This window comes from Rubinisphaera margarita (assembly GCF_022267515.1).
GTDB lineage: Bacteria > Planctomycetota > Planctomycetia > Planctomycetales > Planctomycetaceae > Rubinisphaera > Rubinisphaera margarita.
Genome location: NZ_JAKFGB010000007.1, coordinates 1 through 57,671 on the forward strand (window position 1 = coordinate 1; position 57,671 = coordinate 57,671).

Sequence of the window (57,671 nt, forward strand, 5' to 3'; positions counted from 1 at the left end):
AGGGGGACGACCTCGCGTCCCACTTCGCAATGTGGTCGATGCCATCTTTTACAGCCTGCGAACGGGCTGTCAGTGGAAGGCAATCCCGAGCACGTTCTGCTCGGGCAATACGGCTCATGCCTAGGCCAGTTAGACTCTCATAACACATTGGATCAGTTTTTGGGGAGCACGCCAGCTTGCCAGGCTCTTGAAGAGTTATTCCAATCGTGCCGCGTAGAACCCCGTAAATGTCCCCGCTAGCGCCCGATTCCGTCCAGATACTCAAGCAGGTCGAGGCGACTGAACTCGTCGTATTCAGATGCTTCGGTTTGGTTGTGACTCAGAGTCGTTGGCTGAAGAACTGCTTCTCCCAACAAGAGGGGTGCTGTGGTAGTTGTGTCCGAGCCGCCGGTCCAGCGGGTCGCGATTGCGCTGTGACCTTCGCGAGCGGCATCGGACGAGGAAGCAGAAGCCCACTGCGACTCAGCAACCGTCGCACTCGAAGCCGCCGGCAACGTCGATGCAAACCGTCCCACAAGCACGTATCGCCAATCCAGGGGGCTTTGCCATTCAGTGAGCGGACGGTCGACGAACGAACTGCCCGTCGATTCGGCAGAGTGCCACCAGCCGTCTGACGCTCGGGCGAAGATATCGCTCAAACTATCGCCGTTGCTGTCGCCGACCATGAGTTCGTGCAGCCGACCCGCTGACTCCCGCCAGTCGAGCCAGTGCTCCATGCGGAAACGTTGGCCGTTCGATTCGCCGTACCAGACGTTGGTGCCGTTGAACAACCCGGCCACGTTGTCGCGTCCGTCCCCGTCAAAGTCTCCGACGACCACGCCGGAGAGCGAATCCCTCACCGTCCAGGTCGCCCAGATGCCGCTGTGGAAGCCGAGCGCTGGTCCGATCGACTTAGCGACGACAACATACCGATCTCGCCCGGTCCCGAAGACGGCGAGAACGTCATCGCGAGTGTCTCCGTTGAAGTTCCCCACCTGAGCAAATTCGAAGCCGTTATTCATGCTCCAGCGATGGGAATTCAGGTACTGGAACCGCGTGTTGCTCGTCTTGACCATCCAGACGACCCCGGAAGTGGCCACAACAGTCAGGTCTTCTCCCTTCAGGCCATCGAAGTTGCCGACCAGAACCGTTTCGATGCCTTCGTAGTTCCCATAGTCGCCCCACGAGCGATTCAGAAACCGCGTCCCGTCAGAGACGCCAACCCACCAGCGGCCACGATTGCGGTTCGCAATCTTAAACAAGCCAATGATGTCGTCCTTGCCGTCGTCGTTGAAGTCGCCGACGTGGATTTCTTTGATCTCCTCATGAGCCCATGTGGTCCAGGTCGTGAAGGTGAAGCTCCCGTTGCCATCTGACAGCCCGACTCGCCATTCACGATTATGCAGCCAGAGGGCCATGTCTTGGAAGCCATCACCGTTAAAATCGCCCTGCAGCGTCTGCCGGAAGGAACTGGCTGGCCCCGTCGCAGCGACATGACTTGTGTAGTTGCCGTCGGCATCGGGACGGCTGACCCACCATTTTCCGTTCACGAATCCCGTGATTGAACTGGGAGTTCCTGTCGGCTGTTGCTCGACATCATCGTTCTGAATCGAGACTGTCACGCTGCTGGTCGACAACGCAGCATGCACGGTGTTCGTCAAGAGTACGGTGAAGTACTCATCACCTTCAATTTCCGTATCCCCAACGATCGACACGGTGAATTGCCCGTTGGTAGAGTCGACTGGAAAGTTAACCTGCCCAGACCTGCTGAAGAAGTCATCTTCTGCAGTCGCCGTCCCGGAGGCCGTTTGATAGGACACAGCCGCACCCTTTTCACTCAGCCGGCTAAGTGTTCCAGTAATCGTAGCGACTATGGTGCCGTCATCCCCTTCCACGACGGTCAAATCATTGAACATCATCCCCGGGAGCGCGTCATCGTCGGCGATTACGGCTCCCGCCTCCGCTTGAACTATCGTGCCTCCTGAGGCATTAGAGATTGTGAAGCCAAAAGCTTCGTCGAATTCATCGATCTGATCATTGACCGTGGGGATGTTGACCGTGAGCGAAGTCATTCCTGGCGTGAACGTCAATTCCTGACTGGCGAAGACAGATTGATAGTCAGCCTGTTCGGTCGCTCGCGGTGCAGGCAAGCTGCCAGAACCGACGGTCCAGTGCACAGTGACCGGAATCGTCGTGGGCTGATCGAGCCGGACTTCAAACTGGACGACTCCCCCTTCCACCACAGGTTCCTCTGGCGAGATCGCCAGAATATTGACAGCGGGCGGTTCGGACTCCTCGAATACAATGGTATACGTTCCCTGTTCGGTTCCGAATCCATCCACGCGAGCGAAGTAGGTCTCTCCTGCTGAGAGTGCGGTCGTCCAGGTTTCTTCGCCTTGTCGTTCCGAGTCATTAATGGGGCTAATGAACGTCCCTCCGACGGCATTTCCTAGCGAATCAAAGATCAGCAGCGTGGCATCGAAGTTGATCGGATTCACACGGACATCCCAGTCACCAGTCGACGGCACCTCCAATTCATAGAAGTCGTAGTCCTCGCTGTCGTCGATCAACTGATTCGTGAAGGAAGCGAACCCATTGACGGGGGAAAGGACTTGCGATGTCTCACTGTCGCCGTTAATTCGCAAATCATAGTTCGCATCGCCTGTCCCCTGAGGCTGCACAGCCACCCAATGTGTCTGCTTCGAAGCAAATGTGGCATTGAGGATAACATCGTAAACGAAGCCTCCGGTGTCACTCACGGAATCTGGTGGTCCCGCATCTTCGTAGAAGGCAACTTCGACGTCTCCGGTATTTTCAACCAGCTGAATCGCGACCGGCCCGGCCTGCTGCCTAAATACCTGATAGGCGTTATGCGAGTTCTCGCCCACCGCGCGCCCGTCGAGTCGGGCGTTCCCGAACTGATTTGTGTAAAGCGTCTGGAAGAACGGGAAGGGAGCGTCTGGGAAATTGCTGCCTGTCGGTTCAACCGGAGTGAGCACGGGCCATCCCCACGAAGCATGGTCCGAAATGTTCCCGTCCGCGGCGTCTGTCACTTCGAGATGGAGTTCCTGTACCCCGGAGACGTCGATCGTGAATGAGCGTAGTGAGGAACTTCCTGTCAAAATTCCCGAAGTATAGAGCAGTTGGCCGTCGCCAGAAACGTTGAATACCACACTTCCAACGTCTCCGGATTCATCGTCGACTCCGATGAAGGATCGAAAGTCTGAATATCGTCCGTTGAGTGGGATTCGAATCGTACCATTGGCGTGAATGCCAATCCCCTTGCCGAACTGATACCCGTCAATCACAAGGTTCTGCCGATCCGTTGTCAGATCGAGCTGGATCGTTCCATAGTCCGTTGCGGTGGCAAACCAGGGAACGTCGCTGGCGTAGACTTCGTCGAACCACGTTACTGCGGCGTTACCCCAGACGGCATGATCCCTGAAATTCCCGTCGCCTGCATCAGTAACTCTCAACTCAAGCCGTCTGATCCCACGGACATCCACGTCGATGGGGATCGCGGCATGTGCACCGGTTATAACCGAACTCTGATAGAGCGTCTGGCCGTCGCCGACGACGTGAAACACGACTGAGCCGTCATCACTGGGGACGTCGTCTGGCACTCCTATAGAGGCCTGAAAGCGGTCTCCAAGCCCTTTCAGATTCAGCGTGAGATGCCCTGTTGAGTGGATTCCAACTCCTTTACTGAATCCGGTTCCATTGACCACAATCGGCGTCTGATTCGTGGTGCGATCGCGTTCGACTGAGGCCCAGTCAGTCCGCGCCTCAGCCCAGTAGAGATCACTGACATAGCTTCCGCCGCTGGCAAGATCGGGACGTTCAAGTGGCGAGCTCGCGACCTGATTGACATCTTCGCGAGGCGGTCCTTCCGACCAGGCGTCACTCCCGAACCCAAGTCCTGAGTTGCGGGCATCATCGTCCAGACGTCGAATATTGCCCGTCAGGAAATCTCCGTACCAGGCGCTCCAACCGGGACGACCATCGGTTTCAGCGGTATAACCGAATGCAGTGGCATCATGTAGATCAAGATCTCCGCCGTGGGGATCGTTCCCCTTTGGGACTCCAAGGTTGCCGAAATACTGACTCTCAAGCCCGTGCATCCATTCGTGAATCATTCCTGGAACATCGTGGCTTCCCAGCTGTCCATTCGGCTTAACGTAGTTAAGGGAGGACATGGCCATGCCATAACGAATGGTCGCGCCGCCTCCCCACAGAGCCGATGGTCCAAGATCGCCTGTAAGCCCATGAAACACAAACACATGGTCATACCAGCCGCTCTGAGTCAACTGGTCCAGTTCTGAATCAATCGATTCCGCATTGGCCCACTGATAGCGCTCCCCATCCCAGTGCAAATGATCAAGAGGGCGATCAATCACTTCGACGTGCACCCGTGCCTGGACTTCGCCACCGGTGATTTGGTTCACGAGAATCGGGAGTTCGGTTTGCACGCCTTCAGTAATCGTCTGGATCGAGACCTCGTCCAGTGAGGCCGAAGCAAACTCGAGATCAACGTCTCGGTAAATCAGAGCCAAATGCCGAAACTCGATCGTACTACCGGAGAGTAGAACTCTTGATTCCAGCTGATCAACTGCCGCCGGCAGAAAATGCGAAGGATCTATCCGACGATGGATCCTCGTCGCCCTAGAACTGCTCGCAGTCCGTGAGAAAGCCTCGCAGCTCAAATGGTGTCTCATCAGCAACCTCTCCCGCTCGACTCGGTGTCTTTGGCCCATGGAGCGGGAAGCGAGTCAATTGAGAATCTCGCATTCGAATGAGATCTACCTGGCTGGCTTTAGCATCTACCGCTCTTACGTTCTTACACATTTGAAGGTACAACACCGAGACAATGGCCTCCGTGCTACCTCGCGAGGTCGTTCTTACTTCCAGACTACTGAACAACGCACATATACTTCAACCGTAGTACTGTGAATCCCAACGCAATTGATTGAGAATTGAGTTTCTGGTTTTTACGGCGATTCCTGCGGAGCGTGGGTTGTTACTCAAGCGATGAGCAGGTCTGCGGAAGAAACGTCATAAATCACTTTGGCCCACATGACCGCGAGCCCCTTGAATATCTTTGAGATGCCGACACCGCACATTTGCATCCTACCGGGCCTACTGGCGTCACACGATCCATACGCGCTATTCTTACCGGAAATTCATCCTTGGACGATGAAAGAGGGGCGGGATGTAAAACTCGGATTGGCGGCGCCTACCGGGTGATCCCGTCCAAGTATTCCAAGAGGTCAACGCGGCTGAACACGTCATAGTCTGACTCGCTGGCGCCTTGGTCCTTCAGACTCGCGGGCGGAAGGACTTGCCCTTCCATTGCGAGAGGTGCCGTGACGACAACGTCTGCCTTTCCTGCCCAGCGAGTGGCTATGGCCGTGTTATCACCCGCGTTAACCTCACGTGAGGCAGGCACTGGCGATCCGGTCTTGAAAGCCGTTGCATTAGCTGCTGACGAATGCGTCCCCACGAAACGTCCCGCTTGCACGTGTCGCCACTCGACGCTGGACGACCATTCCACGAGCTCGCGGTCGACGAAGGAGTCGCCGGTCGATTCGGCGGCGTGCCACATGCCATCGGCTGCCCGGCCGAAGATATCGCTGAGGCCATCTCCATTGCTGTCCCCGACAGCAATACTCTGCAATCCGGACGAAGCGGCGTTCCATCGCAGCCAGTGTTCCATGGTAAATGTCTGGCCGTTCGATTCGCCGAACCAGATCCGCGTGCCGTTCAACAGGCCGGCCACGTTGTCCCGACCATCGCCGTCAAAGTCCCCGACGACAACGGCATCCAGCGATTGATTGACGGTCCAATCGCTCCAGTTGCTGCTGTAGAATCCGGTAGCAGGACCGGTCGACTTCGCGACGAAGACATGCCGCTGGGGCCCCGTCCCGAAGACGGCCAGCACATCATCCCGCGTGTCGCCGTTGAAGTTTCCGACCTGAGCGAACTCGAAGCCGTTCGACAGATTCCAGCGATGGGAATTGAGATACTGAAAGCGGGTATTGCTTGTCTTCACCATCCAGACGACGCCGGACGAGGCCACGACCGTCAGATCATCGCCCTTCAGGCCGTCAAAGTTGCCAACCAGGACGGTCTCGATCCCATGGTAGTTGCCATAGTCCCCCCAGTGACGATTCATAAATCGGGAACCATTGGATTGTGCCACCCACCAACGCCCGCGATTACCGTTGTTAAACAGGCCGATGATGTCGTCGAGCCCGTCGTTGTTGAAGTCGCCGACATGGACTTCCTTGATCTCCGGATGAGCCCATTCCGTCCAGGTCGAAAACGTGAACTGCCCGTCGCCGTCACCGATACCGATGCGCCATTCGCGATTATGCAGCCAGGCAGCGAGGTCCTGAATCCCGTCGCCGTTGAAGTCTCCCTGTAAAACCTGGCGGAATGAACTCGCTGGCCCCGAAGCAGCCACATGATTCGCGTAGTTGCCGCTGCTGTCCGCGGCGGCCATCCACCAGTTTCCGTTGACGAATCCGACCAGCGTGCTGTGATTGCCGGAGGTGCGTTCCCGCACTCCGCCGTCAAACGTGGCAATGAATGGACTTGTCGCCACATTGAACTGGAATGATCCTGTCCGCAAGGTCGCCGGCGAGAAGTCACTATCCCTCAGATCATCACCGACATCAGCGGCGACTGGTCTCAGGTTCGCAGGCAATGCCGCGGAAAGATAATACTGTCCATCGGCCACGCTACTGAATTGATAGTAACCTTCGGCGTCCGTCGTTGCGGTAGCGACGATCTGATTGTTCGAACTGCGACGCAGTTGTACAGTCACGCCGGCTCGCCCGTCTTCCTCAAATCGATCATCCCGATTGTTACCATTGGTGTCGTTCCAGAAGCGACCGACGATATCCCCACTCTGAATCAAGGGCTCGACGACCACCAGCGGAAGATTCGAATTGTCTTCCCGGTCATTGATCTCGTCTTTGATGACACCCAGGTCAGACGTGCCCCAGAAGTTGCGAGACAGATCAATCGTATGCAGTGGACTGCCGTCCGTATCGATCGTGGCATCAGACAGATCATTCTCGCGAATAACCACCTGCGCCGACGATGAGATGTCGATCACTCCCGTCCAGGCGACGTTCGTAATCTGAGCGGACGAAGAACTCTGGAGAGCGACATCTCCGGTGATCTCAACTCCTTCAAGTACGAGAGAGCCGAATGTGTGGACAAAGAAATCATATCCCGTCGAGTTCCTGGTAATCTCCGATCCAGGCTTTACGGAAAGCTCTGCGCCCACCCCGGAAACAGTCACATCACCACTTCCCAGCCGGTAAACATCGACTCCATTCAAATCCCAGGCGATCTTGCGTCCGATCCGTCCGTCGAGGATTCCGATCTCATTCGGGAGATCATTCCCTCGGAGCTGAGGGACCTTCTCCGGATGAGCGTAGACATACGCCCCAGCCGCGAAGACATTATTGCTGATCATTCCCTGGAATCCTGCTCCGATCCGCAGAAGACTGCTGCCCCCCCACTGAGTCTGCACCGCCGAGAGATTGGCTGTCCCCGTGAAACCCGCCCAGATCTCCGCGTTCATTACAACGCCATCGACGGTTAACGAACTGCCGTTCTGGGCGATGATCTGATAAGACGTAGAGCTTCTCGATACCGTGACGCCCGGGGCGATTGTCAGATCTGCTGCAAGTCCACTGACGTAGACATCACTGGTTAACCGAAGTTCCGTCGTTGCTGGAGTCGCCCAGGTCACATCGCTGGCGATTGTCCCGCTGAGCATATAGACGACTGAAGGCAACGTGTTTGCGTTCAGGAGATCCAGCCGGTCCGGAGCGATATAGACTTCAGCGTTCGCATCAAACTCGCCGCCGGTCAAAGTCCCGGTCGCATATTGCCCCAACCGGAGCGATCCCTGGCCGCTCCATTGACTGTTCGCGGCGTTCAGCAAACCAGGCGAGTTCGTGCCAACATGAATCTCGCCGGCGATTGTACTGCCTCGAGTGACAACCGAGCCTCCATTGCCAACAATCAGCTCATAGGACGATGAAGACTGGGTCAAGACACCTGAAGGGTCGAGCGAGAGAATCGCGTCGACACCATCCACCGTAACATCCCCAGTCAGGCGGTATTCCAGCACGCCATTCAAATCCCAGTCGACCGCCTGATCGATATCACCCTGATCGATGGAAAGTACTTCCGGCAGCTGATTCCCATTCAACTGGGGCACGATCTCGGGGCCGACTTCCAGACTTCCGGCCGTGAAATCGTTGCCGGTGAACGACACCATTGTTCCGTTTGCAATGATCCCACCCGCTCGGAACAGAGAATTCTCTGCCTCGATGGCGCCTCCTTCTTCGACAATGATCTCTGCACCAAGATCCGCTCCGGTATTCCCGCCGATGATCAATCGCCCTCCCTCCCGGACGATGATCTCGTAACTACTGGAATTCGTCGTCACCACGACACCCGGATCGATCGTGAGCGTCGTGCCGGACTCTACGTAGACATCCGATGTCAGGTTGTAAGGGCTCTGCAGGGTGGACCAGCCCCCCGCATGTGCCCCCGAAACGTCGACACTTGCGACAACGTCGATCGAGTCAAGCACGGTCTTGCTGAAGGGGACTCCGTCGTTGGTCAAACCCGTCATCTCGACCGACATCGCGTGCGAGCCCAATTGCGTCAGCGTCGAAAACTCGCCGGTGTATTCATTCAGCCCACTATCATGGAGCGTAATCGTCTCTGTTCCACCACCGGGAAACGTGATTGTCGCCCTCACCGTCGCATTCCCGATCGCACCAATAGTGTCCCCCAACGCCAGCGAGACGGGAAGTGGATTATCAAGTGTGATCTGCGACACCGGAACGTCGAGCGATCCAGTCACGTCGGACTTCAGGCGTGCAAATGCTTCAAACGGCTCTCCGCCAGGCTCCGTATCGACTCCCAGAAGAGAAATCTGCCATTCGCCAGGCATCGGAGTTCTGATGACGAATGATTCCGAGGTCGCATCCTCATAAACACGGAGATCAATATCGGGAGCCGTCGTGCTCTTCGTAATCGTTCGCCCGTCGGGGGCCGTCAACACGAAATCGAGATCGCTTCCCGGGAAGCTTACGAACATCCGCATTTCCGAATCGGACGGATCGACTGTCGTCGTCCCGATTCCGAGTGTCTGATTCTGCTGCACAGTTCCAACCGTTCGGAATTGCTCCGACTCGCCGGAAATGCTCCCGGAGACCTGCTCGAAAGCGGCTCGGATCGCGGCCGGATCCGGAACATCCAGAAACTGGCCTCCACTCTGCTCGGCGATTTGGCGAAGCAACGCCCGGTCCGCCCCGGAGCCAAACGCAATCGTAAAGACCGGAATTCCGGCTGGGATTGCTCCCAGTGGACTCGGCCCCGAGTTATGTTCTCCATCGGAAAGTAGAACGATTGCACGGTCGGATTCAGGGCTGGCAACCGAGAGAATGTTTCCTCCAGCAATCAGTCCACTTCCGATGTTTGTGTTGCCTGACGCATTGATGGCGTTGATGACGCTGATCGCCTGATTTCGGACCGTTTCATCGGGACCGATCACCATCAGCGACATATCGACGGTTGAGGAGTCCGCGAAACTGGCGATCCCCAATGCATCCTCCTGATCGAGAAGACGCACAAACTGAGCAGCCGCATCCTGCATTGACGTGAGGTTTGCCCCCGACATACTCCCCGATCGATCCAGAACGGTCGCGATATTGATGCCGTCGAGTTCGAGATTGAAGATCAATCCATAACGTGTCCTTGTGCCATTGGAATTCCGCACAATCAGCGTGTAGAAGTCCGACGAGTCTCCTTCGACATTGGCCGGAGCGTCAGGCATCGAGATGCGGAGACTCCCGTCGGCGAGTGTCTGTCCTGTTCCGACAGTCGCTCCAGAGCGGTCAATCACTTCGGCAATCAATCCTGGTGTCCCGTCTGGGTTCAGAACCTGAATCGAAGCATCAGGCCCCGCCTGTTCTGTCAGTCGAAACTGAAACTGATCCGACGTCTGTTGACCATCCGAAAAGGTCGGGGCCTGGGAAAGAACGAGCCCATCGTACCGACGTACTGCTTTGGCCAGATCAACTCCTACCGCTCCCTGAACGACTGTGGGAGAGTCGTCCTTCGAGTCGAAACTGCCGGCCCCTTCCAGATTCCAGTCCGCTGCGTGCCACGAGAATAGATCGACCGAATAAGGTGCGGTGGTGGACCAGAACAGATCGGGCGGATCGTATTCAGCAGTTCCTTCAACATCGAGGCTTCCCCGCGCGTCAACCAGTCCCTCCGGAGCGACTCCATTGTACTCGAAGGTGAAATTCTGAAGCAGCGTTGCACCGATCTCCAGACTTGCCTTGCCGACGACGGCCCGCACGGTCGCACTTGGTGGAGTTACCGCAGCTGCCGACAGCGTAAGCGAAGCAGCCGGCTGGAAAATCAACTCAGGCGTGAATGATCCCCCGGACGTGACGCCCCCCTGAAGCTGGAACATCCGATCGTTCTGCCCGCCAAGCCCGAACACGATCTGGGGGGCGATCTCTCCAATCGCAACACCCGGCACTCCTGGCAGGGGAACCGGAATTTCTGGAAGATTCACGGTGGCCATCAACTCTGGATTGATGAATACGCTGGCCGCGATACCATCGAGCGCCAACGTCTGATTATTGATGTTCGGACTGAAACTTCCACCAACCGTGATTGAAGCCTCGAAGTCCGCTGAAGCAGAGTGGTTCAACAAGTTGAAGTCAGCGGAGAACGATCGGGACTCTGTATGAGAAGCCTCTGTCGAGACAACGATCGGATCGTCGAACAGATCCGCTCCCAGGAGCATGGCATCGAAGAGAAACGCGTGATCGTGGGCGACGACCGGGCCGGCCGGTGTGGCACTCACATCAATCGAGAAAGTCGATGCCATGGTGAATGAGGTCTCGAGTCCACTGAAATCAAAGAGGTCGATGTCTCCGACGCTCAACTTCCATTCAGCCGGTGTACTGACGCTGAATCCACTGGCCGGGCCAACGTGCTCGACCTTCACATCCAGGTCGTACCCCTCCAGGGGGTCGAATCGGACGTCCTCCAGTGTGGTCCGAGTATCCTGCAGCCAGCCGGGAAGCTCGACGACCGGCAAAGACACATGAAACGCTGATCCTGCTACGCCACTGGCATCAAAAGGCGTCGCCGTCAGCGAAGCCCCCGCTGTCAACGAAAGCATATCAAACGCCGCTGAAAAGCCGTCGCCCCGCGTTGTATCGTTAATGACCATTCCGCCGAGATTGAACTCGACTCGCTCGACGTCGGCATTGACCTGAGCGGTGAAACGATTGTTCGTAAACGACGAGCGTCCCGTCGAGAACAGCCCGGCATCAAAACCGGTCAGAATCCGGACATCATCCGCTTCGCTCGAGACACCAAGACTATCTCCCAGACCAAGAATGGTTGCTGCCAGCAGCGTTCTCGATTCAAGGACATCGGCAAACTGATACGACCTTTGCAGGGATCTCCGTCGGCGTGTGGCTACTCTTTTCTGAGCGTTCTCTGAGTGCGATATCAACAAACGAGAAATACGTCTACGGCCCATAGCAAAGCGCTCCTGCCAGATAGAGTTGTAAGGATTCTATCGGTCTTAGTGGATTGCATCACCAATTACAATAAACATATGCACCTGTGTGTTCGATTTCACACTATCCACAAGAATGAGCACATCGACGACGTCAGCAGAGCGCACAGGAAGCAAGGAATTCCCTGGTCCTCCCCTAAATCCAGTCACAGCAAATCCATCTCAGCAGCCTCAGCCGTTTCTCAGTCTCCCGCAACACAACTGACTGAACTCGACCGCAGCCCCTATCTCGGGAATTCCATTGAACTTCTTCATCGCCTCCTCCACCGACCGGGAACTGGCCAAATACATCAAGTACCCGAAACACGAAACAAGATCCTCCGGACTCGGCTGCCGAAGCAGATTCACACGACAAGCGTTTCGTCTCGCAGTAGGATGTGCGTGCGGTAGCATATCAGCGTCCCTGCCCTCCTGTTTCGTCCGACTCAGTCCGCGGCCTCGTCTCTCAAGCGAGAACCCTGTCGCGGGATTGCGTCGCGTCAAATACAACCGTTGAACAGGCGGCGTCCAAGTGGTCGAATTGGAACGACTCGAAGCTGACCGGTTTCGGCGGTACAAGGAAGACTTCAGCTATGAATTCTATGTTGCACGCAAGCGATGAATCGCAACCGGAGACACTCCGACATGCAACAGACGCCACGCCTCAGGTCGGTGGCTGGCTGAAAGCGGGAAGACAATACTGGCGGCGAATGCAATAATGATCAACATGCCACACCAAACTCGATTCACTCGCCGGACTGCTGCATTCTTGATGGCTTGCAGCCTGATCGCCGGACTGCTGCCGGGCGCCGCCTCTGTTGCCATTGCCGAGGAGCAACACGACGACAGTCACGATCCCGCTGTTCAGTTCGAAAAGGCCCAGACCGAAGCCGAACTACGGGCCGACGCTGAGAGAGTTCTCAAGAAGAAGGTCGAACCGTTCGTCAAGAACTACTGCATCAGTTGTCACGGAACCCGACCTGAGGCGGGGATCAACCTCCAGTCGGCACTCCGAACTCCCGGCGCTACGTCCTCATTCCTGCATTGGAAGAAGGCGGTGGCGAACGTCAAGGTGGATGACATGCCGCCCGACTATGCCGATAACATTCCAACCGATGAGGAGCGCCGCCAATTCATCGAGGGGATCGGCAAGCTCAAGTACCTGGCCCAACGCGACCCCGGTCCCTTTGTCATCCGTCGCTTGAGCAAGGTGGAGTACGGCAATACGCTCCACGACCTGTACGGTGTGGCTCCATCCATCGCCGACAGCCTGCCCGAGGAAGTCGTCGGCGAGGGATATCTCAATTCGATCTCTCCGCTGCAGTCGGAGTTGTTTCTCGACATCGCCAACAAGGTGATCGAACAGGTCGTGGTTCCGGAGGGGCAACCGCCCACCGAAGTCCAGCGGCGCCTATTTGGAGAGTCGCCCCCCGACGGTGCTGATTACCGTGAGGCGGCGCGGAAGATTGCGCGCTCCCTGGCTCGCGACGCTTACCGTCGTCCCCCGACCGAAACAGAGCTGGATGTGCTGGTGGGCGTCTTCGATCTTGGTCGCGAGAACGATCTGAATTACACGGCTTCACTAAGTCTGATGTGGAAGGCGATCCTCGTCTCTCCGCAATTCCTCTTCATCACGCCTGCAGGGGGATTTGACTCGGAAGACGCCATTGTACCGCTGGACGACTATCAATTGGCTTCCCGACTCTCCTACCTGCTGTGGTCGGCTCCGCCGGACGCCGAACTGTCCGACCTGGCTGACAAGGGCGAACTCCGCCAGCCCGAAGTGCTGCGAGCACAAGCGGAGCGTCTACTGAGGCATCCGCGTTCACGAGCCCTGTTCGATGGCTTCGGTGCTCAGTGGCTGGGCGTGGGTGGGCTGGAGCATCAGACGTTTGACCCGGACGTTTTCCCGCAGATGACCCCCGCTTTGCGAGAGGCGATGGTGGAAGAAGCACGTCTGTTCTTCGAGAGCATCATCCGGGAGAACCAGAGCGTCTTCCGATTTGTGGACAGCGACTACACCTTCCTGAATGAGACGCTTGCAGAGTTGTACGGGCTGGAGCAATCCGTAAAGGGCCCGGCCATGCGGAGGGTTAAGCTCGATGACCCTAACCGGGGCGGCATCCTGGGCATGCCGGCCACGCTGGCCACGACGTCGTTTCCTAACCGGACAAGTCCCGTCATGCGTGGTGTCTGGGTACTCGAACAGATCTTGGGAGAACGTGTCCCTCCGCCTCCGCCGAACGTCCCCGAACTCGAGGAGCAGGAGCAGGAACAGAAGAACGTAGAGGCATTGACACTGCGTCAACGGACGGAGCTACACCAATCAGAACCGACTTGCGCTAACTGTCACAAGGTTCTCGATCCGATCGGCTTCGGATTAGAGAATTTCGACGCGATTGGGCGATGGCGCGAACGAGATGAAGTCGGCGTCGCGATCGACTCAGCGGGGAAACTTCCCAATGGGGAAGGCTTCTCCACTCCCGCTGAATTGAAGGCCCTGTTGGCGCAGCGAAAGGCAGATCTGGCTCGAAACCTGACTGAGCGGTTGATGGCCTACTCGCTCGGGCGACAACTGGAAGGCTACGATGAACTCGTGATCGACCAACTGATGGTCAAGATCGCTCAGGACGATTACAGAATGCGGACGATGATCACTGAAGTCATCACCAGCTACTTGTTCACGCATCGCAAAGTCAAAGGATGAATCATGAAGATCCACTCTCCGATCAATCGTCGCAGCTTTCTGAAGGGAGCGGGAGTTTCCCTCGCACTGCCTCTGCTGGATTCCGTGGGCTGGGCGGCGGGCGGCAACCCCGCCCAGCCGCCGGTGCGGCTGGGGTTCATGTATATGCCACACGGCGTCATCATGGATGAGTTCTGGCCGGAGAGCCCGGAGTCGTATCACGAGTCGCCACCACCAGCGATCGAGTCACTGCGTCCGATCCTGGACCAGTGCCTGATGATGAAGGGCATTTCCGGCGTGCCGACTTCGCCCTTCAGCGGCGCGCCGCACGCGCTGGAGTTGTCGACCTGGCTCACAGCCACCCTCCCGGACGCGGAGACACGCAGCCGCATCAATATCGCGATCTCGGCCGACCAAATCATGGCCAATTATGTGGGAGCCCATACGTTGCTGCCCTCGCTGGAACTGGCGACCATGCCGCAAACGTGGAAAGAGAATCAGGCAGGCCTGCATGAGGCGTACTACTCACATTGCAGCTACCGCTCTCCCACGCAGCCTGTCCCCGCCGAAATCGATCCCCGGAACGTCCTGAATAGACTCTTCGGCAAGAAGGGCGAAGCCGGGCGAGTGACCAGGGCCAACCCGCTCGACCGGCAGATGCTTGACCGGGTGCTCGGGGGCGCGCGGGACCTGCGTCAGACATTGGCCAGGTCCGACCAGCAGAAGCTCGACGAGTACCTCGACAGCGTGCGCTCCGTCGAACGACGAATTGCTGCCATCGAAATGCGCCAACAGGAGGCAGCCCTGGAAAAAGCTGGCGTCCGCTCAACCAAACGCCATGACAGCGACTCGCCGCCCATCGAGGTGAAGATCCCCGAGGGGGACAAGCGCAGCGAGTACATGCAGGTCATGTGCGACCTGAATGTGTTGGCATTCCAGACCGATACGACTCGCGTCAGCACCTACATCGGGTCCACGCCCAATGGCGTGTCTTACCCCGAGCTGGGATTCACGGACAAACACCATTCGCAGACTCACCACGAGAACAGACAAGAGATGGTCCGCAAAGTGGCGGCAATCACGAAGTTCAACATCGATCAATTCGCCTATATGGTGAACAAGATGGCCAACCTGCGCGAGGGGGACGGCACGCTACTCGACAACTGCATCATGATGTGGGGCTCCGGCCTGGAAGACGGCAACCGACACTCCCGAGAGAATCTCCCCTTTATCATCGCTGGCCGCGGCGGCGGCTCCATCAATACGGGCCGCTTCCTGCCGGACGTGAAAGGAAATCAGGGAGACTTGTTGAGCACGTTGCTGAGCTGCGCTGGAGTTCCGCTGGACCGTCCCATTGGGATTGCAACCAAACAAATCTCCGAGATCTCTGCCAATTCCTGAGATCCCAGGGCGGACAGCGGAAGCAGCGAGAACTGCGGGAAATCGTTATCGAAATCGCGAACACCACGGGCTTCGGATATACCCGTATCATTGGCGAGTTGCGAAAAACTGGCACCAAAAACATCAGCCGCCAGACGGTCAGGAACATCCTCAAGGAGCACGGCATCGAGCCGGGGCCCGGCCGTACGTCCGGCTCAGGGACCGAGTTCCTGAACCGACATGGTGAGACCCTGTGGGGCTGTGACTTCTTTTCCTTGAAGTCGATGACAGCCAGAGGCGTACGTGATCTTTACATGCTGGTGTTCCTCAACATGCAGACTCGGGAAGCGATTGTGACGGAGTCGACTTATCGGCCGAACTCAGCTTGGGTGTGCCGGCAGACCAAGTGGTTCGCGGAGCAGACGCGCGAGCGGGATAGGAAGCCCGCAATCGTCGTTCATGATCTCGATGCAAAGTTCACGCGGAAGTTTCGAGAGACGGTGAAGACCCAGGGGATGAAGACGAATCCGTTGCCCAAAGCGTCACCGAACTTGAATGGCCGCTGTGAGCGGTTCATTGAGACCATCGAACTGGAGTGTCTCAACAAGTTCATTGTGTTCGGGAGACGGCACTTGGACTATCTGACGGATTGGTACGTGGAGTATTACAACCATCATCGCACTCACATGGAGCGAGATCATTTGCCCCTTCAATTCCGTAGGCGGCCTGCGACTTTCAGCGGAACGGTCTTAATGCTCAACATGCAGGGATTTTACGTCAAACACTCACTTTTGCAAAGCGTTGCAAACCAGCGCATTCCGTAGCGTATATGCTCCGTATTGGACGAGGATCTCCGTAGATTCCGTAATGGAAATTGCCGCCCTTTTTCCCCACCGACGGCAGCCCGTTTCAGAGTGATTCCTCGAAACCGAGAACTCCCGGCAGGCCCTTCTTTGTCGCCAATTCTGGCTGCACAACCACCCTACCCATCTCGCTTGAATCTCGGCACTTTTCTGGCAGATTCTCGGGCACAAGGTGCTGTTCAATGAATGTGCTACACCCTCCAGAATACGATCTCCGGACAATACCGAGATGGCCAAAATATTCCACCCACTGCTCGCTCTGATCGCCTCCGCCACTGACCGAGAACTGACCGAGAACTGACCGAGAACTGACCGAGAACTGACCGAGAACTGGCCGAGAACTGGCCAAGTACATCGAGTACCTGAAGCACGCGAACAAGATCCTCCGGGCTCGCCTGCCCAAGCAGATTCACACAACGATTAGGGAGCGGGAGATACTGCTCAAGCACGGCAAGCAACTCGCCCAGGCATTTCACGAGTTGACCACGATCGTCTCGCTGTCAACGTTCCTGCGGTGGCTCCGGGAAGCGGACGGCCACAAGCCGAAACCCGCGAACCCCAAAGGCGGCCAGCGAGAGCCACGCGAAGTGCGGACAATCGCAATCGAAATCGCGAAGACGACGGGATTCGGTTACACCACGATCATCGGCGAGCTGCGTAAACTCAGCATCAAAAACATCAGCCGGCAGACTGTGCGGAATATCTTGAAAGAACACTGCTTTGAACCAGGACCAGATCAAACATCTCATCACCGAAGCTATATGGAGCGGGCTCTTATCCCGCCGATCCGAGAGTTGCCCGGCGAGGTTGAGACACTTGATCTCAATGAGCTTGAGGTGCGGTCTTACGTCGGTGGGCAGGTCAAATTGTTCGCAAGAAAAGCGGCATAGAAGATCGGCGAGCGCCTCGTCGCGCGAGACGGTGAACTTGCGCCGTCAGTTAGGATTTCTCCTGCCCTCCACTTTCGTCCAACTCAGTCCGCGGCTTCCCCAATCTGGGCTCACCTCATCTCGCGGGACTGATATGCGTCACTCGCATCTATTGAACAGGAGATCGCATGCCACAGTTTGTGACTCTTCCAATTCAATAAACACGAAGCCAGGGACTTTTTAGCTCTCATCTGGCCCTTTTGTGACAGTGCCCGTTAGAAGTTTGTCTTGATCATCGCCTCCATTTTTTTCGCGAAATGAAAGCGATGCTGGCCGCACACTTCTGAGGTTCCGTCATGTCCATCGTCACAATCTGTCCCGGCTGCGGGAGAAATTTTCAGGTTGACTCGAAACTCGTCAGTCGAAGGGTCATTTGCCACAGCTGCGAAACGCGTTTTGTGGTTGCCGAAGGAGAGGGGCTGCAGGAAACAAACGGAACACAGAGCAGCCAGGCTAGAGTCAGCAAAAACAGAACTGTATCCCCATCGATAGCTGGCGAGAACTCTGCAACGCCGAATGGAAATTCCTCCGGCCTAAAAACTGAGTACAGCCGTCACGCTGAAAACACGAAGGTCGCTATCGAGAATCTCGCCACGTTCTATTTTAACGAAACCCCTGCCATTGCTCGCTGTCTGGGAGATCTCTTGCTTTCGTTGTTCGATGGCGGAGACGAGCCGGGAGAATTGAAGTTACCTCCCGATATTGATCACGAACAGGTTCACACTCAGGGACGCGAAGGATGGGCAGTCACGCTTCCCCCTCATTGCATCGTCTGCGGCAAGAAGACGAAGCGTGTCTTCCATCTTGAAGAGCGGGTACTCAGTCCCGGCTATTCTTCGCTGCTTGTCGGCCTCGGGATGATGGGATCGCTTCTGATCTGGTGGAGTCAGATCGGCTGGATGATCACGCTCGCTATCACAGCTCTTTGGCTCGTGCTCGCTTATTTCGTGTCCCGTCACATTCCTGTCGAACTGGATTTTTCCCGGTGTAAAACTCATGCCGAAAGTGACGTCATTCCTCGCCTGCGCTTCTTTGAGAAGAACTTGATCATTGAAGTGGGACATCGTCGAATTCGACGGGAATTCTTCAGAGAAGATGAAATGGACTTCAATCCAGTCAATGAGGCCCTGCTGCGTCAAACAGCCGCTGAACGTCGAGATGCACTATTGGTGGCGAGGAAAAAAGGCGAACCGGTCGTTGAACCAGAGCATGATCTTTTAGTTCAGGAAGCACTCCGAACTGGCATCTTTATCGAAGCGGATGAAAAGAAGGAGCAGGTGCCCGCCAATCGGAAAACGGCGGTGCAAGTACATTCTGGTCACTGCCCGCAATGCGAGCATCCCGTTAACACGGACCTGGATCAATGCCCGGAATGTGATGCGAGTTTTCGGTCGGGACACTGCAGTGTCTGTGGGAAGTCCTCTTCCGTTGGATCCCCCTGCAACTGCAACGCAGGCCTGATCGTTTCCATTGAAGGTACGAAAAAGCGGTTCTGTCGAGGCTGCGGATCGAACTGGGATGGGACGACTCAATACCCTTGGCCACCCACATCCACGAAGGTTACCTATTGCCCCCGCTGCCTGATCGATCACAAGGTTGAATTCACGCGGGCGGATGGAATCAAAGATCCTGATCAATATCGACTCAAGACCTTTGACCTTAGGATTAACAGAGCGAAAACGGCTGCCCGCAAAGAAATCAAAGAAGAAGCCAGACAAAACAGATCCCGGATGTTCAAAGGGATTATGGGTGCGGCAGTCGGTGGAGATGCAGCGTGGGGATATGCCGCGATTGGAGATCCCAAAAAAATGCCACGCAAAGAACGACTGGAACTGGCGACCCTGCTGAACACTCGCCGCTGGTTCCTGTTGCAAACAGAACTCACGTATGCCTCAAAATGGGAACGCAGAATAATCGTCCTGTCAGGTTGGACGCGAACCTTACTGCTCTGGTTTGCCGTGATATCCGTCGCAACAGCAGTCATTTCAATCGCGGTGCAGTGTATCTACTCATCCATCCAATAACCTGGATACGCGTTCTGGATAGCACTTCTGCCGTGAGATACGAAAGCATTTTCGTTTTCGTGACAGCGTTTCGTTTCTTAGTGAGAAGCAGGTTTGTTGCGTGACCGACGTCCAACCGACTCATCTTGCTCGCTTTATTTCGTTGAATTCGAATAGACTTCAATAACCCTGTGTCCATGCGTTCCTTAAAGCGGAGCATTTATGTCTGTTTCTGATCTGATGGGCTGGATTGTCCTTCTCATTATTCTATTCGCCTTTACCCCGCTCATTACATTTATTGGCCGCACGATTTTGAGCGAGCTTCTTGATAGCGACTCAAAGAGTGCCTCGACTTCCCAGGCGGACTCTCCCTCAGAAATAATCCCTTGCGTGTGCCCTCATTGTCTGGCGAAGAACCGTGTCCTACGAAGTATGGAAGGATACTGGACCAATTGCGACAAGTGCGGCGAACAGTTTCAAGTATCAGAGTTAATCATCGAGAAGATCTGGCTCTGCCGAATCAATGGTCAAAAAAGTGGACCATTCTCGTCGGATCAAGTGAAACTCTTAATCCAGTCGGGCGAACTACGCGCTGAGGACATGATTCGCAAGAAAAGTCAGAAGGAGTGGAAGCAGATTTCGTCTGTCAAAAGGCTGGCCTCTGCCCTGAAGGATCAACCGCCGCGTCCGAAGCAATCCGCTCTCAAGCCCGTGATGGATCGCATGGGAATCACTCCACGCGGTGCAATTGTATTTGGGCTAGGTATCGTCAGCTACGCTTTTCTGATGTGGCTTGCGATCAGCAGTAGCACAACAAGCGCTGCAGAGAGCCTTCAAACGAGCATGACTCTGATTCTGTTTCCTCTGCTGTTTCTCGCCTGCTGGAATTATCTGTTGCGTTCAGACGATCGGAGGCTGCGATTCTTTTTGGGGATGTTGTTAATGGGCTGGATTGGCCTTCCACTCTCGGCACTGTTTCTCGTTTTCGCGACCCCCGGATTGATCGCCGGTGCGATTCTCGCCGCCATTATGGGGATCAAACATTGATCCTTTAGCACGCCACGCCTGATGCATAATCGTCCGTCTGCACGCTTTCTCCATTTTTTCGGAATATCTATGTACCAGCTTCCTCGTCAGCGGCTCATCCGCTTTCATCATCCATGCATTGTTCCGTCCCTTCAACAATACCAAAGACTCCACTCACCCCCCGTTTTCTCAGAGATACAGTTCCCGACACACCATCCGATGTCGTTGTGACTGAACACGCTATTTTAAGGTAACAAGTCCATTTGCAGATGACTGGCAGCGAAATCGGCTGAGGAGAGAATAGATGGTGATCGAAGTAGCATGTCCTGAATGTGGGGAAACTTACCGCTTTTCTCCCGACAAAGCCGGAAAGAAGTTTCGGTGTCGATCCTGCAAAGACATTCTCGCGATTCAACCACTACCCTCTGGGCGAAAGTCGAAAACTGATACAAAGAAAGCGACACAAGGTAGCGGCAAACAACCGCGAAAGAAAAAGAGAAAGGCACATCCCACGGCGACTGACGAACACTCAATGCCAATGTGGCAGGTGGGGCTGGCCTGCCTGGGAATCGTGGCGGTCTTCGTCGTCGGCTTTTCTATGATGCCGGGCCCCGATGATCCGAATCTGATCACCTCATTGATCACGGGTCAACCGGATGCCAGAGTATCCCATGCCGGATTCGTCGAATCCGTCGAGGTCACGCCTCATGGTTTGAAGATCTCTCCAGCTCTTCCGCAGGAACCCGTCACATGGCAAGGAACTTTCGTCGAACTGATCAAGCTCGGGAAGTACACAACGGCCAACATTACTCTTGCTGACCCCATCGTTTCACTTCCGGTCGTTGTGCGTTTCTGGGTCGAGGATCACAGGGTCTACGAATGGCTCACCGTTCCCAAGGGAACCAAGGTCAGGTTTCAGGGGACATTCGACGATCAGTTCACCATCGTTTCTGCGGTTCAAAATGCCAATCCCGTCGGCCATCCGCACTTCGTCTACAACGAGATGGAATCTCGAGACATTAAACGAGAATCCGTTTCTGACTCCTTTAAATCAAAATACCCCGGATCAGTCACGCAATACTGGTTTAGCCTCAACGATGTTTCGCTCGTCGATTACACGCCGCCTGAATCAATGAGTCCCGATTCGAGCATTGCCAGTTTTCTTGAATCGCAGAGAGTCGTCACCGAGCTGAATGACGACGGACAACTCACTGGAGTGACCTGTGGCAAACTCCTCGACCTCTCGCAGGTGCCCACCATTGCTCAGCTGAAACATCTCACATCGTTCCGGATGATCTCTTCTGATTTCAACGACGAGCATCTGAAACAACTGACGGCTTGTAAAACGATCGAAGAGCTCTGGCTGTCGGGCTGCCAGGTCACACCGCATGGTCTCCAGGAACTCAGTCAGTTTCCCAATCTTCGATTCCTTATTCTGACAGATTCTACTCGGATATCCGATTCGATTATCCCTTTGCTTGAAAGCCTGAAAACCGTAAAGGTCTTTAATCTTTCCGAAACAGCCCTGACATCGTCAGGCATTGAACAGCTGGAAAAGGCGCGCCCGTACGTATCTGTCATTTCCGACAAAACAGGCAATCCAGGTTGGCAGCAGTCAATCTTACTTGAAGAAGGGGCAACCCTGACCAGACTCCTGTTTTCGCCAGATTCCTCCGCGATCTACACCGCGAATTCAAAAGACAATCACGTGGTCGTGGAACGGCACTCGCTGGCGGAACCTGCTGACGTAATCAAACGACAGTATCCTGGAAGAATCCAGGAGCTCTACCAGGGCGATCGTCCGGATCAAGTCCTCGTTGCCTACTTATCGTCGAAAGCGGACGACGCTTCTATCATGGTCGATCATTTCCCGGGAGGAGAAGACGCGTATTCACTCCCGGGCACTCTGATGAAACTCAGTCCCGACAAGACAACAATTCTGGTCACTCGTCGCGGGGAGTCTGTCATCACGGTGCACGATTCTGCAACCGGAGAGCAGCTCACAGAAATCAGCGAGACTGAAAACAACCGCGCCGCCATCCACGATGTCTACTTCACTTCCGACAGCAGTGGACTGGTCAGGAGGACTTCCAGGAATATCACACTGTTTGATCTGTCCGATCGCAAAACTCCAGCCCAAAGTGATTTCGTTTCTCTCCATGACAGCTTCACGAGAACTCACCCCATCCCTGTCGCTCCTCAATATTGGGCTTTGTTCGGAGACAATGCACTTTTCATCTTCGACCATCGTACGAATTCGCGGGAAACTCCCCAAAGGACCGAAATCAGCGCGACGAACGGACTCTATGTTCCTCAATCAGGCACACTCCTCGTCTACGAACTGAATGGCCCGATCCGCGTCATCGATCCACTGGAGTTGTCTGTGATTGCAACCATTCCTAATGACGCGCAATTGTCCTGGGTCACGCTGTCCAACGATGGTCATATCCTCAAAGCGTCTGTTGCCTCTGCCCACAGACCATTAACTGTTTGGAATATCGAGTCGCGGGAAAAAGTCGTTGAGATTCCAGACGTGTATTCCAGTGCATTCTCTGCCGATTCAAAACTGCTGGCCACTTTTGACAAGAAGAATCACAAACTTGAGATCACGTCTCTCCTTCCAGATTGACAGGCGGCATGAACAGGCTCGTGGTGCCCAAACTCCTCGGATGGCTGACCGGGGTAGACAGGCAATGTTCTGGCGATCGAGAGCAACTGCAAATGCTGGGCAGCGCTGCTGAACAAATTGTGACAGCGGCGCGTTAAGTGGTGAGACGGCAATGCAAAGGCCGCCCGTCTTCATTGACGGTGCCTCCCAGATTTCATGTTGCAGTCGCCCGACTCTTTTCCCACGGCTTTGAAGACATCTGTCAGTACATAGGTGCGGTTGCACGTCATCGCCAACAGGTAGCCACACGAACCAAGCACTCGCAGCCAACGAAAGAACACTCATGTCAATTACAGTTGCGTGTCCTTATTGCGGAACGAACTATAGTGTCGCCGCCGAAAAGGCTGGTCGACGGTTCAAGTGCCGGAAGTGTTCGGAGATTATTAAGGCGTCGCCGTCGCCACATAGAGACGACCAGCAAATTCGCACCATTAGCGGGACATCCAATACGCTCCCTCCGAAGAGACCCAAGAAGCGTTCTCGTTCGCAGCCAGCTAAAGCCGAGCAACACGACTCGATGTCGCCACTCAGTGCGAAATTTCTAGCCCTGGGGGGCGTACTCGGGCTCTGCTGCCTGGTGATTGCAATTCTTGTGCTCAGCGGAGGCGGAAGTAGCGATCAGGATCGGTCGCAAATGAGTACGGCCGCTAAAGAGTCGGACTCTTCAGCAGCACTCACGCCGCCCAGGCCAGCACCCGATGTCGATGAATCGGCGCCTGACGAGCAAGTCGAACTTGCGGCTCAACAAATGGACGCTGAGGAGGATGCGCCCGAAGTCGCTCCAGTCTTGGGAGAGAAACCTGATCCTCCGGCTGGCGAACTGGACCTACTCGAAGCCTTCGACATCGATGAAGTCCTTGCTGATGACCGCGTCAGATACATCTCGGATTCAGAAATCGATCGAGTTGACGAAACAGGGACACCGTCTGCAGGAGGCGAAGTTGTATGGACGAATATAAAGAAGTTTGAGAACCCGACAGATGAAGCGGACTATCGCCTTACTCAAACGACCGTGAGTCGTTATCTCTCTCTCAGAGGACCGGCGATTATCCAGGCTGACGGCAGAGCTGTCCGCCACATCGATGTCTCCGTCTTCAAGGGAGGCCTTAAGAGTGTATTCGTAGGGCGATTTCTTCGACGTGAAATCAAGACACGTTTCTCAAAGTCGGAACCCCGCCATTCTGGACTGTTTCTCGATGGCAAAAAGTCTGGAAAATGGTTGCTCTTCTATGAGCAGGCCGACGATAGCGATTCGCCCCCCCGGCTCCGCGTAAGCGGCACCTACGCCAACGGGACACGCAATGGCACATTCGAATGCTACGACCGTGAAGGAGTGCGGACGTGGAAAGGAACTTTCGTAGATGGAGAACTGTTCTCGTCGACATCTGAACCAACTCCCGCGTTGCCGGCTTCAATGCAGAGAATTACCGGCTTCATCAATCAGCCGGGAGGTTTCGTATTCTCTCCCGATAACCGCTATGTCGCCATCATTGGCGAGCCGACACTCATCGCGGGTAGCCGGACTCGCGCGAATCGCGTTGGCGACTTTGAGTGGGCCGACTCGCAAACTGCCGTCATCGTGGCAAATACGCAAACTGGAGAAACTCTGCTCTCAATTCCATCTCACTCCACAAGGAAACCGGAGGTATTCTTTTCGCCCGATAGTCAGAGTCTGGTCGTAGTTTCGCGTTTTGACGGAGCCGGCTTGTGGAATATTGCGCAACGGAAGCAACTCCTATCCTGGATTCCGACACAGACGACCACAGCAGACCACTTTAGTGACGATGGCAATCGATTCGCATTCTCTGCACAGACGGTTTTCACGGAAGATGGAAGCAAGACCGATGAGTGGGCCACGTACGTGATCGAACCTGCAACTGCGACCGGCATCCAGAAAATCGATTTTGAGCAACAAGGTTCTCGGATGTACGTCGCTGATTTGTCTGGCGATGGCCTGTATGTCGTGATGGCTGGCAAGTCGATCTTCGAGGTCTTCTCGGTTAATGATGGAAAATCGTTCGGACGCAGGGGAGCCAATAATCCAGAATCGATTCGCTTTGTTCCTGAGGCGGCAAGACTGCGTATCAAATACACGTCAAGGAATTCCAAGCGTGTCTACGAAACTCCATTCGACACCAACATCTCTTTGCGCCCTGACTTCACCCCGGCGGAGATACTCAGGAACGAACATCTGTGTGTGATCAAAGACGACGACGTCGTCAAAATGACTGACGCAATGACTGGGCAACTGTTGTACGAAGTCGAAGTTCCCCAATACGATGGTTCTTTTCGGTCCCGGTCAATCCCACCTGGCAGTCGATATTGGACGTCGACTATCGTCGAGGACAACGTCCGGACATTCGTACTGCGAGACTTAAGGTGCGGCGACCTTCTATGGACACTTGAAGGCGTTCACGCAACGCCAGTCGTTTCTGAAACGAGCAACTGGATCGCGGGGCTTGATGCCAATGCACGAATACAGCTTGTTAACTTGAAGGGAGATTGCCAGACTCCCCAATTGCCTTTCACTCGAGTGACTGGGTTTGGATTCTCTCCAGACGACAAGTACTTTGCCTACGGCACGATTGAATCTGATGTATTGCTGGTGAACTTCGATGAGTATACGCAAGCAGAGAATGCTGAGGAGCCTACGTCCGAATTACCGAAGCCAGAAATCGTCGAAGTGACACCGAACCCACGAGCTGCCACATTGGGGACGGCTACCATCCAGACTGTCACCCAACTTGGAGAAACGTCCTTCGTTCAATTCCGGATTGCCCCCCACGAAGCGTGGACCCCCGATCATGACGGACACCTGCGGTTCCGTGTCCCAGCGTCAGATGAAATGGCCCTTGAAGTCCGCATCAACGATGGCAAGGGGAGGCTCTCCCCCACAGTCGTCAAGCAGATCTCAATTCGTCCCAACGAGTATCTGAATTGGGATCTGTTGGCTTCGTTCGATGGCAAGGCGAAAGAGAGCACCCGAGTTCCCATTACGGGGCCGGCCCAAAGAGCTGGCTCCTTCTATAACATCGCGACAGAAGATCCGTATATGACGGTGCGGTTTTCGCCGAATGGCGAAACGATGGTTGCTTTTGGGAGTAAGAGAGGCATCTTGCGAACCTGGAAGTTTTCGGAACCGCCGGCGTCCGGATTAATCGCCTGCGAACCCAAATCAAGTGGAGTAGGCGGCTTTTCTGCTGATGGATCGATCTTCTGCAGCGGCACGAATGGCAATGTGATTCAGTTGTGGGACGTAAAACGGGGGAAGGTCTCGTTTACCGATCCTGTTGAAGCCACGCCACCAGTCAACCTCAGCGAAATTGCCGTTCACCCAATCGAGAATTACGTCTCAGCTCCGATTGATAGCGAGACAATCCGTTCGTGGGATTTTGACGGAGCACTCCTGGAAGACCTAACGCTCTCGGAGCCAATGACGGGAACGTTCTCGCTCAGTTGGGCCGATAACGCCAGTTGCTTCATATGCAAGGACGAGACCGCCATCAAAACGTTCGGCCCTTCGGGCAAACTCCTGACGAAGATTGATTCATCTAAGTATTCGCCTTACTGCCTGACAACCGATGGATCGATCTTGTGCGCGTTCAACGGCCGTGAAGAAGCAATCGAACTCTGGGATACTCAATCTGGCGAATTGAAAAGATCGTATCCAATCAACGATGCAGATTGCATGGATGTCAGCCAGAATGATGAAGTTCTTGCCGTCGGCCTGTACGAAAGCCAGATTCTGATCCTCGATATGACCACCGGCGAAACACTGATTCGACTTCCATGTTTCAGTGACAATCTCGTTGATGTTTGTTTCTCGACCGATGGTTCGAAATTAGTCAGCAATTGCAGCAGCGGCAAAATCTGCCTGTGGGGGCCCAAAACGACGGATGAGAAAGACGAAGAAGAAACAACTCCAGCACCGGACTCCACTCCGTAGACCTTGACGTTTTCTCAGATCGCCCCGGTGAGGGCAAGAAATGCGGTCATATCGTTGTACCAGGTCTGAACTCCCGACTGATCACATTCAGCTGCCGCAGACCGGCCCGTTAGGCATACCTATTGAGTTTCGGCGACGACATATCCTCCGCCAGCATCTCTGCCCGCCCGCAAGGCCGTGACGAGGCCCGCAAATACGCGCTGAGTACCGGTACCTCTCAGTCTCTCAAAAGGCAGATCCGTAGAGAATCTTGCAAGCAGGCTTTCTCTCTCGGAAGTGGTCGATCCCATCCTGCGTGACTGCGGTCTGGCGGACATCAAGCGATGTTAAGTCCAGACCGGAGAGGCCCTTCAGTCCCTGATCGGTCAAGGATGTCTGCCTAAGTTTCAGACGTTTCAAGTGAGGACATTCTGCAAGGTACTGGACGCTCGCGTCAGTAACTTGCGTCCCTGACAGATCGAGAACCATTAATGATTCCATCTGGGTCAGAAGGTCGAGATCACTATCCGTCAATGACGTCCGCTGGACGACAAGCTCTCTAAGCTTCGAGAAAGACGAAAGAACCTCGATAGCCTTTCGGCTGACTGATGCGTCACTTATATCAAGATTCTCCAGGCACTCCTTGTACTTCACCAAGGAAGAAATGCCTTGATCGGTCGCAGACGAACTGGGAATGTATATCCAGTGCAATTCCCATTGAGAATGACACTGGCCTAGAATTTCATCTGTAATTTTTTCGCTATTGGCAATCAGGCCCCGCAACTCCTGCAATTGCAGAATCTTTTGCAAATGCTCGCTTGGGTCGTCCACGGCATGAATGTCAACTACTTGAATCACCCCAGTTTTTCCAGAGAACTCTGATGGGTCATCAGGTGTTTTCCCAATCCAGTCAGTGCCATCAAAAAAATTCACTGTCACGCTGGCTCCATGACAGAGAAGCCACTCGGAGATGGGAACTTCATTCTTGAGCCCGTCGGGAAGCGATACCTCTCGATTGGCTTTGCTGGAAACTTCTGTCGCGGAGTTGACGATTGGATTGCCCTCTGTTGATAGCTGGTCCCCGTCAGTTGTGGGCTTTATCTCAAAATCAGGCATCCAGGCAGAAATGCCGATGGTGGCGACCAATAGCGTCCCCACGGACAGCACTGCCAGATTCCTGGAGCGATCTCGCTTTCTTCTTATCACGAGACCCGAATACACATCTGACGAGCGATTCTCGCTCGCAAGTGGCACGAATTGACTCGTCGATCCAGAGTCTGACGAAAGATTTTCTTCCCCTACGAGAAGTCTCTGGAGCGCGGCTTGAATGCTGTCCGATTCACAGAATTCTCTCAATCGATCAGCGATCTCAATGGCAGATTGAAGTCGCTGTGATCGATCCTCCATGAGCAACCTGCGCAGCAATTTCTGTAATCGATTTGGCACCTTCGCTTCCGGCAACAGGCTTTGCAGGGATCGTCCTAAACTGTAAATGTCCGAACGATGGTCGACATCGCTCATTCCCAGTCGCTGTTCAGGAGAAATATACTTTCCAGAGCCAACAATCACCTGGGAAGCAGTGATGTCCGATCCTTCCTCCATGCTGATTGCCAAACCAAAATCGACGACCTTCACCAAACCCTGAGTTGTCAGCATTAGATTGGCAGGCTTTATATCTCGATGGACCAAACCGGCCTGATGAACTGCTGCGAGACCTAACGCAGATTGACGGATCAATTCACAACACTGGGAAACGCTCAGCTCTTTCGTCTCGCTCAATCTCTTCAGGTCGCACCCTTGGATTAATTCCATCGCCAGGTATGCAAATCCCCCGTCGGTCCCGCCATCATAGGCACGCACCACATGAGGGTGTTCCATCGACGCCAGAGCCCGCATTTCTCGGAAAAACCGTTCGTTGGCGGAATCGCACAATATTCGGTCCGGCCGAATGATTTTGAGAGCGACTTCGTTTCCCAGCGACTCGTGCCGAACTCGAAAGATGCTGCCCATCCCGCCCGAACCCAGCGGGGCCATCAGCTGATACGGACCGATCTTCCTCGGCAGATTCTGTTTCGCGAACTCCGCACTCTCGTAGGGAATCTGTTGGATTTGCGGAGCGACCTCTTCGGGGAATGGGATCGCTTCCAACTGGCTAAGTTCTGAGAGAAGACGGTCAATCAGTCGATCTGCCTCCGAAATCTCGTCCCGGTCATTGGGTGAGTGCGATCGATGTTCGCCTTCAGCAGTCATCAGTTTGCCTTCATGTTGCCTTCATGTTGCGGCATGACGGAGGCTATTGTTCCCGCCCGATTCTTAGCAGTAGCATCTCGTCATCAGATGCTCGTGAATAATGCTTTCCTGGAAATAACGCGACATTGTCACAAGTCAGTTTGATTGATTCAGATTCTGCTTGATTTCATCCAGCTTCATCTGTGTCAAAAGGGTCAATCTCTTCTTCACCCGACTGGAAGTCGTGGTAACGTAGCTGACTGATTTGTCCATCCGTCGAGCGACCTCACCGGACGATTGACCGTTGACAAAGTGACTCCAGAAGCAGTCCCAGTGTTCAACTCTCCCTTTTCTAGCGTACTCTTCTTCTAATTCCGCGATCGCAGTTGCCAAAGCCATTTGCTCCAGAGTCGGACCTTTCACTTCACTCAATGAGGTTTCGCTCACCTGATTGGGGATCGCATCCGCCCACGAGCCAATGTTAACAGGCCCAGCTTTCCGTTTTCGGACATGATCAATTATGCAATGAAAGGTTAGCGTTCGTAGCCATTTCCCCAGGCTTTGACCTCTTTGTTCACGGGAGAACTGCTCGAGGTTTTCAAAAGCATGGGAAAAGACTTCGACGGTAATTTCAGAAGCTGGTCGCTGTCGAAGGCCCGACCGCAAAGCCTGCCGAAAAACGCGCTCTCGATAAACAGACCAGATGCGATACCAGGAATCAGAATCGCACTGACGAGCGAGCAGTAATGTTTCGTTGGAAATCGTTGATTCGCCATCAGTTGAATTCCAAGTACTCATGACACGAACACCTTCGCTGCGCAATCAAAGGAGCGAATCCGACGGATTCCAGCTCAAAATAGAATACCGCTACCACCAGTCCTACGCCAATGAGTGAAGTCGATGACAGTCCGGCGGATGCGCGACCTTTACACACTGGTCTTCCTCAACATGCAGACGCGGGGAGCGATTGTGACGGAGTCGACATACAGGCCCAACTCAGCCTGGGTCTGCCGGCAAACGAAATGGTTCGCAGTGCAGACAGCGGAAAGGGACAAGAAGCCTGCTAACGTCGTCCACGACCTCGATGCAAAGTTCACGAGCAAGTTTCGGGAGACGGTCAAAGCTCAGGGCATGAAGACAAGCCCGCTGCCGGAGGCTTCGCCGAACCTAAATGGCCGCTGCGAGCGGTTCTTCGAGACGATCAAGCTGGAGTGCCTCAACAAGTTCATCGTGTTCGGAAGACGGCACTTGGACTACCTGACGGATTCGTTCGTGGAGTATTACAACCACCATTGAAGGCACATGGAGAAGGATCACTGCCGCCGATCCGGGGGCTGCCCGATAACGAGGAGACGATCTCAATGGACGAGTTCGAAGTGCGATCTTACGTTGGTGGGCTGGTGAAATCCTTTGCTCGAAAAGCTGCGTAGGCGCGAATGCTGCGGAAGTCCTCCGCTTGCTACCGTACCGTTGCGCCGTCGAAGCACTTCTTGCTTAGTCAGCGCTTCTTGCCTGGCTCAGTAAGTTGCTCCGTCCTTCACGTTGACCTTCCTTCGCGGCCGCGGTTTTCGACCAACACATCCGTTGAATAGAAGGCGCACCGTATGTCGAGACGGGCGTCCTGCGGCCGCGCGACTTGGAAAAGATCGGCATCTCCGGCGTCTACTTGAACAAACTGCACGCGGATGGCTTGCTGGACCGTCCCAGCCGGGGGCTATACACCCTGTCCGACAGCGTTCCGACCGAGCACCGAACGATCGCCGAAGCTGGCAAGCGTATTACCCATGGCGTTGTTTGCCTGCTCAGTGCCCTCCGATTTCACGATCTGAGCACGCAGGCTCCTTCGGTTCCGTAGGCGACTTGCGATTTTCAGCCGAGCGGCCTTAAAGCTCAACACGCAGGCATTTTACGTCGAACACTGAGTTTTGCAAAGCGTTGCAAACCGACGCATTTCGTCGCAAATATGCCTCCGTAATTGGCGAGTTTCTCCGTAGATTCCGTAACGGATTTTGGATGCCGTTTATTTAACCGACGGTGATCCGACGCGGAGTGATTTCTCGCAACCGAGAGCCCGAAGCAGGCCTTCTCTCACCACCGATTCTGGCTGCACATCCGCCCTTCCCGATTCGCTTGAAACCGGCCACTTTTCTGGCAGAATCTCGGTCCCAAGGTGCTGTTCAATGAATGTGCCACACCGTCCAGAATACGATCTCCAGACAATAGCCAGATGGCCAAAATATTCCACCCACTGCTCGCCCTGATTGCCTCCGCCACGGACCGGGAGCTGGCCAAGTACATCGAGTATAGACGATCGCATTGGACGAGCTTGAGGTGCGGTCGTACGTGGGCGGGCTGGTAAAGTCGTTCGCGAGGAAGGCGGCGTAGAACGACAAGAGACTCGTTGCGTGCGCCTGTGCCATAGCGCGCAATCACTTCGGCCCATCCCCTGCTCTCCCTTTTTATCCGACTCAGTCCGCGGCTTCGTCTCTCACGCTCAACCCATTTCGCGGAATTGTTTTGCGTCAAACACATCCGTTGAACAGGAGGGGTGAACTGATTTGGTGCCATAAGCCGGAAGACTTCGGCACCGCTGCTTACGGACAACGCAGAAAGGAAGCGATCGACGAGCACTTCGCTCAAGTCCTGAAAGCTGACGACATTGATTGGCTATTCGACTACTGGCTTGAGCCAAGTGCCAGACTCCGACAGTATCTGTGGGCTCATCGAGACGCCGAGATCGAGACAGCGAGGAAACTTATCTCCGTGCTCCCGCCAGAGGTTCTGTTCCGAATTCTGCGGTACCCCGTCGATTCGTATTGGGAGCGGTATCTCGGATGGCCTGATCTGTTGCTGTATCGTGATGACGATTACTTCTTTGCGGAGGTAAAATCGTCGAACGATAAGCTTTCAAACGATCAGAAACGATGGATTCGTGACAACGACGATGTATTGAGGATGCCTTTCAAGCTCGTGAAAGTTCACAAAACTGATGTCGTCGAGTTGGCTCCGTAATTACTGCGAATGTAAGTGCTCACATGTGTCGTTGCCGAGCTTGTGAGTCTCTCAACTTGCAGATACGGAGTTGAAAGGCAGTCGAGGCCCGCTCCGTCGAAGGAGGCCGGGCGGACGATGGCAGACCCCCAAAAATGGCGAAGATGATTTTTTGGTGGCGGAGGGCTACGCGCTTGAGGGCGATGAACCATCTTCGTTGGGGCACATCGCTTGTTGCCAAAGGTCGGGCCGCTTCGTGCAGATCGCTTCGACTTCGTAGTCCCGGAGTTGCCGGGCGAAATCCGCGATTCGATCGAGCGAATGCCCTTGGAGCTCCGGAGATACGATACAGATCTTAAAAGCCCGCGAAAGGCGCGCGTAGCTGCTGTCATCCAGTGGCAGCCGGCTGAAGCAGTCGACCCACACCCAGTCGACATGCCCCGCCAAGGAAAGCGCGCTTTCAATAGGCTCGTACTCGCTGAATCGCACGGCGATGCGATGCTCCCCCGCGGCCAGCAGCGTGCGAATCATGGGATAGGAGCAGTCGAGAAAGAAGTAGTCTCGGACAGTGCCCGTCGCTTCAAGTTCCTCAAGTACACGATGCTCTATCCGCTCGCTCTTGATGTTGAGAATCATCGTGCCGTGGCTGTAGCGTTCAAGGTAGAGTGAAAAGTCCTCGCCGTCTTGAAACGGGTCGTGCTGCAAGATGAGCCGCTCGCCACGATCACGTAGATCTAGCTCGACACCGTAGCTGGTTGGCACCTCCGCCAGTTGTCTGCGAGTGTTGACACGGTGCGCGATGTATTTGCATTTCATCGGTCGAGCTACTCCCTATTGTTCGTGCTGCACACTACGCCATCCACGGTCTGGTAAGGCTGCGGCCAACCCCGAGTTTAATTCTGCGAAGGGAAGCCTTAGCTTCCGGAAACGCGGCGCGCTTGGATTTATTGAGCATGGTCGCGATGCCAATGGAAGAGTCTACTACGGAGTCGGCCCCGGGGAATCCATTCGCGCGTACTCTTCAAAATCTCACTCATTCCGGACGTTCGTGAACTTAAAGTGCATTTCACCGTGAACCATCGGAATCCCCTCTCGTATTTCATGATAGGTGTGGAAAGTCTCCTCAAACTTCACTTTGGGTTGAACGTACAGTTGCTGGTAGTAACTGTCTTTCCTCCAACAAATCAATAAGTCATAATTACTGACAGTCTTCGCATCTAAGACCCACAACCGGTCGAATTCAACTCGCCGTCCATTTCTTCGGGGGACACCCAAGTCGTGCGATACTCCGACGCGTCGAACATCTGACGAATATGCTTCGTCCCTGCGTTGAATGTCTCCGAGGGCATCGCGTATTGCACGTTGTCGCTCTCCGCCGCGAGGGTTCGACCGCCTGTAAACCGTCCCGGTCAGATTTGTCGTATTCAGCAAGACAACGATCACGGCAAACGTCACAACGCAACCATTTCGCACTTGTTTTGTCGAAAACACACGCACACTTTAATCAAATACGGGATATTAAATAGAAAAGGATCAAGAAGAAAAAGGGAACTGTCAGGCCCGGACGGAGGAATCCTGTGTTGTTTTGAACATCTGAAGCTCTGTATGATTCGGCAATCATATCAGCACCAACCTTTGTTTGTTTCGGTGGGCCGGTTGTATCTTCCTGGGAACCGAAGGTCGGCGGACTTTTTGCGGGAAGGTGATTTCGCGAATCGGAGCTTGCTACAGTTTAAGCCGCTCGACGGGATCACGCAGCTGGCTCGACACCGTTGCATCTCCGCAAGTTAACGGCGAGTGTTGAATTGGTGCGCGATGTATTCACATATCATCGGTCGTGCCTTCCAAATTCTTGGCGCTGGATACTACGTTCACCCGCGATCTACGCCAGGAGTGCCGTCGACTCGGGATCGCCGCTGCGCAATGCCGCTGCGAAACGTTACAAACCGCATGCCGAGAAAATTAAGAATCGTCGTCAGGCCGGTCGCTAGGAGGAAGGCCAGCCCGCGGCTTGCGGGGGGCGACAGCCGCTCGTCGAACGCCGACAGGCACGCGGCATTAACCACCACATTTACGCCGAGCGTCAAACAGTAGAGTATAGCGTAAGCGATCGGCTCATCAGCAGATCGTCGGCTTGACTCGAACGTCCACAACTTGTTGCCGATATATCCAACGGTCATGCCACTGACGTAGGAAGTGGCCTTTGCAGCATGCGAGCCAACCCCGATTTGCACCAGCAACACATACACCGCGAGGTCGGTGAGTACGCTCAGGCCACCTATCACCAGGAGTCGGCGAATCTGCCTGAACGTTTCGCGACGTTCCGATCACTGTTCAGCGGATGCGATCAAAGTACCGCTCCCACTTCTGGAAATCCTCGTAGTCGGCGGGCGTGCCCCAGCCGATGTATTTTTCCACTTCGAACACTTCGACGCGACAACCGTCAGCAAGCAGCAGGTTAGGAACGACGTCCATATAGAATTCGCCGCCGACGCGCTCGTCGCTTGCGACGAGACGGTCAATGGCGTCAATCATCTGCCCGGCGCACCGAAACGTGAAGAAGCCGGTCACCACGTGGTCGTTGCTCGGGTTATCGGAGATTGTCTGCTTGCATCGTATTTCGATAGCACGGCGACCGTCAACGCGCACGTAGCCGTATTGCTGGGGCGCCAGCGCCACGCCGGGATGGCGGCGGTAGGTCCACACCAGGGCATCGACTTCCCCCTGTTCGATCGCGTTGGCATGCCGCGCCGAATCGTAAAGGTGCGTGTTGTCGCATGCCGCCACGATCACGGGCCAGTCGGGCACAAGCTCTTCAGCCGCCAAACGGACCGTACACGCCTGGCCTTCGGTCTGCGCTTCGACAACGACGATTCGCGCTTCAGGCAGGTGCCGCCTCAGCTCCCGGTCAATAGCATAATGTTCAATATGTTCACGGCGCACCAGGAGAATGATGCGTTCGGCGGACGGCAGATCGCGCACGGCGCGCACGACCATCGGAGTGCCCGACACCGGGATGAGAGGCTTAGGTGTCGTGTATCCAGCTTCCAGGAAACGACGACCTTCACCCGCCATAGGTACGACGATCTGAACTGCCATCGAAATCAGTCCTTTACGCGGTGCTTTAGGATGCGGATTCGCAGCGAAACATATTTGAAAAGACAGCCCGTTCGACCACAACATCGAGATCGACAAAGAGCCCAAACCGGTCACTTGCCACGAGCGAGATCGGCGCCAAATGCGGAATACGCAGGCGGTGCCACTCGGAGATTGGTACGTTGAGCTGGTGGCCCAACAGACACCGGAGCACGACGTTATGTGTACACCCAACGATGGGACATTCCGTTCGTAAGTGCTGAGCGGCGAATTCGAGGACTCGTCCGATTACGTCGCCCAGATTTTCACCGCCGCCGGGAAAGCGAGGGTCCTCGCCTCGCGCCCACGCCTCAAACAGGTCGGGAAATTCCAACCGGGCTTTGCTCACGGTTCGTCCTTCGCAAGATCCATAACGGATCTCGGTCAATCGCTCATCAACTCTGAGGCGGTTTGGGATAGAGACCGCTGAGCCAACAAGCTGAAGGGTCTGGGCCGTGCGCTGCTTTGGTGAAACGAACGCTACCTGGGGCGCTGCACTTCTGATTGCCTCGACGAGTTCTCGCGGGATCTCATGACCGCTATTCTCGATGGGCAGATCAGATTCACCTTGGAAATAAGTGAGATCTCCCCTGGTCCGGTTCCAGGCAGTTTCCGCGTGGCGGAACAGCACGTGACGGACCGCGTGCTGCTCGAACGCCTCGCGAAACTGGTGCTCGAAAGCATGCACGAAGGCCGTTGTCGTTTCGACCAGATTCGGCACGGATGGATTGAATTGCCCCTCCCGCTTGCGCCTGGCCAGTTCGCGGTAAAAGGGGGCAAACCTCTCGGCGCCCTCCGGAAACTCGGCAAAGTACGCCGACAGCAACTGCTCGCCCTCCTCCGCCCTGTTTTCTCGGCGGACCAGCTTGAGCACGTTTTGCATCAGGAACCGCATTACGTGGTAAGCGAACTCGCAACGGTCGCGATTGTCCATCGGCTGATGCCGCTTCGCCTCGCGACAGACATCGCCGTCGTCAAAGACCAGCGTGCGATAGCTGACGACGCCGGCCTTCAAGTCGCTGAGGTAGTCTTTTGCGCTGCGGCGTCCACTGATAAAGTGGTGCGGCTGCAAGCCGAACGCGGGATACACTTCGCTGAGTTGTCGACCGTGCCATAGTGTCGAACGCTGCCAGTCGAGGCAGGTGAAAGGGCTGTTGATCACGTGGTCGCGATGACTCTCGCACGTGTAGACCATCAGGTGGAGCACGGCCGTTCTCGTGTCGTTAAACTTGAGTGGTCCCAACGTAGGGTTGATCCGCAAGTAGTAGCCTTCGTCCGTTAGCAGCGGCTCAAGTGCCTCGGCGAAAGCCTGTTGCATGGCCGAAAAACTGGCGGCGTCGAGATGCCGCACAACAACGATCGTGTCGATGTCGGAGATGCCCGCCAGGTCCCCTCCCTCGCTGAAGCTACCAGCAATCGTCGTAGAAACAATGTCGGGAATTCGGTCCGCAGTACTGAAGATGCGGTCGACAATAGCTGCCTTCAGATCATCTGGCTCCATTCTCGCCTCCCGCCATAAGCGTCAAGGCACTGACAATGGGGTTCTCCGCTCGTAACACGCTGCTACTGGATACGATGTAGCGCGCTGGGACTCTGTGGACGTTGTCGGTCGTGATACCGCCGTCGAAGATGACTTCGTAAGTGTATCTTGGGGCCAGGTCCCAGAAGGTTTGTGCCATACGGATCGCTTCAGGCATAATGGTCTGCCCGGAGTGCCCTGGTTGTTCGATTCCCAGCACCATGACAAAGTCGACATGTGGCAAAAAGGGCATCAGGTCGGCAAACGTTACCGTGTGATGCCAGACGACGCCGATCTTGCGGCCATGTTCGCGGCAGCGAGCGATTATTGCCAGCACATCATCCTCTATATCGGTGTGCACCAGGAGCCAGTCAAAATCGTTCCAGCAACATTCGATCCAGCGGAGAGGCTGGCGCGACATGACGTGTAAACACACAGGTTGCCACGTCCACATGCGGCGAATATCACCGACCAGGCTGAGGTCGACTGGAGCAGCGTCGGGGCAGAACGTCGAGTCGACTATGTCGATATGGACATGATCGAGCTGGTCACCAACTCTGTGGTACGCGTAATCAAGCTCTTCCTTGCGATGAGGATAGAGCGCCAGACCAATGTTTCGCGTCGTTTGTCGAAACGTGAACCTGCGATGCAGGTTGTAGGCGATCAAGAACAGGCAGCCAGCGGTGACGAACCTCGAGAGGGGATAGCCAGCCAGCTGGCCGATCGGTGCGAAGCTGGCTGCTGCAAGGTTTGCCGCATAGCTCAACACCGACACAACCACAAACAGGAGGAACGTGCGGAAAAAATACTCCCGCGGCACGCGAAAGTTGAATCGTGCGTTCATGTAGAACGCGAACAGCAAACCTGCAATGAACCCCAGTAGGGAGCGCATCACAATGGGCCAAGATCGCGGCAACAGGCCCTCCACTAAGCAGACTTCAAGCGCGATCGACAAGAAGCCGAACAGCACGAAGCCGGCGAGGAAGCGATAACGCCAGACAATCCAACGCCCAGTGCGTAAGATGCGCGTGCCGAGTGGCATCCCTGCTGTATCAAGCCGAACGGAGGCGTTGTGCGTTTCGGAAGAGCCGGTCGCGGAGTTAACATCGAACGACGATTTCATGTCGACCTCCGCATGGCGAATCGTTTGAGCAGGACTGGCCGCTCACCGTCGAGTGCGAACAGGCACAGCGCGGGGAACACGACGGGACCCAGCGGCGCAAAAGACCGGAGCTCCTCCCAGACTATGGGCCAAGTCTGTTGGTCGATTGAGGCGATCGTCACGTGAGGCTGTAAAATGTCCCCAACATACGGGAAGCCCCACTCTTCAATCGAGTCGCATTCTTGAGGCGTCAACCGGGCCCATGCACTGTCGTATCGGGCACGCGTGCCAGCCCGGTCGCGCAGCGGAGCCATCCCCTCGACAACCCGTTGCTGCACATCACGCAGCTGCTGTTTTGATGCCTCAGTCAATCCACAGACCAGCGTGTGCTTTCCTGTAAGGTTGTCGTCTGTGAAGAGGTGCCAACCGGCCAATTGGGCTTCCGGCGCGACAAGGCTTTGCGCAAGGTGCGCCGCGCACGAGACGAGCGGGCCTGTATTCCTGTAACGTGCCAGGTACAGTGTCGAATGCGGCGGGTCGGCAAGGAACTGCTGTTCTCCCACCAGATCGCGGACCTGTTGCTTACGGGCGATCACCGACTTCGAGAGCGTTTCGTCGGGCTCCAACGCCAGGAAGCAAGTCGTGAGGTTGCTCATGCGTGGCCCCCGATCCTGAGTCGAAACATAAACGCTATGCTGCCGCAAATCGTCCGGATTTTCGACTTCCAGGTCGAAGACCAATTGCTCTCCCCGTATTCACGGGGCGGGAAGTCTACGTCGATCTGACGAATCCGCAATCCACTCCTGATGGCGCGATATAGCAGGTACACGTCGAAGTTGAAGTCAACTGGGGGATTTGTGACCAAGTCCATCACAGATCGATGAAAGAGCTTCGGCTGCGCATTGATCTCGGGAATCCATTGGCGCAGCAGCACCAAGGCCACAAGTTCCATGGCGCGGCTGATGAACCGTTCCATGAAGCGCCGCCCGTGACGGCAGCCCTTAACAATCAAACGCTTAGAGTCCGCGTCAGCCAGCCAGACGTCAAACACCCGAAATACATCGGCAGGGTCGGTCTGCAAGTCGGCGTGTGTCCAGGCGAGCACCTCACCACGGGCCTCCCGAAGGCCCGTATAGACACCGTCGCCATAACCTTTGTTGTCCGTGATTTGTACGCATCGCGCAAACGGATGGGATGGCAGCACTTCCGCCATAACCTGCTGCGTATCGTCTGTCGAGCCATTGTCGACGAGAATAAGTTCGAAGTCGTACTGTTCGGTGAATTGGGCGAATCGCTCAACGATTTTCACAATGCCTCGCGACTCATTGTAGCAAGGCAGGACGATACTTAAGAAAGGATTCGACAAAGCAACAAGACCAATAAGTGGGGAACTTCAAGGAAAGGAATGCAGTATGAGACGTGTCGTCTGACGTTACAAATGTCACCGGACCGTCTCGCGGTCTGCGAGGCAACCTCGGATGCCTCGCACAGTTCTCCTGTCGTTGATCATCTCGGTGTCGTATTGACTGACGATGAGTCATCGAACTGACCATAACGGTTCTGGTATCGATCGTAGTATTTTGCGGCGGACTCCGCAGAGATCAGGCGTGGTTCGCCGATTTGCATCGCGAGGTGAACAGTCTTGGCGACGTCTTCTGTCACCGTGGCTGTTTTCAACGCTGCCCGCGGCGACTCTCCCCATGCAAAAACGCCGTGATTCGCAACTAAGATTGCCGGCGCGCTAGTGTGCGATTCAATGATTGACCGCCCAAGGTCATTGTCGCGGCATTCAGCAAAACTGGCACAGGGGATCTCACAACCGAACTCGTCGGCGATAGCGGTGAGGCAAAGCGGAATTGGTTGATGGCAGGCGGCGAATGCTGTCGCGTAGTTGCTGTGCGTATGCACTATGCCGCGAATCCCTGGCATCCTGGAGTACAAATACAGGTGGTGCGGCAAGTCGACACTCGGACGCAACGCACTGTCGACTGGTTCACCGCTCTCGACGTCGACCTCAACGAGCATTTCAGGCGTGAGCGACTCGTAATCAACGCCGGAAGGTTTTATCACCATCCGTTTTCCGACTGGATCAAGACCACTTGCGTTGCCGGAATGCATGGTCACCAATCCCGAAGTGAACAACGCACGATTCACCTGACACACTTCTTGACGTAGTTCACGCAAATTCACGATTTCAGTCCTCGATACGACAACACCACCGACGGTGAGTTGATTTCCGGCCACCTACAGTTCAGTTCTCGTTCGCAGAATAGTGGTGGATTCTGTTTGATAGACGGCCGTAGTACGGGAGAGCAGCGTCTTGGTCGGTTGATCGCCGTTTTCAAGTACGATGAAGTTTGTGCCCGATGATTCCAGAAACTGTTGCAGCCAGAGATCGGTGGTCTCGAAGTTCTCCAGCGCCTCGCGGACCTCGTATTCCAGCTGTGGAACACGACTAAGCCATGACCAGTCTTTGCCGAAACCGAGCCAGTACTTAATTCTCCCCCGAATATCACGCCTTTTGGAGAACGGGGTACCCGAAACGGTGCCGAACCCTTCTGCATAAAAAGCATCGATTCGCTCCAGCGAACTTGGACTCAAGTTGACGTACGACGCGTAAAAATGAATATTCTCCGCCATTCTCTGTCCATATGTCGGTAGCATGCCCACTCCCTTGTACTTGGTATTCTCGATGTACATGACTCGGCCACTCAGTGCCGAGCGGGCCATGCATGTGCCCCACTCCTCGTAGTGTTTCCCAAACAACACGATTGAATCGGGCGGAGTGTGTTCACGGAGCCACGAATACGTTTCGATCAAATCGTGGGGCAGGTTCGCATTCAGGTCGCCGCTGCGGGATAGTGCTACTCTTCCTGCGAGCCCAATCGCTGGTCGCATGGCTTGAACTACGGAAAGTCCACAAAGCAACAGCAACATTGCGATAGTGCATATGCCGATGGCGCGATCTCGTCTCACCAATATGTGCGATGCGACGTTCCAGATCACGAGGGCTGAAGCAACACTGGTTGCTACAACAAATTGAGTGTGGTTTGACTCGGTTGCCTCGGTAAGGATAAAGCAGCCGAGGAAACCGGAGAGGGCAACTCCGGCTACCGGAAATCTCACGTCGTTCGGTTTAACAGCGAAGAAATACGCCGCGAAGAGCGACAACAGAAAAAGAAATGGCACGCTGCCAAGAACCTCGTTCTCGAAGCTCACAAATAAGCCATACGGGAACATGAACCAATGGTTATGGGCGTGTGCGCCCGACAGAAACAGCTTATAGAGCAGTGCAAACGAGATCCCTATCGCTATGAAAAGGGATAGATTCTTTCGGTTAAATTCGCGGCATGTCAGCAGAAAGACCGCACCGAAAAACACCAAAAAAAAACTTGCCTTTGTGAGCAGCAAAACGATTGACGTCAGCAAAATCGCGCTACGCTGACGCGTTTGCAAGAAATGAACTCCGCCAAGCAGGAACAGATGTGCCAACGCATAGGAAGGTGTCGCGAGAAGACTCCTGTCGAACAGGTTGAAATGGGCCCCAGTCTCCCAAAATAACGGGAGAAACCAAATTATCAGGATCGGAGCTCGCAGCGTCGGATAAGTGCCGGAAAAGCTATCAAGCAGCAGCAGGAATAAGAAGCAAAAGCAGGCAGGCGTCGCAAAATAAACCGCCTCGAGCACTGGGATTTGTAGCAGGTCCGAGATTGCCGAGTTGATCTGCGTGCTGAGAAAATGGAAATGCAACTCAGCACCCGCGTAAGAGAGATCGGGCGGATTCAAAAGGTCTGTTCGGTAAGAATGTCCGATGCTTAGTTCGTACAGCGGATGAAACGAGTCGTGAACGAGGTAGCCGGTAGGCAAAGACACTCCAGCCAGTGACACAAGCACGAAAAGAATGACCCACATTGCGCCGTCGAGGAACCGAAACCCAAAGGGCAGGTCGTGGGGGCCCCCCTCGGTGGGATCGCCGGGCCAGCGAACTGCAGCCACCGAACATCCCAAGGTGAGTCCCAGTGAAACCCAGATGCGGAGGTCGGCGGGTAGGAAAGTGACTAGGAGGAAGGTCAGTGTGGTGAGGAAGAATGCAGTAATTCGATCACGTACAAGAGAATCGATCCCGCGAAACACTGCGTAGATGGCAATCAGCAAGACGGCGACGCACAGCGTAACGCGCACTCCATGAAAACATGAGCCGACGGCGAAGGACAACAAAATCGCAACTGCAAGCCCCTTTCGATTCAGAAAATACGTTTCCATGTTCCCTCGATAGTCGCAGTAACGGTTTCAGATGCCAAACCAGAGGGCGCAGAACGACTTGGACGATCATTATCCATACTACTATCGGCGGGGGCAAGATGCACACGACATGCATTCCATTTTCGACTCCCAATTGTCCGCGGCGACCGCATCTATTCTTACGACCGCAACGCTCGCCGCTGCTCTCCGCCAGCCGGAAGTGCGGCAGATGCTCCGCGAAATGATGGAGCGCCAAGCCGGGCGGCAATGAAGGCGGTCAACGGCAGACGACCGCCACGTAGGTAGGAATGCCCTGATGTGGACCGTTGTGCTCAACTTCGATGAGCGGCGCGAACTCCCTGGCACTACCGCTTCTCCGCGTGCGGTATCAATGTCCTTTAGACGACTGAGCACCTGCGTGACCCTCGCTCTGCTGACTCCGAGATACCGGGCCAGTTCAGCCCGCGTTTTGACCAAGCCGGAGTCCAGCAGTGAATGGTATGGACATGGTTTCTCATGCCTCTACTGATCTGTACACTCACAGGAAGCGTAATTACTAAACTGCCCCACCCCGGAGATCACCCCATTGGAACAGGCTGAGCGGATTGAACAACTGCTCGATGACTGGAATGATCTGCTGGAATCCAATCCCGCAGCCGAGCTCGATGCTTTCATCCGTCAGCATGCCACTCACCTCACCGCTACGGAGCTGATTCAGTTCCGGCGAGTCGCCTGTCAACTGGCCGATCTGGACCGTCGCCTTGGAGAACTGGTGGAGAACAGTTCCGCGTATCCTTCCGCAAATCTAGAATCTTCGCGAGAGCACGTAGTTTTTCTACGGCCAGGACTCGAACCAGTTCCTGGTTATCAGCTGCTCGAACCGCTCGGCCAGGGCGGATTTGGCCAGGTCTGGAAGGCCTTCGGACCAGGCGGCTTTCCAGTGGCTCTCAAATTTGTGCGTCTGGGAGATCAGGCTGGACAGGCCGAGCTGCAATCACTGGAGATCATCCGCGAAATTCGTCATCCCCATCTCTTGAGTATTTTCGGGACCTGGCAGATCGAGGATCGTCTTGTGATTGCCTCTGAACTCGCAGACGAGTCGCTGCAGGGCCGTTTCGAGTTGGCACGTCAGCACACCGGCCGGGGGATTCCACCTCGGGAACTCCTCCGCTACATGATGGAAGCCGCCCAGGGAATCGACTTCCTCAATCAGCCGCGGGGCGACAGCCGGCCGGGGGTTCAGCATCGGGACATCAAACCGCAGAACCTACTGTTATCTGGCGGTAGCATCAAACTCGGTGATTACGGCCTGGTCCGGCCTCTCACTCATGACATCACCGGGCACACGGGACGGCTGACGCTCGCGTTTGCAGCACCAGAGTTCCTGGAGGGCAAGACCAGCCACCGCAGCGATCAATACTCGCTGGCGATTACCTACTGCTACCTGCGGACAGGCGTTTTGCCGTTCTCCGGGAGTGAGATTGAGATCATTGACGGTCACCGTAACGGCCAGCCTGATCTGACGGAACTCGATCCGGCCGCACGTGAGGTGGTCGAGCGGGCCTTGTCGAAGTCTCCCGAGGATCGCTGGCCATCCTGCCAGGCATTCGTGAAATCATTGATCCGTGCGATGGCCGCTCCGTCTGCTGGAAGTCCTGCAACGCCAAATCTGCTTCAATCCCAGCGAGAATCGTCGCTTCGACTGAAGATTTGGAAGTGGCCGCTCGTCGGAGTGATCGCACTCGTGGCATTCTCGGCCCTCGTAGTCGTCCTGCCCGAAGTGACCCCCAACTTCATCGGCAACTTTCGCCTGCCTCCTCCTTCCGTCGCCGCTAATCACGCTCCACCTGTTCCGGCGGTTCGAGTCGCAAACAATCCGAATGGGAAATTTCTGGTGCCGGAACTGGAGAAGGACGAGCAGGAGAAACTGGTACTTGAACCAGAGTTGGCCCCGGGCTGGCGACGGCTCTTCAATGGTAAGAACATTGATGGCTGGTGGGTCCAGGGACGTCCAGGCTGGAGTGTCGCAAACGGGACCGTCGTCAGCCATGCGACGTCGCCCGATGATACCGGCTACCTCATGACGGCTGACCAGTATCAGAACTACGAGTTGCGGCTCGAATTCCGGCTCTCACCCGACAGCGACAGTGGAATATTCCTGAATGCGTTGCCGGAACACCCCGTCGATGGTTCGCAGTTCCTGGAAGTGGAATTAGCTGGCAATCAACGTCCCGGTAGCTCCCCGCCCTCAGCATCCAGCCGATCCGGGAGTTTGGTCGGTATCGGGGCCGCGGACCCGATCGACCTGCCGACTGGAACCTGGCACGTTATGGAAATCTCCAAGCATGATCGCAGGATCGTCATCTCGATGAACGGTCGGGTCGTACTTGATCAATCAACAGCTGATGCTTCCCAGGGACATATTGGGTTGCAGCTTTCTCCGACCCGCTGTGAGTTTCGGAACATTCAGATCCGGGCGAACGGTCCCGTTCCGCTCTCGCCCTCCGAGTCAAAGTTAATCGATGCTTTGCAGGGGACCTGGGAATTGAAATCAGAAAGTGTCCATGATGGGCCGGTCTCCGCAGAAATCCTTGCCCGTCGTGACAAGCGGCTGACGATCACACGCGATGAGTTTTGGATCGAATACAACAGTCTCAACTCCGACCACGTCAGCGAGGAAACAGGCATAATCGTCCTGGACCACAAGACAAATCCAGTCACAGTCGACATGCCTTACCGGAACAACCAGGGGAAGAGGCTTGTCTATCGTGGCGTCCTTCGTCTTGAAGGGAATCGACTCCGGCATCGCTTCATCAAGATTGATCCTGGTGATTCATCCAAGCACCCTCCCCAGTCTTTTGACGCTCCCTTGCGTCCCGGAGTCTGGGAAAACGTGTACGAACGGGCGAACTGACTTTCGCTAAGGTTGCGAGATCGCAAGGGAGACTCACTTCAACGGCTAAAGAAGCCGGCAGAGCAATGTTCCGCACCTTTGAAGACTTACCACGATGAACAACGGCCCCGGGTATACCACAATTCTGCAGAGCCTGCTTGACCGCCTTAACCGTGGGGAGGATGCTGCGCGAGCCGAGCTCATCTCTCACGCGATGAAACGTCTGCGTGGACTGGCCCGCACCATGTTGCGGCAGAATCTGGCGGTCCAACGCTTTCAACAGACCGATGACGTGCTGCAGAATGCTCTACTGCGACTTAACAACGCGCTCAAGGCCGTTCGGCCGGAAGATTCAGACCGGTTCATGGGACTCGCAGCGACTCAGATTCGTCGGGAACTGATCGACCTGTGGAGACACCATTACGGACCTCTGGGAGCCGGAGGACACCACCATTCTGACCCGGGTCTTGTCGACTCACGCGGAATCGCCCGACCATTGTACGATCCGGGACGTGACGAACCGAGACCGAGTGAAACTCTTGCTATCCACGAGGCCGTCGATTTACTGACTGCCGATCAGCGGGAAGTGTTCGAGAAGCGTCTCTATCTGGAAATGACCCACGAAGAGATCGCTGTCGAGATGCACCTTTCCTTAAAAACCGTCAAACGCCGGTGGCGGGAAGCCAAACAACAGCTGGCTGTCCTGCTTGATCCCGACGCTGACGGCCATCAGGCAAGGAATGAGGGTTAACACCCGGCCGTATCGCTAACTCCTTCGGAGCGGAAGCGGTTTCTCTGGTATTTCGGTCCAGACCACGTCTGCTCGGTAACCAAGAGCCGCACAAAATCCGACGATCACCCGTTCTGCATTCTCACGTGCCTGTTGCTGATACTCAGGCGTTTCCGCAGACTGTCTCACAAGTTGCTGGGCCTGCTTCATCGCGGCATCGTGAACGGACGGGTCCGGTCCCCCGAACGCGATCAGCCCGTCGCTCTTCAGTTCGTACGTGAGTGACCCCTCGTGATCGACCCGTGACCATCGAACCGTAGGAGGGGAAAGCTCGATGCGAACTCTCTTTTCTTCCCCCTGCCCCTCAACCTGGGTGAGCTGTGCCAGTCGCAGGTCCGTGGCATACAAGGCATCTCCCTTGATCATCCAGGCTCCCTTGTGACCTCCCCAGAACCACGCGTCTCTGTGCGAGGTGTGCAAGACGGAAACCTGCAACTTCAGGGACGTCAGATCTCCAAGCTCCCGCACCCGGTCGATGGAAGGCCCTGTTGATTTTACGACGACAGGCGGTGGCTTCGGTCGGGGTTCTGGTACTCGAGAGCGAGCCGCTGCCAGTGTCGCTCCAGCAATCGTTATCATCCCAGCCAGCATGAGCAAATTTCGCATTTATTCCTCCCCTTATTATGTTGCAGATCCGAGGCGATCACAATTCGTCGCCGAACATGGGAGAAGCGTTCGCGATCAGGATTTCGGGTCAGTACTGGAGACGAAATTTCTGAAATTCTTAAAACATCCGGACTCAACACAGAGGTTGCCCTTCGGTTCCGTAGACCTTGATCCCCTTCCTCTTACTTTGCGGACGCGTTGCAGACCCCTGTTTTTCAGGGGGCTTTTTTTTGATCGAAGCTGAGAGAAGCGTTGGAGAATCCCCCCCTTTACCGTATTTACGGGGGGAATAACGGGGGGATCTGAAACCTTCGGTTTAGTCTTCGGTCTTATACGATCTGAGCATTCTCAATCGTTGCTGGCCACACTTCATTGGTCTACCACGACGGACTCGTGCGAGTGCCGGATTGGTCTCAGGCCAGTGTTGGTTACACTCTGGCGCGGGTCCATGGATCAGGCCAAGCTGTTGCGGATTGGTCTCAGGCCAGTGTTGGTTACACTCGGCCGGCCTGGTGGCCGACCAGGCTTACAGTTGCGGATTGGTCTCAGGCCAGTGTTGGTTACACTCAAGAGCTTCAAGAGCTTCGGACGTACTTAGTTGCGGATTGGTCTCAGGCCAGTGTTGGTTACACTATTGATCTGTACCACCGCTCGACGCTGCTTGTTGCGGATTGGTCTCAGGCCAGTGTTGGTTACACTTCAGCTTCTTCGCAGTTGCCACCGTTGAGTGTTGCGGATTGGTCTCAGGCCAGTGTTGGTTACACTTTGGAATCGTGACGGTTCCGCTGTTCTTCAGTTGCGGATTGGTCTCAGGCCAGTGTTGGTTACACTCGTGGCAGCTGGCGACATACCACCTCCCACGTTGCGGATTGGTCTCAGGCCAGTGTTGGTTACACTCAGGGTTGTTCGTGATCATGTCCGATATGAGTTGCGGATTGGTCTCAGGCCAGTGTTGGTTACACTTGCAGCTCCGGGTCATATACAATGTCTGTGTTGCGGATTGGTCTCAGGCCAGTGTTGGTTACACTACGTTGTTAGCCTAGGGGCGTGTGCCTCTGGTTGCGGATTGGTCTCAGGCCAGTGTTGGTTACACTAGAAGTCGCGCCCAGTCCTTCTCCGCATCAGTTGCGGATTGGTCTCAGGCCAGTGTTGGTTACACTTTGCTCAGAAGTGGGACGACTGGAGCAGCTGTTGCGGATTGGTCTCAGGCCAGTGTTGGTTACACTCTACAACCGCGTTACCTACCGCTTTCGAGTGTTGCGGATTGGTCTCAGGCCAGTGTTGGTTACACTCGACCTCTCTGGCTGCTAAGTTCTCTCTCCGTTGCGGATTGGTCTCAGGCCAGTGTTGGTTACACTTGCCCGCACTGCGGGAAGTTCCAGGAACTCGTTGCGGATTGGTCTCAGGCCAGTGTTGGTTACACTCTGTGGCGTGCTGCGTCCGTTCCCCTTGCGGTTGCGGATTGGTCTCAGGCCAGTGTTGGTTACACTTCTGCCTGCGGGAGGCGATTACGGGGCGGGGTTGCGGATTGGTCTCAGGCCAGTGTTGGTTACACTTTTCCATGGAGGGGCCGCAAGCGGCCAATGGTTGCGGATTGGTCTCAGGCCAGTGTTGGTTACACTCGCTCATACCGTGTTCGCCAACTCCTGATGGTTGCGGATTGGTCTCAGGCCAGTGTTGGTTACACTTGGTCAGGCCACCACTTGCGGATGCGGCTCGGTTGCGGATTGGTCTCAGGCCAGTGTTGGTTACACTCGCTCGTCCTCAAGACGCACGAGCTGGTGCGTTGCGGATTGGTCTCAGGCCAGTGTTGGTTACACTTGCGTGGTTGCTCGATAACTGGTACAGGCCGTTGCGGATTGGTCTCAGGCCAGTGTTGGTTACACTTGAGGCGGCGCGGGGTGTTCGTTGCCCCGCGTTGCGGATTGGTCTCAGGCCAGTGTTGGTTACACTGATCAACTCCGCAGGTGGTTACTTCTACGAGTTGCGGATTGGTCTCAGGCCAGTGTTGGTTACACTGCACCAGCCAGCCGGGGACGTTCCCCAGCTGTTGCGGATTGGTCTCAGGCCAGTGTTGGTTACACTCGACAAGCTGTTCCTGTTCTTCGACGATCCGTTGCGGATTGGTCTCAGGCCAGTGTTGGTTACACTTACGCCGGGGCGTTCGAGTATTCGACGATCGTTGCGGATTGGTCTCAGGCCAGTGTTGGTTACACTTTTAACCCTCAAGACACAACTGGAGGTGTCGTTGCGGATTGGTCTCAGGCCAGTGTTGGTTACACTCATTCGGGCGCCCGTGGTCGCGGTGGTTGGTTGCGGATTGGTCTCAGGCCAGTGTTGGTTACACTCGAGAGGAGCGGAGAGAGCGACTATGCGGCGTTGCGGATTGGTCTCAGGCCAGTGTTGGTTACACTATTCAACTCATCTTGCAGCTCTGCAATCTGTTGCGGATTGGTCTCAGGCCAGTGTTGGTTACACTGTCGGCCCTATGTGCAGGTCGACGGGCGTGTTGCGGATTGGTCTCAGGCCAGTGTTGGTTACACTTGTGAGTGTGTAAAGCGTGTGAGTTTGAGAGTTGCGGATTGGTCTCAGGCCAGTGTTGGTTACACTTGGAACGGATACGACTACCCGACTCATGTGGTTGCGGATTGGTCTCAGGCCAGTGTTGGTTACACTAAGGCGAACGACGGGCGATACCTGAAGTTCGTTGCGGATTGGTCTCAGGCCAGTGTTGGTTACACTGACGATGGCGGACTACAGCGACGACAGGCGGTTGCGGATTGGTCTCAGGCCAGTGTTGGTTACACTTACTTCCCCAAACGATGGACGATGGTTTATGTTGCGGATTGGTCTCAGGCCAGTGTTGGTTACACTTGTGGAAGACGATGTTCTATTAGCTAAAGAGTTGCGGATTGGTCTCAGGCCAGTGTTGGTTACACTTCGCGGTTGAGATCGAGATGAATGCGAGGGGTTGCGGATTGGTCTCAGGCCAGTGTTGGTTACACTTCCAGTGTCCTCTGCCCTTCTCAACGCCCCGTTGCGGATTGGTCTCAGGCCAGTGTTGGTTACACTGGAAGAGCGATTTGATGATGGCGTGGCGTTGTTGCGGATTGGTCTCAGGCCAGTGTTGGTTACACTGTACGGACGCTTATATCGACCCACCGATCGGTTGCGGATTGGTCTCAGGCCAGTGTTGGTTACACTTCGAGAGGTTGAGCGTCGAGTCGCACCATTGTTGCGGATTGGTCTCAGGCCAGTGTTGGTTACACTGACGTAGAGCCTGATTGCTGTGGATGTGGTGTTGCGGATTGGTCTCAGGCCAGTGTTGGTTACACTTCTGGTCGGAGATTCCCGCGACGGCTGATGGTTGCGGATTGGTCTCAGGCCAGTGTTGGTTACACTCGCCCAGGGGCGGTTTGTTCCGGTGGAATGGTTGCGGATTGGTCTCAGGCCAGTGTTGGTTACACTCGCTCCCTCTACGCCTGGAGTCAACGGCAGGTTGCGGATTGGTCTCAGGCCAGTGTTGGTTACACTCATCGTTTCAAAGCCCGCCTGGGCCGCTTGTTGCGGATTGGTCTCAGGCCAGTGTTGGTTACACTGGCTTCAGTCCACCTTTCACACAGTCTGTTGTTGCGGATTGGTCTCAGGCCAGTGTTGGTTACACTTGGTGGAGGATTTCAACGAGGCTTCGGGAGTTGCGGATTGGTCTCAGGCCAGTGTTGGTTACACTAACTTTGTTAGACGAGTTGTCGACTTCTTTGTTGCGGATTGGTCTCAGGCCAGTGTTGGTTACACTGCTTTGTGCCTGACGAAGGAGAAATGTACAGTTGCGGATTGGTCTCAGGCCAGTGTTGGTTACACTAAAGCGAGGTAGTATCTACTACCCGAAGCGTTGCGGATTGGTCTCAGGCCAGTGTTGGTTACACTTCACGACGGTATTCTTCGTCATACTCGCCGGTTGCGGATTGGTCTCAGGCCAGTGTTGGTTACACTCCGGAGGCCATAACCTCTGACCTAATGACGTGTTGCAACGTTTGAAGGTCAGAAAAACTGAAGCTGCTTCGGAGCGGATTCGGGAGGCTGGCGGACTTTTCCCCAGAAAATCCGCATTCGCTCGAACTGTTTATCTGTGATCGAAAAAACTCGCACCTCCCCATCGGGAGGGATGTGTCGTTCGATTCTGCGCGTGTGCACATCCGCATTTTCCTGGCTCGGGCAGTGTCGGGAGTAAACCGAGTACTGCATCATAACGAATCCGTCATTCAACAGAAACTTGCGAAACTCTGTGTAGTCTCTGCGCGCTTTGGGTGTGTCGGTGGGCAAGTCAAACATAACTATCACCCACATATTTCGATATCCGACGATGTGCATTGCTGAGGGATCTCCAGTTCGGCGCGTGGATCCTCCAGACAACGAACAAACGAAGCCAGATAGCGGTTCAACTGTACGAGTAGAGGCCCCTTTCCGTGGGAAACAGAGAACGCTTGCGTGAGACTTTCAAGAATCATCGATTTTGCATACCTATCCAGTTCGACATGCCCGGACGAATACAATTCACGTACCACCTGATCAACAATTGGACGTAACGGTTCAACGAGATCATCAGCGAGACAAAAGACATTGCTTCTGTGGATATGCTTTACACCGATCGACGGATGTAGCCCAGCAGCCACGATGGCTCGCGCTATCGCGGCTCGGTAAATGGCATACCCGTAGTTGAGCAAATTATTGGGAGCGTCTCCGTATCGACTCCGTCGGAATTCTTCTTGTTCCCGGAGGTCATGCAGCCAGCTTTGCCAATAGATTTTAGCAGCCTGGGCCTCGTGATTCTGAGGGTCACCCGTTCGCACTGTTCGCGCTAGCTCGACAAGGCGTTTTCGTGGTGCCGAATCGGCTTGAAGGTTCTCGGCTTGGCCGCTGATCTTGGATATGACGATCTGTTTCCAGATTCGCTTCTTTGTCGGAGCCGAGACATCGATCTGCAGCTTGAGTCGGGTTACAACCTGACTGTGATTTGGCAGGGGAAGCACCATTGAACTTGGATGATGAGCATCGTCACAAAGAACAACGACAGTCCCATAGGCACCTAATCTCACGAGAGCGTAATGGGAGAAGGTGGCCTGCTGATTATCCACTATCAGTACTCCCAGGTCTTCGCAGGGAATACGTCCAATCACTTTACCTTTAACGGTGATTTCCAGCTGTTCGTGTCGCACACGGAGATGCGCGGGAGTCTCTGAAATCTCGACGATCTGCTTAATCATCAGGCGGCTCACGTAGTCGAGGGATCGCCTCCATGCCTGACGGATATTACCTGACGATAACTGACAGCCGAGGGAGAGTCACGAACTAATCGCGTTTTAATCATTAGCCCAGCGGATCCGGCCCAATGGATCGACGGTCACCTTCCTCGCAACTAGAGTGTTTGGCATTTTCGAGACCTCTCCGATTTTGGAAGATGACTCGCCACCAGCGCAGTGATGCTTAAACCACATTTGTTTCGAAGTTGAAGCCGAACGAACGAGACGATACAGCAGTTCTTTTCCATCTTCCTCAACGAGTATTGACTCATTGTTGGAGAGGCTGAACAGGAACCTCGCATCAGGTCGTTCCGGGTGAATTCGCCTGATAAGAGGTTCACGATTCCGTAATCGATTTGCCGCCTCCAGCATCGTCACGAAGACAGCATCTCGCCGAATCCTGCCCTTGGCATCCGTAAACTCGAACAGGCAGAGATGGTGAGTGTTACCCGGCTTTACAAAAGCCTTGTCTCCACGGATCGGGACAACGGTTTCTTCGTTCTTCGTGATTCGCACCTTCTTGAGAGCGACTCCCTTTGCCCTATTCTTCCAGAGTGGCTCTTTCCAAACGTCGGCTGTCGGTTTGCGACTCGCTTTCCGTCCCGGAGTGATCCCAAACTCAGCCAGGCGTGCCACGATGATCTCTCGATCTCTGGAATCACGAATGCGGTCGACTTCCGCCATGGAAAGGTCTTCGACTCTCTTGCGTATCGTAAAAACGCCCGGAACACGAGTCCGACCGTAGAGAGTGTCCTCATGTAACTGCCCGGAAGCCTTCCGACGAACGCGATACGAGACATTGATGGCCCCGATCGCGTTCATGGCGGAATCTCGAAAAGATGGCCAGGGTTCGCCTAGACGCTTGGACGCCCTGACGGCATCTGGAAGATCACCTTCATATCCCAGTGCACGCGCATGTTCGAATCGAAAGACACGGCCAAGATTGTAGACCCGCTTCTTATCGGTGAGCGCCACCACTAAAGCATCTACAGCGTGATGACGCTGATCCAACCGATTCTTTTCTCCGGGAGCAAGCTCTTGAGCGGCTTCCCAGGCTGGGCTGTCCTCTAAGTCGGATAGTAGTGTTTCGAGGCCCCAGCGGCGACGAAGGATTGCCGTGTAACGGCCGCTGACAGGCTCAACATCCACTCCGAGGGATTGCAGATAGGTGCGGACCTGGGTTGTGATATATGACGTATCATTCAGCTGCCGAGCGACAAAGTCCGAGTCAACCTCCTTCTGAAGAAACCGTTTGAACTTCCGATACGGCAACTTCCGAGCACGCTGCACGATTTCTTCGTACCGTTTCGGATCTCTATCACCCAGCCATTGAAAGGGCGTTCGATCTCGCTTGTCGGCATTCGCTTTGCGAAAACAGACAACACGATTCATTCGGGAATTATCCTGGCTCTGCCAACGCGGAAGAATATGGTCGACATCAGTTTCAGCCGACAGCAACTGGGAGGGAGATATACTCTGCCCCGTGTAGATGCAGAGTTCGCCCTGCTCTCTCCAGAGAAGATACTTCTCGATGTCGCCGCGGCGGGCCTGCCCCTCTCCCAGATATCCCTCGATCCATTTCACAGCGGCAGCACGTCGTCCTTCATTCCGTCGCTGCTCCTTCACCATCTCGGCTCGCTGCCTCACGGACAGCTTTGCATCTCTCGCAAGTTCCAGGCGAATGCACTTCAGCGACTTCTGCTGACCGTGAACATGCTCGCGCAGAATCGCATTCACTACCGTGCGCACTTCGTGCAAAGCCTGCTGCACGATCGGATTGGTGACTTCGGGAGGGCTGTCGAGTCGAGGCACGCGTTCGAGATTTCGTTCCCAAGGTGCCGGATATCCAGCTTCTCGATATGCGGAGGGTATCGTTTCATCACGGGAATACAGAGGTAAACCCGCCTTAACATGCGGGAGAAGTCGTTTGATCGCTTTGAGCGAGTAGTTTCCGTATCCAGACTCCAATGGTGTCCGATTCAATAGTTTGTCAGCAAGACCTGTATCCAATCCGGCTTCCTGGAGCAGATAGGCCAACCGTGAGTGATCATCATCGATGATAGCCGCGACAATCCAGTTCCTCGTACGCTCATCGACCTTCCACCAGTCCTTACCGACAAGCTTGGTCCCAGCCAGAGCATGGTCGATCGGCATACCGTGCATCTTCGAACGCTCCGCACGCTCCAGATTGAAAGTCACATTATCTGGCGTGTCGAACAGATGCTTTCGAATCGCATCGAATGTCGCTTCCTTTCTCTTGGACAGATAGCGCAGCAGCTTCGTACGTTCTTCTTCGGTAAGAGGTCGTTCTTCTCGAGTTGAAACGTCGATGAGCCGCAGATTGTTCACCTCCTGGTAAAGTCGCATCTCCTGAACGCGTCGATCAGCCCTCGGTGCACGCGGCAACCGTGGTTCCAGCTCGCACGCACCGACCAAGCCAGTTGAGGGTGGTTGAATGGGACGCTGATAGAAAATCGTTTTCAGAATCTGCCGACGATTTGACTTCGTCAGCAGGTCGGGGTGAAAACGGCGCTGCGACTGCCAGATCCGGACGAATTCGTAGACGTACATCCGTCGTTGTGTATGCCTTCGACGGAGAGAATCGTTAGCATCGGGATCGGTCGGAACAGGAATTCTCTGAGATCGTTGGAGCGTGGGATCAATCTGATCGGCGAGATATTCCCCGAGTGTTCTCGCACCGCTCGAATTGATTGCTTTCTGTAGTTCGCTGATCTCAGCCAGCATCCCGCTGGTTTCTTTTTCGCGTTCTCTATCTGCCTTCCGATTCGACTTGAAACCACGCCGCTGATTCAGGTGAAGCAGCACCCGGCCCAACTCATGGGGCTCAAGTGGGGCATCCAAAGCTTTCTTTCGCAGGGAGTAGGGATCGGCTGCCTTGAAAGTGGACCGCTCCCAGTCGATCCGGTCGGGGGATTCTCGATCCTCGAGGGCGACGGACGGAAGCAGTCCCATCTCAATGAGCAGCCGGCGCAGAGCCTGCTTTCGTTTGGAACGTCTTCGCAGCAATCTGCGAGTTCCGCGGGCCAGACGTCGATCGGCATTCTTGGACTTCTCTCCGCTCTGCGTCGACTCCAATCCCATCGGAAAGATGCGAACCCCTGCAGCCTCGATCTGGTTGGTGTCGTCGTCGATCAACGCCCATCCGATGGAGTTGCTACCGATATCCAGCCCGAGCGTCATTTCAGTCATATAATCGTGCCTCAAGGGGTGTTAGTTCAGAGATCATGAATACATGAACAAAATACGTCTGACTTTGCAAACGAACCTCAAGCGGTCTTTCTCGCAAAGGCTTGACATATCTCAGTGAATGCGTATGCTACGTGACGTGTAACCAACACTGTCCTGAGAACACTTTTCGCAACAAAGATTCAATGTTCGCAGGCACTGCTCCACGGAGCATCCACCGCACCTCGCGAATTCGACGTGCGGTTTTTTCATGCGCTGATCTCTGCCGGATTTGGCCCTGAGCGGAAGGGCCTCAGCTTCTCTTAAACTGCGGCGCAGCCGTCCTTTCCCCGGACGAGGAGAATGCGCCGCCTGCTCGTTGATCTTGTGCGAAGATTCTTCTGAAAAATGTTTCAAGCTTGGCGGTTCGGCAAGTCGAAGATTTCTCCAAGGCATCTCGCGCCAAAAAGAACAAATAAGCATCCCACCTGTCCAGGCCCGCAGGAAATCAAATTGAATTAAGGGGACATCCTCAGGGATAGTCCGGGCAACTTCTAAACACGGGAATATCAAAGAATAGATTCTGCGAGATCGCATGCCTCAGGCCTGAAGGCCTTCGAGGCTCTTTGATTGTTTCTATCTCCCGTGGTTCTGTTGGAAGTTGTCATGCCGCATCGCAGTCCGGAAGGACCCGAATCTGAATTCTCCGTAGATGCTGCGGATGGAGCGAGCCGCCGGCGCCGAGGCGGCGAGCGAGTGAACGCAGCATCGGCTGAAGGGGCGAGATCAGGTAACACGCCCCTACACAGTAGCCAGGAAGAGTCTGAATGGGAGTCCTTAAGAGACACTTCCACAGTTGCGATTGACTGGTTGGAAACCGCCGGTGTCGTAGTCTGGTCGTCTCGAGCGGAAGAACGTCGAGATGGGCTCGAAGAAGCCGTTGAGATTGCTCGTGGCACTTCTCAGCCGCACCCGATCACACTCAACAACTACCGTTGCCTCGTTCATCCTTATGGAATGGGGAAAGGCCGACAGACTCACCTGAAGTTCCGCATCACCTGGGGAGACGTCACTCTCGGTCTCGACTTCCGTTCGAAAGCCTCGCGCCGCTTTCATAACTTCTCGCTGACGGTTCCGGGCGGTCCCTGCCTGATCCACGGCGGACTCGCCGTGCGTGAATGGGCGTTTAAGATCGTGAATGCTCTCGGCGGCGGAATCCACGATGAATGGATTCGACGGCTCGATGTGTGCGTCGACCTTCCCGGCCTCAATCCTCGTCAGGATCTGTTCCCCGCCTGCTGCGGCAATCAGTTTACCTCAACAGCGAAACACCATCGAGTTGACTGCCACCAGGGTGAAACGGAAACGTTCACCCTCTCGTCAACCGACCGGCTGACATTGCAGATTTACGACAAGCTCCGGGAAGCCACAAGCAAGAATGATCCCGTTTACCTCCAGTCGATGATCGACAATCGCTGGAATGGTACGCTGCCTAAAGCGGCAACACGCGTCGAGCTGCGGGTCTACCGGAACTGGCTTGCTCAGTGGGAAGACGACCACGTCGAACGTATTCTGAGCAACTTGGGATCTGTCGTGGAGCGATTGCTCCCCGAAACAGGAAAAGCATTCTTCCGGTTGCTCGATCGAGCCCCCGACAGAAAGAACAAACATCAATCCCGCTGCGAAGTGCATCCGCTCTGGAAGATCATTCGAGAGGTTCTCGTCCAACAAGAGACCGAACAGGATCTCGAGTTTAAACGGGTTCGGTACGGTGCAGTCTCGCAGCGTCGGCTGTTCTCGATGATCAAGAGTTTGCTTCTCAGATGCGCCGTCGAGCAGAACCGAACGATCCGCGATATCCGGGGAGCTAAGGAACTGCTCCACGATCTCAGCTACGCGAATGATATGAACGACTGGGCATGGTACGAAGCCTGGAAGGAAAAGGCATCCAAGCACGGTCTGTATGATGCCGCAATCGAGTTTGACTTTGGATTGAACGTTCAATCCTTTTGATTTGTCCCTGCTACTGTCATTGCGATAGTAGCTACCTTTATCCATGGAAGGATAATGCATGATTACACGTGTTCCATTCGATGACGTCGGCCAGTTGGCCCGTCGTAAAGCGAGGCTGTTCGACGGGCTGGGCGATCCCATCGACATCGAGTCTGATGACGCCTTCGTTGTGATGTTCAACCTCACTGCTGAGTGGGAGCTGAACGTCCTGGTGGATGAGCACGACAAGCTGAGAGGCTACGAGCTCCAATACCGGAAAACCGAGCATCGTTTGATTCTGCCTGTCTGAAGTCAGGCTTCTTCTGTTTTTTTCGTTGAGAAAGGATTCTCCATGTCAGTCGTTGTTGGTCGTATTCACGCTGAGGAAGCTTACAGCAAGGAATTGCTGCTCAAGCTGCTTGGCATTTCGCAGAAGTTTTGGGATAAGATGCTCGATGAAGGCTTGCCCTTCACGCGGATTGGGCACACGCGCTGGGTGACTGGCGAGGCTGTGCTCAACTATCTGCATCGCAACGCAGAGAGGAAGCCGGAGTGAGGCTACGGAACTGATCAAAACAGAAAGAATTTGATCATGGCCAGACCTCCA

At 55.0% G+C, this 57,671-nt stretch carries 34 protein-coding genes, 1 pseudogene and 1 CRISPR repeat array (1 of these 36 running past the window's edge); of the genes and pseudogenes, 17 read left to right on the forward strand and 18 right to left on the reverse strand.

Translation table 11 applies throughout. The annotated features are described in order from the left end of the window. Positions 1–121 (forward strand): annotated as a pseudogene (locus tag L1A08_RS02380) (transposase); the annotation flags it as partial. A 115-nt stretch (positions 122–236) separates the two neighbouring features. Here the strand turns inward: L1A08_RS02380 and L1A08_RS02385 are convergent. Both L1A08_RS02385 and L1A08_RS02390 read right to left on the reverse strand, forming a co-directional pair. Continuing rightward, positions 237–4,532, reverse strand: coding sequence for an NPCBM/NEW2 domain-containing protein (locus L1A08_RS02385; RefSeq protein ID WP_238753779.1), 4,296 nt, complete (start codon positions 4,530–4,532; stop codon positions 237–239). Positions 4,533–5,212: 680 nt separating this feature from the next. Further along, a complete protein-coding gene (locus L1A08_RS02390; RefSeq protein ID WP_238753781.1) occupies positions 5,213–11,581 on the reverse strand; it encodes an SdrD B-like domain-containing protein in 6,369 nt (2,122 codons plus the stop codon). Between the two features lie 790 nt (positions 11,582–12,371). Here L1A08_RS02390 and L1A08_RS02395 point away from each other — a divergent pair. The 3 genes from L1A08_RS02395 (at position 12,372) to L1A08_RS02405 (ending at position 16,489) form a co-directional block, all read left to right on the forward strand. After that, positions 12,372–14,306, forward strand: a complete 1,935-nt coding sequence (locus tag L1A08_RS02395) for a DUF1592 domain-containing protein (protein WP_238753783.1) — start codon at positions 12,372–12,374, stop codon at positions 14,304–14,306. Positions 14,307–14,309: 3 nt separating this feature from the next. Continuing rightward, complete coding sequence (locus L1A08_RS02400; RefSeq protein ID WP_238753785.1) at positions 14,310–15,686, forward strand: DUF1552 domain-containing protein; 1,377 nt, start codon at positions 14,310–14,312, stop codon at positions 15,684–15,686. 98 nt (positions 15,687–15,784) lie between these two features. Continuing rightward, positions 15,785–16,489, forward strand: coding sequence for an integrase core domain-containing protein (locus tag L1A08_RS02405; protein WP_238753787.1), 705 nt, complete (start codon positions 15,785–15,787; stop codon positions 16,487–16,489). Positions 16,490–17,028: 539 nt separating this feature from the next. On the opposite strand, the gene L1A08_RS02410 is transcribed toward L1A08_RS02405, so the two are convergent. Continuing rightward, a complete protein-coding gene (locus tag L1A08_RS02410) occupies positions 17,029–17,244 on the reverse strand; it encodes a hypothetical protein (protein WP_238753789.1) in 216 nt (71 codons plus the stop codon). A 509-nt stretch (positions 17,245–17,753) separates the two neighbouring features. Between L1A08_RS02410 and L1A08_RS02415 the strand changes: the two genes are divergently transcribed. From L1A08_RS02415 to L1A08_RS02430, 4 genes are all read left to right on the forward strand, one after another. Then, the gene (locus tag L1A08_RS02415) at positions 17,754–19,481 is read left to right on the forward strand and encodes a zinc ribbon domain-containing protein (RefSeq protein ID WP_238753791.1); all 1,728 of its coding nucleotides are present in this window, start codon (positions 17,754–17,756) and stop codon (positions 19,479–19,481) included. A gap of 201 nt (positions 19,482–19,682) precedes the next feature. Beyond that, the gene (locus L1A08_RS02420) at positions 19,683–20,507 is read left to right on the forward strand and encodes a DUF4339 domain-containing protein (RefSeq protein WP_238753800.1); all 825 of its coding nucleotides are present in this window, start codon (positions 19,683–19,685) and stop codon (positions 20,505–20,507) included. A gap of 283 nt (positions 20,508–20,790) precedes the next feature. Further along, the gene (locus L1A08_RS02425; protein WP_238753802.1) at positions 20,791–23,115 is read left to right on the forward strand and encodes a hypothetical protein; all 2,325 of its coding nucleotides are present in this window, start codon (positions 20,791–20,793) and stop codon (positions 23,113–23,115) included. A gap of 1,453 nt (positions 23,116–24,568) precedes the next feature. Further along, a complete protein-coding gene (locus L1A08_RS02430) occupies positions 24,569–27,100 on the forward strand; it encodes a WD40 repeat domain-containing protein (protein ID WP_238753804.1) in 2,532 nt (843 codons plus the stop codon). A gap of 225 nt (positions 27,101–27,325) precedes the next feature. On the opposite strand, the gene L1A08_RS02435 is transcribed toward L1A08_RS02430, so the two are convergent. Together L1A08_RS02435 and L1A08_RS02440 are read right to left on the reverse strand one after the other, a co-directional pair. Further along, on the reverse strand, positions 27,326–29,329 hold the full coding sequence (locus L1A08_RS02435; RefSeq protein WP_238753806.1) for a protein kinase domain-containing protein: 2,004 nt from the start codon (positions 29,327–29,329) through the stop codon (positions 27,326–27,328). Between the two features lie 135 nt (positions 29,330–29,464). Next, on the reverse strand, positions 29,465–30,106 hold the full coding sequence (locus L1A08_RS02440; protein WP_238753808.1) for an RNA polymerase sigma factor: 642 nt from the start codon (positions 30,104–30,106) through the stop codon (positions 29,465–29,467). Positions 30,107–30,208: 102 nt separating this feature from the next. On the opposite strand from L1A08_RS02440, the gene L1A08_RS02445 reads away from it, so the two are divergent. From L1A08_RS02445 to L1A08_RS22930, 3 genes are all read left to right on the forward strand, one after another. Next, complete coding sequence (locus L1A08_RS02445; RefSeq protein ID WP_238753810.1) at positions 30,209–30,604, forward strand: transposase; 396 nt, start codon at positions 30,209–30,211, stop codon at positions 30,602–30,604. A 325-nt stretch (positions 30,605–30,929) separates the two neighbouring features. Further along, positions 30,930–31,163 carry a type IV toxin-antitoxin system AbiEi family antitoxin domain-containing protein gene (locus L1A08_RS02450; protein WP_261362707.1) on the forward strand — a complete coding sequence of 78 codons (234 nt, stop codon included), beginning with the start codon at positions 30,930–30,932 and terminating at the stop codon, positions 31,161–31,163. 680 nt (positions 31,164–31,843) lie between these two features. Beyond that, entirely contained in the window at positions 31,844–32,320 is a 477-nt protein-coding gene (locus L1A08_RS22930) for a VRR-NUC domain-containing protein (protein ID WP_390896840.1), read from the forward strand. Positions 32,321–32,485: 165 nt separating this feature from the next. On the opposite strand, the gene L1A08_RS02455 is transcribed toward L1A08_RS22930, so the two are convergent. From L1A08_RS02455 to L1A08_RS02495, 9 genes are all read right to left on the reverse strand, one after another. Continuing rightward, positions 32,486–33,115, reverse strand: coding sequence for a hypothetical protein (locus tag L1A08_RS02455; RefSeq protein ID WP_238753815.1), 630 nt, complete (start codon positions 33,113–33,115; stop codon positions 32,486–32,488). Positions 33,116–34,170: 1,055 nt separating this feature from the next. Beyond that, a complete protein-coding gene (locus L1A08_RS02460) occupies positions 34,171–34,584 on the reverse strand; it encodes a GtrA family protein (protein WP_315860536.1) in 414 nt (137 codons plus the stop codon). Between the two features lie 49 nt (positions 34,585–34,633). Continuing rightward, positions 34,634–35,398: an NTP transferase domain-containing protein gene (locus L1A08_RS02465; RefSeq protein ID WP_238753817.1), complete on the reverse strand. Its 765-nt coding sequence runs from the start codon at positions 35,396–35,398 to the stop codon at positions 34,634–34,636. Positions 35,399–35,423: 25 nt separating this feature from the next. Continuing rightward, positions 35,424–36,935 carry a histidine phosphatase family protein gene (locus L1A08_RS02470; RefSeq protein WP_238753819.1) on the reverse strand — a complete coding sequence of 504 codons (1,512 nt, stop codon included), beginning with the start codon at positions 36,933–36,935 and terminating at the stop codon, positions 35,424–35,426. Then, complete coding sequence (locus L1A08_RS02475; RefSeq protein ID WP_238753821.1) at positions 36,922–38,076, reverse strand: GtrA family protein; 1,155 nt, start codon at positions 38,074–38,076, stop codon at positions 36,922–36,924. The genes L1A08_RS02470 and L1A08_RS02475 overlap by 14 nt, the downstream gene beginning before the upstream one ends. Beyond that, on the reverse strand, positions 38,073–38,711 hold the full coding sequence (locus L1A08_RS02480) for a DUF1045 domain-containing protein (RefSeq protein WP_238753823.1): 639 nt from the start codon (positions 38,709–38,711) through the stop codon (positions 38,073–38,075). The genes L1A08_RS02475 and L1A08_RS02480 overlap by 4 nt, the downstream gene beginning before the upstream one ends. Continuing rightward, the gene (locus L1A08_RS02485) at positions 38,708–39,421 is read right to left on the reverse strand and encodes a glycosyltransferase family 2 protein (RefSeq protein WP_261362702.1); all 714 of its coding nucleotides are present in this window, start codon (positions 39,419–39,421) and stop codon (positions 38,708–38,710) included. Before L1A08_RS02485 ends, L1A08_RS02480 begins: the two co-directional genes overlap by 4 nt. A 140-nt stretch (positions 39,422–39,561) precedes the next feature. Further along, positions 39,562–40,299, reverse strand: coding sequence for a class II aldolase/adducin family protein (locus L1A08_RS02490; RefSeq protein ID WP_238753827.1), 738 nt, complete (start codon positions 40,297–40,299; stop codon positions 39,562–39,564). Beyond that, a complete protein-coding gene (locus tag L1A08_RS02495; protein ID WP_238753829.1) occupies positions 40,300–42,318 on the reverse strand; it encodes a hypothetical protein in 2,019 nt (672 codons plus the stop codon). Positions 42,319–42,883: 565 nt separating this feature from the next. Here L1A08_RS02495 and L1A08_RS02500 point away from each other — a divergent pair. Both L1A08_RS02500 and L1A08_RS02505 read left to right on the forward strand, forming a co-directional pair. Beyond that, entirely contained in the window at positions 42,884–45,211 is a 2,328-nt protein-coding gene (locus tag L1A08_RS02500; RefSeq protein WP_238753831.1) for a family 16 glycoside hydrolase, read from the forward strand. Positions 45,212–45,305: 94 nt separating this feature from the next. Then, on the forward strand, positions 45,306–45,941 hold the full coding sequence (locus L1A08_RS02505; protein ID WP_238753833.1) for an RNA polymerase sigma factor: 636 nt from the start codon (positions 45,306–45,308) through the stop codon (positions 45,939–45,941). Positions 45,942–45,956: 15 nt separating this feature from the next. Here L1A08_RS02505 and L1A08_RS02510 read toward each other — a convergent pair whose 3' ends face one another. From L1A08_RS02510 to cas9, 4 genes are all read right to left on the reverse strand, one after another. Next, positions 45,957–46,586: a DUF4230 domain-containing protein gene (locus L1A08_RS02510; RefSeq protein WP_315860537.1), complete on the reverse strand. Its 630-nt coding sequence runs from the start codon at positions 46,584–46,586 to the stop codon at positions 45,957–45,959. A 399-nt stretch (positions 46,587–46,985) separates the two neighbouring features. Beyond that, positions 46,986–50,579: a CRISPR direct-repeat array (repeat unit 36 nt; unit sequence GTTGCGGATTGGTCTCAGGCCAGTGTTGGTTACACT). Positions 50,580–50,627: 48 nt separating this feature from the next. Next, a complete protein-coding gene (gene cas2 / locus L1A08_RS22935; RefSeq protein ID WP_390896839.1) occupies positions 50,628–50,957 on the reverse strand; it encodes a CRISPR-associated endonuclease Cas2 in 330 nt (109 codons plus the stop codon). After that, positions 50,924–51,850: a type II CRISPR-associated endonuclease Cas1 gene (gene cas1 / locus L1A08_RS02515; protein WP_238753835.1), complete on the reverse strand. Its 927-nt coding sequence runs from the start codon at positions 51,848–51,850 to the stop codon at positions 50,924–50,926. The genes cas2 and cas1 overlap by 34 nt, the downstream gene beginning before the upstream one ends. Positions 51,851–51,946: 96 nt before the next feature. Beyond that, positions 51,947–55,096 (reverse strand): type II CRISPR RNA-guided endonuclease Cas9, encoded by a 3,150-nt coding sequence (gene cas9, locus L1A08_RS02520; protein WP_238753837.1) that lies wholly within the window; start codon positions 55,094–55,096, stop codon positions 51,947–51,949. Positions 55,097–55,942: 846 nt separating this feature from the next. Here cas9 and L1A08_RS02525 point away from each other — a divergent pair. The 4 genes in view from L1A08_RS02525 to L1A08_RS02540 are tightly spaced (at most 58 nt apart) and all read left to right on the forward strand, a layout consistent with a single transcriptional unit that may run on beyond the window. Beyond that, a complete protein-coding gene (locus tag L1A08_RS02525; protein ID WP_238753839.1) occupies positions 55,943–57,085 on the forward strand; it encodes a hypothetical protein in 1,143 nt (380 codons plus the stop codon). A 58-nt stretch (positions 57,086–57,143) separates the two neighbouring features. Beyond that, complete coding sequence (locus tag L1A08_RS02530) at positions 57,144–57,374, forward strand: hypothetical protein (protein WP_238753841.1); 231 nt, start codon at positions 57,144–57,146, stop codon at positions 57,372–57,374. A 42-nt stretch (positions 57,375–57,416) separates the two neighbouring features. Then, positions 57,417–57,620, forward strand: coding sequence for a topoisomerase II (locus tag L1A08_RS02535; RefSeq protein ID WP_238753843.1), 204 nt, complete (start codon positions 57,417–57,419; stop codon positions 57,618–57,620). Positions 57,621–57,656: 36 nt separating this feature from the next. Next, positions 57,657–57,671, forward strand: the beginning of a protein-coding gene (locus L1A08_RS02540; protein WP_238753845.1) for a tyrosine-type recombinase/integrase. 1,284 nt of this gene lie beyond the right edge of the window; the window shows 15 of its 1,299 coding nt (coding positions 1–15); the start codon lies at positions 57,657–57,659; the stop codon falls past the right edge of the window.

Excerpts from the sequence above, each read along its gene's own strand:
- L1A08_RS02400 (WP_238753785.1), top strand. The coding sequence starts at position 14,310 with ATGAAGATCCACTCTCCGATCAATCGTCGCAGCTTTCTGAAGGGAGCG.
- cas9 (WP_238753837.1), bottom strand. The coding sequence starts at position 55,096 with ATGACTGAAATGACGCTCGGGCTGGATATCGGTAGCAACTCCATCGGA.
- L1A08_RS02425 (WP_238753802.1), top strand. The coding sequence starts at position 20,791 with ATGGTGATCGAAGTAGCATGTCCTGAATGTGGGGAAACTTACCGCTTT.
- L1A08_RS02465 (WP_238753817.1), bottom strand. The coding sequence starts at position 35,398 with ATGGCAGTTCAGATCGTCGTACCTATGGCGGGTGAAGGTCGTCGTTTC.
- cas2 (WP_390896839.1), bottom strand. The coding sequence starts at position 50,957 with ATGCACATCGTCGGATATCGAAATATGTGGGTGATAGTTATGTTTGAC.
- L1A08_RS02475 (WP_238753821.1), bottom strand. The coding sequence starts at position 38,076 with ATGAAATCGTCGTTCGATGTTAACTCCGCGACCGGCTCTTCCGAAACG.
- L1A08_RS02440 (WP_238753808.1), bottom strand. The coding sequence starts at position 30,106 with ATGAGTACTTGGAATTCAACTGATGGCGAATCAACGATTTCCAACGAA.
- L1A08_RS02415 (WP_238753791.1), top strand. The coding sequence starts at position 17,754 with ATGTCCATCGTCACAATCTGTCCCGGCTGCGGGAGAAATTTTCAGGTT.
- L1A08_RS02435 (WP_238753806.1), bottom strand. The coding sequence starts at position 29,329 with ATGACTGCTGAAGGCGAACATCGATCGCACTCACCCAATGACCGGGAC.
- L1A08_RS02420 (WP_238753800.1), top strand. The coding sequence starts at position 19,683 with ATGTCTGTTTCTGATCTGATGGGCTGGATTGTCCTTCTCATTATTCTA.
- L1A08_RS02395 (WP_238753783.1), top strand. The coding sequence starts at position 12,372 with ATGGCTTGCAGCCTGATCGCCGGACTGCTGCCGGGCGCCGCCTCTGTT.
- L1A08_RS02430 (WP_238753804.1), top strand. The coding sequence starts at position 24,569 with ATGCAGAGAATTACCGGCTTCATCAATCAGCCGGGAGGTTTCGTATTC.
- L1A08_RS02535 (WP_238753843.1), top strand. The coding sequence starts at position 57,417 with ATGTCAGTCGTTGTTGGTCGTATTCACGCTGAGGAAGCTTACAGCAAG.
- L1A08_RS02455 (WP_238753815.1), bottom strand. The coding sequence starts at position 33,115 with ATGAAATGCAAATACATCGCGCACCGTGTCAACACTCGCAGACAACTG.
- L1A08_RS02495 (WP_238753829.1), bottom strand. The coding sequence starts at position 42,318 with ATGGAAACGTATTTTCTGAATCGAAAGGGGCTTGCAGTTGCGATTTTG.
- L1A08_RS02445 (WP_238753810.1), top strand. The coding sequence starts at position 30,209 with ATGACAGTCCGGCGGATGCGCGACCTTTACACACTGGTCTTCCTCAAC.
- cas1 (WP_238753835.1), bottom strand. The coding sequence starts at position 51,850 with ATGATTAAGCAGATCGTCGAGATTTCAGAGACTCCCGCGCATCTCCGT.
- L1A08_RS02530 (WP_238753841.1), top strand. The coding sequence starts at position 57,144 with ATGATTACACGTGTTCCATTCGATGACGTCGGCCAGTTGGCCCGTCGT.
- L1A08_RS02510 (WP_315860537.1), bottom strand. The coding sequence starts at position 46,586 with ATGCGAAATTTGCTCATGCTGGCTGGGATGATAACGATTGCTGGAGCG.
- L1A08_RS02470 (WP_238753819.1), bottom strand. The coding sequence starts at position 36,935 with ATGGAGCCAGATGATCTGAAGGCAGCTATTGTCGACCGCATCTTCAGT.
- L1A08_RS02505 (WP_238753833.1), top strand. The coding sequence starts at position 45,306 with ATGAACAACGGCCCCGGGTATACCACAATTCTGCAGAGCCTGCTTGAC.
- L1A08_RS02480 (WP_238753823.1), bottom strand. The coding sequence starts at position 38,711 with ATGAGCAACCTCACGACTTGCTTCCTGGCGTTGGAGCCCGACGAAACG.
- L1A08_RS02390 (WP_238753781.1), bottom strand. The coding sequence starts at position 11,581 with ATGGGCCGTAGACGTATTTCTCGTTTGTTGATATCGCACTCAGAGAAC.